At 69.2% G+C, this 55,990-nt stretch carries 58 protein-coding genes, 1 tRNA gene and 1 pseudogene (1 of these 60 cut by a window edge); 36 read left to right on the top strand and 24 right to left on the bottom strand.

Annotated elements, in window-relative coordinates:
- The 3 genes in view from ABT360_RS17185 to ABT360_RS17175 are tightly spaced (at most 34 nt apart) and all read right to left on the bottom strand, a layout consistent with a single transcriptional unit that may run on beyond the window.
- A protein-coding gene (locus tag ABT360_RS17185; protein ID WP_351816328.1) for an SRPBCC family protein crosses the window boundary here: on the bottom strand, positions 1–49 show its 5' end (the start). The gene continues 398 nt to the left of window position 1, outside the view; only the first 49 of its 447 coding nucleotides appear in the window; the start codon lies at positions 47–49; its stop codon lies off the left edge, out of view.
- A gap of 34 nt (positions 50–83) precedes the next feature.
- On the bottom strand, positions 84–320 hold the full coding sequence (locus ABT360_RS17180; RefSeq protein WP_351816325.1) for a DUF397 domain-containing protein: 237 nt from the start codon (positions 318–320) through the stop codon (positions 84–86).
- Complete coding sequence (locus tag ABT360_RS17175; RefSeq protein WP_351816322.1) at positions 317–1,153, bottom strand: helix-turn-helix domain-containing protein; 837 nt, start codon at positions 1,151–1,153, stop codon at positions 317–319. The genes ABT360_RS17180 and ABT360_RS17175 overlap by 4 nt, the downstream gene beginning before the upstream one ends.
- Positions 1,154–1,309: 156 nt before the next feature.
- On the opposite strand from ABT360_RS17175, the gene ABT360_RS17170 reads away from it, so the two are divergent.
- Positions 1,310–1,741 carry a hypothetical protein gene (locus ABT360_RS17170; protein ID WP_444852260.1) on the top strand — a complete coding sequence of 144 codons (432 nt, stop codon included), beginning with the start codon at positions 1,310–1,312 and terminating at the stop codon, positions 1,739–1,741.
- On the opposite strand, the gene ABT360_RS17165 is transcribed toward ABT360_RS17170, so the two are convergent.
- The 3 genes from ABT360_RS17165 to ABT360_RS17155 form a co-directional block, all read right to left on the bottom strand.
- Positions 1,722–2,510 carry a putative protein N(5)-glutamine methyltransferase gene (locus ABT360_RS17165; protein ID WP_351816316.1) on the bottom strand — a complete coding sequence of 263 codons (789 nt, stop codon included), beginning with the start codon at positions 2,508–2,510 and terminating at the stop codon, positions 1,722–1,724. The genes ABT360_RS17170 and ABT360_RS17165 overlap by 20 nt on opposite strands.
- Before the next feature lie 235 nt (positions 2,511–2,745).
- Complete coding sequence (locus ABT360_RS17160; protein ID WP_351816313.1) at positions 2,746–3,219, bottom strand: MarR family winged helix-turn-helix transcriptional regulator; 474 nt, start codon at positions 3,217–3,219, stop codon at positions 2,746–2,748.
- Entirely contained in the window at positions 3,216–3,833 is a 618-nt protein-coding gene (locus ABT360_RS17155; RefSeq protein WP_351816310.1) for a type 1 glutamine amidotransferase family protein, read from the bottom strand. Before ABT360_RS17155 ends, ABT360_RS17160 begins: the two co-directional genes overlap by 4 nt.
- A 218-nt stretch (positions 3,834–4,051) precedes the next feature.
- Here ABT360_RS17155 and ABT360_RS17150 point away from each other — a divergent pair, with 218 nt between their 5' ends.
- From ABT360_RS17150 to ABT360_RS17140, 3 genes are all read left to right on the top strand, one after another.
- Entirely contained in the window at positions 4,052–5,425 is a 1,374-nt protein-coding gene (locus ABT360_RS17150) for an aspartate aminotransferase family protein (protein ID WP_351816307.1), read from the top strand.
- 66 nt (positions 5,426–5,491) lie between these two features.
- Positions 5,492–6,172, top strand: coding sequence for a GntR family transcriptional regulator (locus tag ABT360_RS17145; RefSeq protein ID WP_351816304.1), 681 nt, complete (start codon positions 5,492–5,494; stop codon positions 6,170–6,172).
- A gap of 113 nt (positions 6,173–6,285) precedes the next feature.
- Complete coding sequence (locus ABT360_RS17140) at positions 6,286–6,936, top strand: hypothetical protein (RefSeq protein ID WP_073756839.1); 651 nt, start codon at positions 6,286–6,288, stop codon at positions 6,934–6,936.
- Between the two features lie 39 nt (positions 6,937–6,975).
- On the opposite strand, the gene ABT360_RS17135 is transcribed toward ABT360_RS17140, so the two are convergent.
- A complete protein-coding gene (locus tag ABT360_RS17135) occupies positions 6,976–7,728 on the bottom strand; it encodes an SLATT domain-containing protein (protein WP_351816301.1) in 753 nt (250 codons plus the stop codon).
- A 273-nt stretch (positions 7,729–8,001) separates the two neighbouring features.
- Here ABT360_RS17135 and ABT360_RS17130 point away from each other — a divergent pair, with 273 nt between their 5' ends.
- The 10 genes from ABT360_RS17130 (at position 8,002) to ABT360_RS17085 (ending at position 17,344) form a co-directional block, all read left to right on the top strand.
- Positions 8,002–8,343, top strand: coding sequence for a YbaB/EbfC family nucleoid-associated protein (locus ABT360_RS17130; RefSeq protein ID WP_351816375.1), 342 nt, complete (start codon positions 8,002–8,004; stop codon positions 8,341–8,343).
- A gap of 157 nt (positions 8,344–8,500) precedes the next feature.
- On the top strand, positions 8,501–9,100 hold the full coding sequence (recR, locus tag ABT360_RS17125; protein WP_064067261.1) for a recombination mediator RecR: 600 nt from the start codon (positions 8,501–8,503) through the stop codon (positions 9,098–9,100).
- Positions 9,093–9,752 (top strand): DUF5063 domain-containing protein, encoded by a 660-nt coding sequence (locus ABT360_RS17120; RefSeq protein ID WP_351816298.1) that lies wholly within the window; start codon positions 9,093–9,095, stop codon positions 9,750–9,752. Before recR ends, ABT360_RS17120 begins: the two co-directional genes overlap by 8 nt.
- A 201-nt stretch (positions 9,753–9,953) precedes the next feature.
- Positions 9,954–10,160, top strand: coding sequence for a hypothetical protein (locus tag ABT360_RS17115; protein ID WP_351816295.1), 207 nt, complete (start codon positions 9,954–9,956; stop codon positions 10,158–10,160).
- Positions 10,157–10,516, top strand: a complete 360-nt coding sequence (locus ABT360_RS17110; RefSeq protein ID WP_351816292.1) for a hypothetical protein — start codon at positions 10,157–10,159, stop codon at positions 10,514–10,516. Before ABT360_RS17115 ends, ABT360_RS17110 begins: the two co-directional genes overlap by 4 nt.
- Positions 10,517–10,566: 50 nt before the next feature.
- Positions 10,567–12,687, top strand: a complete 2,121-nt coding sequence (locus ABT360_RS17105; protein WP_351816289.1) for a tetratricopeptide repeat protein — start codon at positions 10,567–10,569, stop codon at positions 12,685–12,687.
- Positions 12,688–12,804: 117 nt separating this feature from the next.
- Positions 12,805–14,076, top strand: coding sequence for an aspartate kinase (locus tag ABT360_RS17100; RefSeq protein WP_156693136.1), 1,272 nt, complete (start codon positions 12,805–12,807; stop codon positions 14,074–14,076).
- A gap of 28 nt (positions 14,077–14,104) precedes the next feature.
- On the top strand, positions 14,105–15,163 hold the full coding sequence (locus ABT360_RS17095) for an aspartate-semialdehyde dehydrogenase (protein WP_351816284.1): 1,059 nt from the start codon (positions 14,105–14,107) through the stop codon (positions 15,161–15,163).
- A gap of 295 nt (positions 15,164–15,458) precedes the next feature.
- Positions 15,459–16,166, top strand: coding sequence for a SigE family RNA polymerase sigma factor (locus tag ABT360_RS17090; protein WP_444852259.1), 708 nt, complete (start codon positions 15,459–15,461; stop codon positions 16,164–16,166).
- A complete protein-coding gene (locus tag ABT360_RS17085) occupies positions 16,163–17,344 on the top strand; it encodes a hypothetical protein (protein ID WP_351816281.1) in 1,182 nt (393 codons plus the stop codon). Before ABT360_RS17090 ends, ABT360_RS17085 begins: the two co-directional genes overlap by 4 nt.
- 263 nt (positions 17,345–17,607) lie before the next feature.
- Here the strand turns inward: ABT360_RS17085 and ABT360_RS17080 are convergent, their stop codons facing one another.
- From ABT360_RS17080 to ABT360_RS17070, 3 genes are all read right to left on the bottom strand, one after another.
- Positions 17,608–18,420, bottom strand: coding sequence for an SURF1 family protein (locus tag ABT360_RS17080; RefSeq protein ID WP_351816278.1), 813 nt, complete (start codon positions 18,418–18,420; stop codon positions 17,608–17,610).
- 22 nt (positions 18,421–18,442) lie between these two features.
- Complete coding sequence (locus tag ABT360_RS17075; RefSeq protein WP_444852258.1) at positions 18,443–20,263, bottom strand: prolyl oligopeptidase family serine peptidase; 1,821 nt, start codon at positions 20,261–20,263, stop codon at positions 18,443–18,445.
- A 151-nt stretch (positions 20,264–20,414) separates the two neighbouring features.
- Positions 20,415–20,780 carry a DUF7144 family membrane protein gene (locus ABT360_RS17070; protein WP_351816369.1) on the bottom strand — a complete coding sequence of 122 codons (366 nt, stop codon included), beginning with the start codon at positions 20,778–20,780 and terminating at the stop codon, positions 20,415–20,417.
- Between the two features lie 502 nt (positions 20,781–21,282).
- Here ABT360_RS17070 and ABT360_RS17065 point away from each other — a divergent pair.
- From ABT360_RS17065 to ABT360_RS17040, 6 genes and pseudogenes are all read left to right on the top strand, one after another.
- Positions 21,283–21,960, top strand: a complete 678-nt coding sequence (locus tag ABT360_RS17065; RefSeq protein ID WP_351816272.1) for a response regulator transcription factor — start codon at positions 21,283–21,285, stop codon at positions 21,958–21,960.
- 59 nt (positions 21,961–22,019) lie between these two features.
- Positions 22,020–23,111, top strand: coding sequence for a sensor histidine kinase (locus ABT360_RS17060; RefSeq protein ID WP_351816269.1), 1,092 nt, complete (start codon positions 22,020–22,022; stop codon positions 23,109–23,111).
- 181 nt (positions 23,112–23,292) lie between these two features.
- Complete coding sequence (locus tag ABT360_RS17055; protein ID WP_351816266.1) at positions 23,293–23,622, top strand: hypothetical protein; 330 nt, start codon at positions 23,293–23,295, stop codon at positions 23,620–23,622.
- 15 nt (positions 23,623–23,637) lie between these two features.
- Positions 23,638–23,808: a hypothetical protein gene (locus ABT360_RS17050; RefSeq protein WP_351816263.1), complete on the top strand. Its 171-nt coding sequence runs from the start codon at positions 23,638–23,640 to the stop codon at positions 23,806–23,808.
- 263 nt (positions 23,809–24,071) lie between these two features.
- Positions 24,072–24,227 (top strand): annotated as a pseudogene (locus tag ABT360_RS17045) (DUF4238 domain-containing protein); the annotation flags it as partial.
- 298 nt (positions 24,228–24,525) lie between these two features.
- Positions 24,526–24,855, top strand: a complete 330-nt coding sequence (locus ABT360_RS17040) for a hypothetical protein (RefSeq protein ID WP_444852257.1) — start codon at positions 24,526–24,528, stop codon at positions 24,853–24,855.
- A 429-nt stretch (positions 24,856–25,284) separates the two neighbouring features.
- On the opposite strand, the gene ABT360_RS17035 is transcribed toward ABT360_RS17040, so the two are convergent.
- The 5 genes from ABT360_RS17035 to ABT360_RS17015 form a co-directional block, all read right to left on the bottom strand.
- Positions 25,285–26,079, bottom strand: a complete 795-nt coding sequence (locus ABT360_RS17035; protein ID WP_351816260.1) for a DUF4145 domain-containing protein — start codon at positions 26,077–26,079, stop codon at positions 25,285–25,287.
- A 288-nt stretch (positions 26,080–26,367) separates the two neighbouring features.
- Positions 26,368–27,702 (bottom strand): sigma factor-like helix-turn-helix DNA-binding protein, encoded by a 1,335-nt coding sequence (locus ABT360_RS17030; RefSeq protein ID WP_351816257.1) that lies wholly within the window; start codon positions 27,700–27,702, stop codon positions 26,368–26,370.
- A 27-nt stretch (positions 27,703–27,729) separates the two neighbouring features.
- Positions 27,730–28,329: a hypothetical protein gene (locus tag ABT360_RS17025; RefSeq protein WP_351816255.1), complete on the bottom strand. Its 600-nt coding sequence runs from the start codon at positions 28,327–28,329 to the stop codon at positions 27,730–27,732.
- Positions 28,326–29,990, bottom strand: a complete 1,665-nt coding sequence (locus tag ABT360_RS17020; protein WP_351816253.1) for a DEAD/DEAH box helicase family protein — start codon at positions 29,988–29,990, stop codon at positions 28,326–28,328. Before ABT360_RS17020 ends, ABT360_RS17025 begins: the two co-directional genes overlap by 4 nt.
- Complete coding sequence (locus ABT360_RS17015) at positions 29,987–32,335, bottom strand: ATP-binding protein (RefSeq protein ID WP_351816250.1); 2,349 nt, start codon at positions 32,333–32,335, stop codon at positions 29,987–29,989. Before ABT360_RS17015 ends, ABT360_RS17020 begins: the two co-directional genes overlap by 4 nt.
- A 753-nt stretch (positions 32,336–33,088) precedes the next feature.
- Between ABT360_RS17015 and ABT360_RS35400 the strand changes: the two genes are divergently transcribed.
- Positions 33,089–33,277 carry an AbrB/MazE/SpoVT family DNA-binding domain-containing protein gene (locus tag ABT360_RS35400; protein ID WP_444852256.1) on the top strand — a complete coding sequence of 63 codons (189 nt, stop codon included), beginning with the start codon at positions 33,089–33,091 and terminating at the stop codon, positions 33,275–33,277.
- Here ABT360_RS35400 and ABT360_RS17010 read toward each other — a convergent pair.
- Both ABT360_RS17010 and ABT360_RS17005 read right to left on the bottom strand, forming a co-directional pair.
- Positions 33,258–34,055, bottom strand: a complete 798-nt coding sequence (locus tag ABT360_RS17010) for a very short patch repair endonuclease (RefSeq protein WP_351816248.1) — start codon at positions 34,053–34,055, stop codon at positions 33,258–33,260. The genes ABT360_RS35400 and ABT360_RS17010 overlap by 20 nt on opposite strands.
- Positions 34,056–34,059: 4 nt before the next feature.
- Positions 34,060–35,412, bottom strand: a complete 1,353-nt coding sequence (locus ABT360_RS17005) for a DNA cytosine methyltransferase (protein WP_351816245.1) — start codon at positions 35,410–35,412, stop codon at positions 34,060–34,062.
- A gap of 119 nt (positions 35,413–35,531) precedes the next feature.
- Between ABT360_RS17005 and ABT360_RS17000 the strand changes: the two genes are divergently transcribed.
- From ABT360_RS17000 to metG, 3 genes are all read left to right on the top strand, one after another.
- On the top strand, positions 35,532–36,371 hold the full coding sequence (locus tag ABT360_RS17000; protein WP_351816243.1) for an Eco29kI family restriction endonuclease: 840 nt from the start codon (positions 35,532–35,534) through the stop codon (positions 36,369–36,371).
- A 76-nt stretch (positions 36,372–36,447) separates the two neighbouring features.
- On the top strand, positions 36,448–37,104 hold the full coding sequence (locus ABT360_RS16995) for an Eco29kI family restriction endonuclease (protein ID WP_351816240.1): 657 nt from the start codon (positions 36,448–36,450) through the stop codon (positions 37,102–37,104).
- Between the two features lie 612 nt (positions 37,105–37,716).
- Entirely contained in the window at positions 37,717–39,438 is a 1,722-nt protein-coding gene (gene metG, locus ABT360_RS16990; RefSeq protein WP_351816237.1) for a methionine--tRNA ligase, read from the top strand.
- A 359-nt stretch (positions 39,439–39,797) separates the two neighbouring features.
- Here the strand turns inward: metG and ABT360_RS16985 are convergent, their stop codons facing one another.
- Complete coding sequence (locus tag ABT360_RS16985; RefSeq protein ID WP_351816234.1) at positions 39,798–40,523, bottom strand: DUF4241 domain-containing protein; 726 nt, start codon at positions 40,521–40,523, stop codon at positions 39,798–39,800.
- 368 nt (positions 40,524–40,891) lie between these two features.
- Positions 40,892–41,500 carry a nucleotidyltransferase domain-containing protein gene (locus tag ABT360_RS16980; RefSeq protein ID WP_351816231.1) on the bottom strand — a complete coding sequence of 203 codons (609 nt, stop codon included), beginning with the start codon at positions 41,498–41,500 and terminating at the stop codon, positions 40,892–40,894.
- A gap of 125 nt (positions 41,501–41,625) precedes the next feature.
- Here ABT360_RS16980 and ABT360_RS16975 point away from each other — a divergent pair, with 125 nt between their 5' ends.
- Positions 41,626–42,195: an HD domain-containing protein gene (locus tag ABT360_RS16975; RefSeq protein WP_351816228.1), complete on the top strand. Its 570-nt coding sequence runs from the start codon at positions 41,626–41,628 to the stop codon at positions 42,193–42,195.
- A gap of 5 nt (positions 42,196–42,200) precedes the next feature.
- Here ABT360_RS16975 and ABT360_RS16970 read toward each other — a convergent pair whose 3' ends face one another.
- Both ABT360_RS16970 and ABT360_RS16965 read right to left on the bottom strand, forming a co-directional pair.
- The gene (locus tag ABT360_RS16970; protein WP_351816225.1) at positions 42,201–42,668 is read right to left on the bottom strand and encodes an NUDIX hydrolase; all 468 of its coding nucleotides are present in this window, start codon (positions 42,666–42,668) and stop codon (positions 42,201–42,203) included.
- Positions 42,655–43,425: an XRE family transcriptional regulator gene (locus ABT360_RS16965; RefSeq protein ID WP_351816223.1), complete on the bottom strand. Its 771-nt coding sequence runs from the start codon at positions 43,423–43,425 to the stop codon at positions 42,655–42,657. The genes ABT360_RS16970 and ABT360_RS16965 overlap by 14 nt, the downstream gene beginning before the upstream one ends.
- A 97-nt stretch (positions 43,426–43,522) precedes the next feature.
- Between ABT360_RS16965 and ABT360_RS16960 the strand changes: the two genes are divergently transcribed.
- The 11 genes from ABT360_RS16960 (at position 43,523) to ABT360_RS16910 (ending at position 53,609) form a co-directional block, all read left to right on the top strand.
- Complete coding sequence (locus tag ABT360_RS16960; RefSeq protein WP_351816221.1) at positions 43,523–44,221, top strand: HAD family hydrolase; 699 nt, start codon at positions 43,523–43,525, stop codon at positions 44,219–44,221.
- A 150-nt stretch (positions 44,222–44,371) separates the two neighbouring features.
- On the top strand, positions 44,372–45,466 hold the full coding sequence (locus tag ABT360_RS16955; protein ID WP_351816218.1) for a hypothetical protein: 1,095 nt from the start codon (positions 44,372–44,374) through the stop codon (positions 45,464–45,466).
- Positions 45,466–47,520: a hypothetical protein gene (locus ABT360_RS16950; protein ID WP_351816215.1), complete on the top strand. Its 2,055-nt coding sequence runs from the start codon at positions 45,466–45,468 to the stop codon at positions 47,518–47,520. The genes ABT360_RS16955 and ABT360_RS16950 overlap by 1 nt, the downstream gene beginning before the upstream one ends.
- Entirely contained in the window at positions 47,517–48,587 is a 1,071-nt protein-coding gene (locus tag ABT360_RS16945; protein ID WP_351816212.1) for an enolase C-terminal domain-like protein, read from the top strand. The genes ABT360_RS16950 and ABT360_RS16945 overlap by 4 nt, the downstream gene beginning before the upstream one ends.
- Complete coding sequence (locus ABT360_RS16940; protein WP_351816209.1) at positions 48,569–49,015, top strand: hypothetical protein; 447 nt, start codon at positions 48,569–48,571, stop codon at positions 49,013–49,015. The genes ABT360_RS16945 and ABT360_RS16940 overlap by 19 nt, the downstream gene beginning before the upstream one ends.
- 173 nt (positions 49,016–49,188) lie before the next feature.
- Entirely contained in the window at positions 49,189–49,680 is a 492-nt protein-coding gene (locus tag ABT360_RS16935; protein ID WP_344364122.1) for an HAD family hydrolase, read from the top strand.
- A complete protein-coding gene (locus tag ABT360_RS16930; protein WP_351816205.1) occupies positions 49,677–50,474 on the top strand; it encodes a class I SAM-dependent methyltransferase in 798 nt (265 codons plus the stop codon). Before ABT360_RS16935 ends, ABT360_RS16930 begins: the two co-directional genes overlap by 4 nt.
- A complete protein-coding gene (locus ABT360_RS16925) occupies positions 50,471–51,376 on the top strand; it encodes a creatininase family protein (protein ID WP_351816202.1) in 906 nt (301 codons plus the stop codon). The genes ABT360_RS16930 and ABT360_RS16925 overlap by 4 nt, the downstream gene beginning before the upstream one ends.
- On the top strand, positions 51,295–52,062 hold the full coding sequence (locus ABT360_RS16920) for a phytanoyl-CoA dioxygenase family protein (RefSeq protein WP_351816199.1): 768 nt from the start codon (positions 51,295–51,297) through the stop codon (positions 52,060–52,062). The genes ABT360_RS16925 and ABT360_RS16920 overlap by 82 nt, the downstream gene beginning before the upstream one ends.
- A gap of 4 nt (positions 52,063–52,066) precedes the next feature.
- Entirely contained in the window at positions 52,067–52,717 is a 651-nt protein-coding gene (locus tag ABT360_RS16915) for an L-threonylcarbamoyladenylate synthase (protein WP_351816197.1), read from the top strand.
- A 469-nt stretch (positions 52,718–53,186) separates the two neighbouring features.
- Positions 53,187–53,609 carry a restriction endonuclease gene (locus ABT360_RS16910; RefSeq protein WP_351816194.1) on the top strand — a complete coding sequence of 141 codons (423 nt, stop codon included), beginning with the start codon at positions 53,187–53,189 and terminating at the stop codon, positions 53,607–53,609.
- 48 nt (positions 53,610–53,657) lie between these two features.
- On the opposite strand, the gene ABT360_RS16905 is transcribed toward ABT360_RS16910, so the two are convergent.
- The 3 genes from ABT360_RS16905 to ABT360_RS16895 all read right to left on the bottom strand — a co-directional run.
- On the bottom strand, positions 53,658–54,284 hold the full coding sequence (locus ABT360_RS16905; RefSeq protein ID WP_351816191.1) for a radical SAM protein: 627 nt from the start codon (positions 54,282–54,284) through the stop codon (positions 53,658–53,660).
- 435 nt (positions 54,285–54,719) lie between these two features.
- Positions 54,720–54,793, bottom strand: a tRNA-Pro gene (locus ABT360_RS16900).
- Positions 54,794–55,238: 445 nt separating this feature from the next.
- Positions 55,239–55,990: metallophosphoesterase (locus tag ABT360_RS16895; protein WP_351816188.1), on the bottom strand; the 752-nt coding region annotated here is incomplete at its 5' end.

Genomic DNA, 55,990 nt, shown 5'->3' with positions numbered 1-55,990 from the left:
CGTCCTCGGGGCGACGGGAGATCTCGACGCTCTGCCTGATCGCGGACATGTCGCCCCCTTTCGGGTCATTTCTACGAATAACCCTACTCGGCCCAGTCGAGGAAGGTCCCCCAGGCAGCCGGGGCGAGGGCGAGGGCGGGGCCGTCGGGGTTCTTGGAGTCACGGACGTGGACGGTGTGGGGGCAGACGGCGACCTCGACGCACTCTCCGCCGCTGGAGCTGCTGTACGAGGACGTACGCCAGTCGAAGGCCACTTCGACGCACTCGCCGCCGCTGTCACTGCTGTAACTGGACTTGAACCACCGCAGGGTGCTGCTCATCTCTGCTCTCCTGCCAACCGTTCGATGAGGCCCAGCGATTCACGGGTGTCGAGGGCCTGGGCTCGGATCCTCGCATACCGCTGCCCGTACGTACTGACCTTCGCCCGGTCCTTGATCAACAGGCTTTCGTCCTGGGGTTCCAGGTACACGAGGTGGTCGTGTTCAGGGGTTTCCACCAGGGTCATGCCGCCCCTCGCACCAGCGTGCTCCCCGCTCAGCCCACACTCCAGCGGCAGCACCTGAACCGTCACGTTCCGCCTCCGCGCGCACTCCGCGAGGTGCAGCAACTGCCCCCGCATGACGTCCTCGTTCCCGATCGTCCGCCGCAGCACCGACTCCTCCAGGACCAGCTCGATCAGCGCCACCGGCTCCCGCTCGAACAGCTCCCTCCTGGCCATCCGCGCCTCGACCAGCTCCTCCACCCGCCGCTCCGGAAGCGGCGGATACCCACCGCCGATCAGCGCCCTCGTGTACTCCTCCGTCTGGAACAGTCCGTGCACCACCAGCGTCGCGTACAGCGACAGGCTCACCGCCTTCTGCTCCAGCAAGGCGTAGTTCTTGAACTGCTCCGGATACTTGTCCAGCCGCACATACAGCCGCGCCTGCTCGAAGAGGCCCAGCCCGTCGCCCAGCACCTTCTCCAGCTGCACCAGCATCGCGTCGCTCGCGGGCTGGGCGCAGGTTTCCATGGCGCTGACCGCCGCTCCCGTGAAGCCGATCTCCTTGCCGAGCTGGTCCTGTGTCCATCCCTTCCGGACGCGCATCTTGCGCGCCATGTCCGCCACGAGTCGCGTCGCCGGACCCGCCGTTTCCTTGTTCTCGGTTCGCGCCAAAGTGCGTCACCGCCTCGATTCAACCGGTCTCAACCGGTCACAACCCGACCCCGCCGAATTCGACTGCCGTCGGACGCCGTTAGCGCAGGTCAACGCGGTTCCGACGTGCTTCCGCAGCCGTGGAAAACGCTAGCCGTGGCGGTCCACGATGTCCCTGTGAATGCGCCAAGTTGCCACCCGAACATCGAATGGATTCCGGCATCGGGATTCCAACTCCGTAAAGCCGGCGTGCAATTCGACGCCGTACGCGTCGACGGGGACGACGGGCGCCGGGCCGCCGACCTCCTGGAGTACATGACCGGAGGCGAACCGGGGCCCGTCGTCATCGAGGCGAACGGGCGCCGGGGCGTGTACTTCCTCCTCCCGCCGGGCAGCACGGCGGGTCGTGCCTGGCCGCCCGGCGCGATGCCGTTCAACGCGTGCCACGGCACGGTGAGTTACGTACCGGTGCCCGCACTCGGTGGGCGTACCTGGCCGCTCGCGTGGCGGTGTCCACCGACCGCCGCCGACCGGTTCGTCCATCCGTACCTGCTGCGCAGCATCCTGGCGGCCGTCCACCGGGTGACCTCTACACCCGAGTCGCGATGACCACCGTGGCGTACAGGTCCTCACAGGTCACCACGCGCGGGACGAGCCCATCGGCGGCGGCGACGGCCGCGGCGGCGGCAGCCTGGCGCTCACTGGTCTCGAACAACAGGCTGCCGCCCGGTGCCAGCCAGGCCGGTGCCTCGGCGGTCACACGGCGCAGCACGTCCAGCCCGTCCGCGCCCCCGTCGAGCGCGACCCGGGCCTCGTGCACACGGGCCTCGGCGGGCAGCAGCTCCACTTCCCCGGTCGGGACGTAGGGGACGTTGGCGAGCAGGACGTCGACGCGGCCCCGCAACGCGGCCGGGAGCGGGTCGTACAGGTCGCCCTCGTACACCCGGCCCCCGGCGGCCGTGACGTTCCTCCGGGCGCACCGCACGGCCGCCGGGTCGATGTCGGCCGCGTGCAGTTCGGCGCCGTCCAGCGCCGAGACCAGGGCGGCGCCCAGCGCGCCCGAACCGCAGCACAGGTCGACGACCACGGCTCCGGGCGGGGCGAGGGACTCGGCTTGCGTGACGAGGAACTCGGTGCGGCGGCGCGGCACGAAGACGCCCTCGTCGACGGTGATGCGCAGGCCACGGAACTCGGCCCAGCCCACCACGTGTTCCAGCGGGTGCCCGGCGGCGCGGCGCTCGACCATGGCGTCGAGTTCACCGGGTGTGCGGGCGGTGGACAGCAGCAACTCCGCTTCGTCCTCGGCGAATACGCATCCGGCGGCGCGCAGCCTGGTGACGGTGACGGAGAGCGAAGGAGGAGCCGGTGTTGCGGACATGGAAAGCGGAAGCCTTTCGGGATGCCTGGGGGCGCTCCCGTGTGACTCGGTGACCCGTGTCCTACGAGCCGTGGGAGGGGAGAGCCCGGCCTGACGTGGCGTTGATGGGTCTCACCTCCTCGGTAGGTCTCCTGCTGGAGACGGCAACACTACCCGACGGGTGCCGGGCGGACGGGATATGGCCGTCCGTGCAGGCTGCTCCCGGCGGGTGCGGTGCGCCACCATCACCCGGGTTTCACGCCGGCGATGCCGGCTCCGAGGCCGTGACCGCGTCCAGCGCCTCCGACAGCCGCTCCAGTACCGCCGCCGTCTCGGCGAACGCCTCCTCGCCGAGCTCGGTGGCGAGGCGGGCCGCCAGGTCGGCGTGACCGGGCTCTATGCGGGCGATCGTCACCCGGCCGAGGTGGGTCGGGGCGAGGAGCTTGGCGCGCCGGTGGGCCGGGTTCGGCCGGTACTCGGCCAGGCCCTCGTGGACCAGCAGGTCCGCGATGCGCTGCACGCTCTGCCGGGTGATGCCCATGGCGCGGGCGATCCCGGAAACCGGCAGCGGTTCGGACAGCACGGCTCCGAGGACCTGCCACCACGCGGCGGTGAGCCCCGCCGGTCTGGCCAGCTTCTCCGAGACGGCGAGAAACTGGCCGTTCAGCCGGAACACGCCGAGCGCCGTGCGGCTGAGCAGGCCCTGCAACTCCCTTTCGACACGGGTCACGAGTTCAGTTCCTCGAAGGCGGCCGGGTCGGAGTCGTGGAACAGCCGGTACCACGCGTCCAGCTTCGCGCCCTCGAACGCGCCCAGCTTCCCCAGCACTTCGCGGGCGAACGCGACCGGCTCGGTGGGCCCCGCCGTGATGAGATCGCCGTCGGTGACCGCGTCCGTGTCGACGTAGTGCTCGCCGCCCTTGTAGCCGGTGGCCGCCAGGTAGGAGGAGACGGCGCTGGTGTGCGGCCGGTCGTCGAGCAGGCCCTCGCGGGCGAGCCCCGCGGTGGCCCCGCATATGGCGGCCACCGGCGTGCCCGCGTCCAGGAAGGCCCGGGCCTTGGCGGCGAACGGCGCCAGGTCGTCGCCCGTGTCCCACAGATCGGCGCCGGGGAGGATCAGCAGCGCGCTGTCCTCGGGCCGGAGGTCGGCCAGGGCGAGGTCGGGGGTGACGCGCAGCCCGCCGATGCTGCTCACCGGCTCGGTGGTGGGGCCGACCGTGCGGATGTCGTATCCGCTGCGCGCCAGCCAGGCGGTGGCGTGCCCGGTCTCCCAGTCGGCCAGCGTGTCGTAGACGGCGAGATGCACGGTCTTGCGGAGGTTGGTGCGGGATTCGCTGCCGGACATGGCGGCCTCCTGGTGGACGCGTCTTCGGGCGGTGCTTCGGGCGGTTCTACGGATTCCGTTCAGCCGTTCGATCGGATGACAGAATGCTGTCATGACGACAGGAGGCTGTCAATACCCCTTCTCCGCGTCCGACGCCCGACACCCTGCCGACCCCCGCGCCTTCCGGCATACAAGATGGCCATACCGGCATCCACCAGCACGTCCTTACCCTGGGCGGCATGACCCCTCATGCCGATCCCGCTGCTCTCGCCGATCCCGAGGCCGGCGCCGCCGTCAAGGCGGCCGACCGCGCGCACGTGTTCCACTCCTGGTCCGCCCAGGGGATGATCGACCCGCTCGCCGTCGCCGGCGCCGAGGGGGCGTACTTCTGGGACTACGACGGAAACCGCTACCTCGACTTCACCAGCGGCCTCGTCTACACCAACATCGGCTACCAGCACCCCAAGGTCGTCGCCGCGATCCAGGAGCAGGCCGCGAAGATGACCACCTTCGCGCCCGCCTTCGCCATCGACGTACGCTCCGAGGCCGCACGCCTCATCGCCGAGCGCACGCCGGGCGACCTCGACAAGATCTTCTTCACCAACGGCGGCGCCGAGGCCGTCGAGAACGCCGCCCGGATGGCCCGGCTGCACACGGGCCGCCCCAAGATCATGAGCGCCTACCGCTCGTACCACGGCGCCACCTCCACCGCGATCAACCTCACCGGCGATCCGCGTCGCTGGGCCTCCGACACCGCCTCCGCGGGCGTCGTGCGCTTCTGGGCGCCGTTCCTCTACCGCTCGCCCTTCTACGCCGAGACCGAGGCGCAGGAGTGCGAGCGGGCCCTGGCGCACCTGGAGGACACGATCGCCTTCGAGGGGCCGCAGTCCATCGCCGCGATCATCCTGGAGACCGTCCCCGGCACCGCCGGGATCATGACCCCGCCGCCCGGCTACCTCGCCGGCGTACGCGAGATCTGCGACCGGTACGGAATCGTCCTCGTCCTCGACGAGGTCATGGCCGGCTTCGGCCGCACCGGCGCATGGTTCGCCGCCGACCACTTCGGCGTCGTGCCCGACCTGCTGACCTTCGCCAAGGGCGTCAACTCCGGGTACGTCCCCCTCGGCGGCGTCGCCATCTCCGCGGAGATCGCCGCGACCTTCGACAAGCGCCCCTACCCCGGCGGCCTCACCTACTCCGGGCACCCGCTCGCCTGCGCCGCCGCCGTCGCCACCATCCGGGCCATGGAGGACGAGAAGGTCGTCGAGCAGGCCGCCCACCTCGGCGAGAACGTCCTCGGCCCGGGCCTCCGCGAGCTCGCCGAGCGCCACCCGTCCGTCGGCGAGGTGCGCGGGCTGGGCGCCTTCTGGGCGCTCGAGCTCGTCCGCAACAAGGAGACGCGCGAGCCGCTCGTCCCGTACAACGCGACCGGCGACGCGAACGCCCCCATGGCGGCCTTCGGCGCGGCCTGCAAGAAGCACGGCCTGTGGCCCTTCATCAACATGAACCGCACCCACGCCGTCCCCGCCTGCAACATCACCGAGGCCGAGGCCAAGGAGGGTCTCGCCGCCCTCGACGCGGCGCTCGCGGTGGCCGACGAGCACACCGTGTAACCACCTCCGTGCGCCCCCTCCGCCTGGCTTAAGGTGTCCGGAACCGGACGGAGGGGGCCAGAAGCCATGCCCGCGAGCGGAGCTGTGACCCGCAACACCCTGCGGCAGCAGGTGGCGGACGCGCTGCGTGACGAGGTCCTCGCGGGGCGTCTCCAGCCGGGGCAGGAGTTCACGGTCAAGCACATCGCCGAGCAGTACGGGGTGTCGGCGACGCCCGTACGCGAAGCGCTGGTCGACCTCACGGCACAGGGCCTGCTCGACTCCGACCAGCACAAGGGCTTCCGCGTCCACCAGTTCTCGGTCGAGGACTACCGGGGCATGGTCGAGGCCCGCGCGCTCATCGTGGACGGCATCTTCCGCCGCCTGTGCGACCGGGCCGGCGCCCTCCACGCGCACGGGGCGCCGCTGGTCTCGGTGCGGCGGCGGGCCGAGGAGGCGGCACGGGCGGCGCGCGCCGGTGACCTGGACATCCTGATCGGCTACGACCTCAGGTTCTGGCGCGAGCTCAGCGGCTTCGTCGCCAACCGCTACATCGCCGACTTCCTGCACCGGCTGCGCGTCCAGGCCTGGGTGTTCGCCGTGCCGCACCTGCGCGCCGCCCGCGACCCCGGCGCATGGCTCTGGAACGGCCACGAGGAGCTCGTCGACGCGGTCACGCTCGGGGACCCCGACGCCGTGATGGCGTCCATCGACGCGTACAACGCGCACTCGATGCGCTGGGCCGACCATCTGGACGGGCTGCGCTGACGGCTCTTACCGCCCAGCCCGCATGGGTATGGGATGGGCACCCGAGCCGCGCACTAGGCTGTCCCGACCGCCTGCCGTAGCCGCGTACCCGACTGAAGGAGAGCGAGTCTCCCTTGGCCTGTGACCTGTGGTTGGTCCCCCTCGTCGACGTGCTGTGCCACAGCCCCGACAACCCCTTCGCGGAAGAGATCGCCGCCTACGACAAGGCCCTCACCGAGTCGGGACTGCCGACGGTGCCCGTCTTCGCCTACATGCCGGGCCTGTCGGGCGACGTCGCGCCGGTCGCCGGCTTCGACTACGACGCCCTGCACTTCCTGCGCCGTGCCTACCTGCTCCAGATCTGCGGCCTCGCCGTCACCCCGGTCGACGAGCTGGGCGGCGACTACGAGCAGCTGCTGGAGATGTTCGAGTCGACGGCCCAGCAGTCGCACCTGGTGTGGCACTACGACCACGCGGGCGCGTACGTCCCCGTCGACTTCCCCGCGCCGCTGTCCAACGAGGAGCTGCTGGCGGGCGGCGGCCCGCTCGGCTCCGCCCAGGGCCTGCTCCGTGAGCTGGAGTACGTCGCCCCCTCGATCGGCATCGACCCCGCGAACCCGCCGGCCGCGCCGCACCCGCCGGAGCGCCCGACGGCCCTGGAGGAGCCCGCCGGGCCGATCCCGTACGACGAGAGCCCCTTCGCCCGCGAACGGCACGTGTGGCTCGGCCTTCACGCGGCGGCCACCCGCAGCCTCGGACAGGGCTCGATGATCATCTTCAGCTGAACCCGGCGGCTGATCCGTCAGGGTGTCGGCGGGGCAGGGTCAGCGGGGCTCCGGCGGGCGCTGGCGCGGCATGTTGGGCCGGGTGCCCGGGGGGAGCGGAAACCGCCCCGAGGGCGGAGCGGCGCCCTCCGCCCGGGGCGGCGCACACGAGAGCGTCGACTGCATCACCAGCGGCGCCGGGCCCGACCGGAACTCGACCATCCAGTCCGCCGTCTCCGCCCGCACCAGCTCCGTCACGTCCTCCGAGAACCGCCGCAGCACCCCCAGGCACCGCTCCGCCGCCTCGCTCGCCGTACCCTCCGTCGGGCCCAGCACCTCCCGGATGCTCTCCGCCGCCCAGTCGAACTGGAGCGCCTGGAGCCGCCGCTGCACGGCCTGCGCCGTCGCCACGTCCCGCATCCACCCGGACGTGAACCCGAAGTACCGGTCGCAGGCCAGGCACGCGGCGGCCAGCAGCAGGGACAGGTACCCCCAGCCCGACGCCCCGTCCAGCGCGCCCGTCAGGTCCAGCAGCGGCAGCCCGGCGCCGGCGATCGTGCCCAGCGCCGTACCGGTCCGCAGCGTCCGGGCGCCGCGCCGCTTCCAGGCGCGGTCCTCCAGGTACCACTCGGCCGTACGCAGCGCCTGCGCCTCGACCCACCGGTAGAGCTCGTCCAGCCGCTCCGCCGGTTCGCCCCAGTCGCCGAGCGGGAACGGCCGCCCGGTCAGATCGCCGCCGGGGCCGCCGTACCGGTCGTGGCTGTCGCCCTCCCCCCGGGCGGGGCCCCCGGGCTGCATCTCCGGCTGGCTCACCGGGGCACTCCTCTGCGCTCTGCGTGACAATCCGTAACGTGCGGGCGGTGCGATGCGCGTGTGCGTACTGGTGCGCATGCCCTTTCCTACCGCCGAATGGTGGGCCGGAAGCGCGAAATCCCGGTATTTCCGCTCGCAAGTGGGGCTTGATCAGCTAGGGGGCGCGCCCGTTTCCCACCCGAAAGAGTGAAGCCGTGTGGATGGGGCACACCGTCCGGCGACCACGTAGGCTCGGCATACCGAATACTCATCGTCGAAATGCCAGGAGTGACCGTGATTCCCGGTGGTGGCCAGCCCAATATGCAGCAGATCCTCCAGCAGGCCCAGAAGATGCAGCAGGACCTCGCCCGCGCCCAGGAGGAGCTGGCGCAGACCGAGGTCGACGGGCAGGCGGGCGGCGGCCTGGTGAAGGCCACCGTGACCGGCGCCGGCGAGCTGCGCGCCCTGGTCATCGACCCCAAGGCGGTCGACCCGGAGGACACCGAGACCCTCGCCGACCTCGTCGTCGCCGCCGTCCAGGCCGCGAACGAGAACGCCCAGGCGCTCCAGCAGGCCAAGCTCGGCCCGCTGGCCCAGGGCCTGGGCGGCGGCGGCATCCCGGGCCTGGGCATCTAGGAGCCGGGGCGCGGGCCCGGGGCGCGGGGCCGGGGCGCGGGGCCGGGGCGCGGGGCCGGGCTTCCAGGGCCGGAGGTCCCGGGTCCGGCCCCGCCCTTCTAACCCGTACGCACAGCAACTACCGTAAGCATCACAGCACTCCACGAGAGGCGTTCCGTTGTACGAAGGCGTGGTTCAGGACCTCATCGACGAGCTGGGCAGGCTGCCAGGCGTCGGTCCCAAGAGCGCCCAGCGGATCGCCTTCCACATCCTCCAGGCCGAGCCCACCGACGTACGCCGCCTCGCCCATGCCCTCCTGGAGGTCAAGGACAAAGTGCGGTTCTGCGCCGTGTGCGGCAACGTCGCACAGGAGGAGCGGTGCGGCATCTGCCGTGATCCGCGCCGTGACGAGGCGGTCATCTGCGTGGTCGAGGAGCCGAAGGACGTCGTCGCGATCGAGCGGACGCGCGAGTTCCGTGGGCGGTACCACGTCCTCGGTGGCGCGATCAGCCCGATCGAGGGCGTCGGCCCGGACGACCTGCGGATCCGCGAGCTGCTGGCCCGTCTGGCGGACGGAACGGTCACCGAGCTGATCCTGGCGACCGACCCCAACCTGGAGGGGGAGGCCACCGCGACGTACCTGGCGCGCATGGTCAAGCCCATGGGCCTGAAGGTCACGCGCCTCGCCAGCGGACTCCCCGTTGGCGGAGACCTGGAATACGCCGACGAGGTCACGCTCGGCCGTGCGTTCGAAGGGAGACGACTCCTCGATGTCTGACGCCACACTGCACGCGCACTCGCTGGACCCCGACAGCTTCGCGGTCCAAATCGCCGACTCGATCGAGTCCTTCATCGTCGCGACCACGGAAGTGGCCAAGGGCGACGAACCCGACAGCGCGGTCCCGTTCCTGCTGCTCGAGGTCTCCCAGCTGCTGCTCACCGGCGGCCGGCTGGGGGCGCACGAGGACATCATCCCGGAGGAGCGGTACGAACCGGACACGGGTCCCGACGTGGACGTCGACGACCTGCGGATGCGGTTCGCGACCATGCTGGAGCCGGTGGACGTCTTCTCGGAGGTCTTCGACCCGTACGAGCCGCGCAAGGCGCCCGTGCCGTGCCGGATCTCCGACAACCTGGCCGACATCATCATGGACCTGCGCCACGGGCTGGCCCACTACCGGGCGGGCCGCACCACGGAGGCCCTGTGGTGGTGGCAGTTCTCGTACTTCTCCAACTGGGGCCCCACCGCCTCGGCGACCCTGCGGGCGCTCCAGTCCCTGGTGTCCCACGTCCGGCTGGACCAGCCGCTGGAGGAGCTCGACGGGCTCGACACGGACGAGGACCTGACGGAGGAAGCCCTCGCGGAGGAGGCGGGCCGGGTGATGGCCCAGGAGATCCTCGGCCCGCTGGGGATGCGTACGGTCAAGTAGCCGCCGTCTCTCTCGCCCTTCCAGGTCTCCGGGCCCCAGGCCTCCCGGACCCGGCCGCGCAGCTGCGCGGGTGCCATGCGATGCCGAGGGCGCGCGGCGGCAGCTCCAGGGTCACCTGGAAAGTGTGCAGGCCGGTCGCGTCCGCGGGGCGGGCCGGCTGAGGCGGTCCAGGCCGGTCCGGCACAGGAGGAGGGCGGCGTCTTGCGGGGCCGCGCGGAGGCGGACGCCTTCCTCCCGACCATCACGCTCCTCACCGGACGGGCGGTACGGACACGTCGCCGGCGTCTCGTCCGCACGGTGACGGTGGGCGCCCTCGCCGCGCAGGCGGTCACCACGGCACTGGACGTGGGCAGGTCGGCCGAACCGGGGGCGTATGGCATGGCGTACGTGCCATCCTCGTGCGCATGAAGCTGTGGGTGGGGGCGGGCCTCGGCGCCCTGGGCGTCGCCGCGCTGATCGCGGTGGCGGTCGCCGACCTGGGCAAGGCGGACCAGATCGCGAGCGTGGCGGGCGCCGTCCTCGCGTTGGGGGGCCTGGGCGTCGCGCTGTGGGGCCAGTTCGCCCGGCCCTCCGGGGGCGTGACCGCGTCGGGTGAACGGTCGGTCGCCGCGGGCGGCGACATCGGCTCGGTGGGCCCCCAGGCCGGGCCCGCCCCGGGGATGCCGCCCCGTGGGGCCCGGGCGAACGGCCCCGTCACGGCCTCCGGGAACCGCTCGGTCGCTGCGGGCGGTGACATCGGCAGCGTATCGACGGGTGACGCGTGACGACGGCCTCGGGCGACCGCTCGGTCGCTGCGGGCGGAAGCATCGGGCGCGTGGTGAGCGGGGATCACGTCACTCAGGTCGATCGCGCGACACTGCTGCCCGCCGAAGCCCTGGCCCCGGCCACGTGCCCCGACGGGCTCGTCAACCTCCCTGGCCGTACCGATCTGTTCGTCGGGCGTACGCGCGAACTCGCTCTGCTCGACGAGGCGTTCCGCGATTCGCAAGGCGTCGTGGTGCAGGCCGTCCACGGCCTGGGCGGCATCGGCAAGTCGACCCTGGCGGCGCAGTGGGCGGCCACGCGGACGTGCGACCACAACCCCGTGTGGTGGATCACGGCCGAGAGTCCGGGCGACGTGGACGCGGGCCTCGCCGCCCTGGCCACCGGGATGCAACCGGCCCTCGCGGCAGTCCTCTCCCAGGATGCCCTTCGCGAACGGGCGCTGCAGTGGCTGTCGGCCAACGACGAGTGGCTGCTGATCCTGGACAACGTTACGGACCCGGCCGACATCAAGCCGCTGCTGTCCCGGGCGACTCGGGGCCGCTTCCTCATCACCAGCCGCCTGGCGAGCGGCTGGCACGGCCTGGCGCGGTCGGTGTCGCTGGGTGTCCTCGCCCCCGCCGAGGCGGTGGAACTGTTCACCCGGATCCTGCGCCATCAGGGACCGCGTGACCTCGACGGGGCTCCCGAGCTCTGCGCGGAACTCGGATTCCTCCCGCTGGCCGTCGAACAGGCCGCTGCCTACTGCGTACAGGCGTGCATCACTCCTCGCCAGTTCAGCACCCTCCTGGCGGAGTACCCCGCGCGGATGCTGGACACGGTGGTGGAGGGCGGTGAGCAGGGCGGCGGCGTCATCGCCCGCATCTGGGAGCTCGCCATGGCCCGGCTCGGGGAAGACCCGCTGCCGCCGATGATCCTGCTGATTCTCGGGTGGTTCGCCGCCGACGGGGTGCCCCGTTCCCTGCTCGATGAGGTGCTGTCCGATCCCGCCCCCGCCGTCGTGGAGGCCCTGGGCCGCCTGGCGGCACACTCCATGATCCGGATGCGTGAGGACGGAACGCTGTCGGTGCACCGCCTGGTGCAGGCCGTGGCGCGTACGCCGGACGAGCAGTCCGGCGAGCGACTCGCGGAATTCATCGATGGCGCACGGGAGCTGGCCACCATGGCCTTGGTGACCGTGGCGTTGCGCACCACTCCCCGGGATCCCGCTGACTGGGACCTCTGGCGAACGCTCCTGCCGCACATCGAGGCGCTCGCCGAGCACGCGGATCCGCAGACCGACACCGCGCACACGGTCCGGCTCTTCACGCACGTCAGCCATTTCCTGATCGCCCAGGGAAACGCGCGCAGGGCGGTGCATCTGCTGGAGCGCGCCGAAGCGGCCGCCGTGCGCCTCTGGGGGCATGACGACCGCGTCACCCTCGGCGTGCGGAGCGACCGGGCCGTGGCCCTGGACGAAGCGGGGAACACGGCGAACGTCACGTCCCTGTACGCGGAAGTCCTCCAGGCCCTCGCCCGTGTGGCGGACAGCGACGACATCGACGTACTCAACGCGCTGAACAACCTTGCCTGCGCGGAGCGGGCCGCGGGCAACCCCACGGCTGCGATCCGGCTCTACGAAGAGGCACTCCCCAGGCTCGCCTGCCTCGTGGGTGAGGACGACCCCCACTTCTTCATCATGAGGAACAACCTGAGCTTCGCCCACTGGGAGGCCGGTGACAGGGCGCGGGCGGTGACACTCATGGAGGAACTCAGCGCACGGTGTGTTCATGTCCTGGGCGAGGAACACCCCGCCTCACTGACCACGCTGCACAACCTCGGCTACTTCGCCACCGAGCAGCTCGATGCCGGACGAGCGATCCCCGTGATGGAGCGCGTCATCGAAGGCCGGGCCAGGGTGCTGGGGCCGGATCATCCGGACACGCTGAACTCACAGGGGACTCTGGCGATGGCGTACCTGGCGGACTGCACGCCGGAGCGGTCCCTCACGCTGCTCGACGAGACCCTTGCCGCCTGTCTGCGTGCGCTCGGCGCGGACCATCCCAGGACGTCACACATCCGCTCGAACCGCGAATTCGTACAGCGTGTTGTCTCCGCGGTCGGTCCACGTGACCCGGCACACATTCCGCGTAGGCCCGGTGGGGAGGGGCAGGCACAAGCCGAGCGGCCGTGAAGCGCCCCACGATGATCACCTCGTGAGCGGGACATCTCACGATGCGGTATGGCGGGGGCGTTTCCCGGCCGCTCGTTAGACTGAGCTGACCGCAAACGGACTGAGCGAGGAGCGCACGTGGGCCTTGTCGTGCAGAAGTACGGAGGCTCCTCCGTTGCCGATGCCGAGGGCATCAAGCGCGTCGCCAAGCGAATCGTCGATGCCAAGAAGAACGGCCACCAGGTGGTCGTCGTGGTTTCGGCGATGGGCGACACGACGGACGAGTTGATCGATCTCGCCGAGCAGGTATCCCCGATCCCTGCCGGGCGTGAGTTCGACATGCTGCTGACCGCCGGAGAGCGGATCTCCATGGCCCTGCTGGCCATGGCGATCAAAAACCTGGGCCACGAGGCCCAGTCGTTCACGGGCAGCCAGGCCGGCGTCATCACCGACTCCGTCCACAACAAAGCGCGCATCATCGATGTCACGCCGGGCCGGATCCGTACGGCGCTGGACGAGGGCAACATCGCCATCGTCGCGGGCTTCCAGGGCGTCTCCCAGGACAAGAAGGACATCACCACCCTCGGGCGCGGCGGGTCGGACACGACCGCCGTCGCGCTCGCCGCGGCGCTCGACGCCGAGGTGTGCGAGATCTACACCGACGTCGACGGTGTCTTCACCGCCGACCCCCGGGTCGTGAAGAAGGCCCGGAAGATCGACTGGATCTCGTTCGAGGACATGCTGGAGCTCGCCAGCTCCGGCTCCAAGGTGCTGCTGCACCGCTGCGTCGAGTACGCACGCCGTTACAACATCCCGATCCACGTCCGGTCGTCCTTCTCGGGCCTCCAGGGCACGTGGGTCAGCAACGAACCGCGAGGGGACCGCAAGGTGGAGCAGGCCATCATCTCCGGTGTCGCCCACGACACGTCCGAGGCGAAGATCACCGTCGTCGGAGTGCCGGACAAGCCGGGCGAGGCGGCCGCGATCTTCCGCACCATCGCGGACAACGAGATCAACATCGACATGGTGGTGCAGAACGTGTCCGCCGCGTCGACCGGGCTGACCGACATCTCCTTCACGCTGCCCAAGGCGGAGGGCCGCAAGGCCATCGACGCCCTGGAGAAGCAGAAGGCCCTCATCGGCTTCGAGTCGCTGCGCTACGACGACCAGATCGCCAAGATCTCCCTGGTCGGCGCGGGTATGAAGACGAACCCGGGTGTCACGGCCGGCTTCTTCGAGGCGCTGTCCGACGCGGGTGTGAACATCGAGCTGATCTCGACCTCGGAGATCCGCATCTCGGTCGTGACGCGCGCCGACGACGTCAACGAGGCCGTCCGGGCCGTCCACACCGCCTTCGGTCTCGACTCCGACTCCGACGAGGCAGTGGTGTACGGAGGCACCGGGCGGTGAAAAGCCGGTGACGCCGGTGGTGACGCCGGTGACGAACCGCAAGCCGGCGCTCGCGGTCGTGGGAGCGACCGGAGCCGTCGGTGCGGTGATGCTCCAGATCCTGTCGCAGCACGCCGACGTCTGGGGTGACATCCGTCTGATCGCCTCCCCGCGCTCGGCCGGCCGCAAGCTGGCCGTGCGCGGGGAGGAGGTCGAGGTCCTCGGCCTGTCCGAGGAGGCCCTGGAGGGCGCCGATGTGGCGCTGTTCCTGGTGCCGGAGGCGGTCGCGGCGCAGTGGGCGCCGATCGCCGCCGCCAAGGGCACCGTGGTGGTGGACGCCTCGCCGGCGTTCCGGGCCGACCCGGACGTCCCGCTGGTCGTCCCCGAGATCAACCGCCACTGCGTACGCGTACGTCCGCGCGGCATCGTCGCCTGCCCCGGCGACACCACGCTGGCGCTGATCGTCGCGGTGGGCGCGCTGCACGCCGAGTTCGGCCTGAGCGAGCTCGTCGTCTCCGCGTACCAGGCCGCGAGCGGTGCCGGGCAGAGCGGCGTCGCCGCGCTGCGCGAGCAGTTGTCGCTGGTCGCCGGTACGGAGCTGGGCACCAGCCCCGGTGATGTGCGCCGGGCCGTCGGCGACGACACCGGGCCCTTCCCCGCTCCGCTCGCGCTGAACGTGGTGCCCTGGTCGGGTTCCGTGCGGGAGGACGGCTGGTCCTCGGACGAGCTGTGGATCCGGGGCGAGACCCGCAAGATCCTGGACCTGCCGGAGCTGCGCGTGGCGGCCACCTGCGTACGCGTACCGGTCGTCAGCGCCCACTCCGTCTCCGTACACGCTCGTTTCGAGAACGAGGTGTCGGTCGCGCGGGCGCACGAGATCCTGGCGACCTCGCCGGGCGTGGTGCTGTACGACGATCCCGCGGCCGGGGACTTCCCGACGCCGGCCGATGTCGTGGGCACCGATCCGACGTGGGTGGGGCGCGTGCGGCGGTCGCTGGACGACGACCGGGCGCTGGAGATGTTCGTCTGCGGTGACAATCTGCGCAAAGGCGCCGCTTTGAACGCCGCTCAGATCGCGGAGGCCGTCGCCGCCGAGTTCTCGGCCTGAGCCCCAGGTAATCCGTGGTGAACAGATCATCGGATCTTTGTAGGATCTGTGTACGCCCTGTGAGTCAGTCTTCGGCCTGTGCCACTTGAACTGGGGTGATGGCATGTTCGACGATGCTGTACCCCCTTGCTGCAACCGGTGGTCGGGCGGGAAGCGTCTATGCGGTCGCCCCTTCACGGCGTTCGCGATATCGGGGCATTGGGGAAGAGCGGGTACGCATGAGGGCAAACGTCGCACCGTCAAAAGCGGCTGCGTGCGCGTACAACCCTGACGGGGGGAAGCGTGTCCAACAGGCGTGGCAGAGGTTCTCGACATCACAGCGGTGGTTCCGCTCCGCGCCCGTGCGGCCGGAGCCGGGGCCGGCGTCGGCATGGGCTCGGTGCGACCGCTCCGGCGACCGCGTCAGCCCGGCGGCATGCCGGTGATCGCGCCCATGCCCGCTGCTAGGCGTACGACCCGTATCCCGTCCCAGCGCGGTGCCCTGAGCATCGACGAGACGACGGTGGCCGCGGGTACGACCGTCGATCACCTCACCGAGACCTACCGCGCCCACTACCGGTCGCTGCTGGGTCTCGCCGCGCTGCTGCTGGACGACACCGCCTCGTGCGAGGACGTCGTCCAGGAAGCGTTCATTCGCGTCCACTCGGCGCGGCGCCGCGTGCGTGACCCCGAGAAGACCCTCGCGTATCTGCGCCAGACCGTGGTGAACCTGTCCCGGTCCGCGCTGCGCCGTCGCATCCTCGGCCTCAAGCTGCTCTCCAAGCCGATGCCCGACATGGCGAGCGCGGAGGAGGGCGCGTACGACCAGCTGGAGCGCGACGCGCTGATCAAGGCCATGAAGGGCCTCCAGCGCCGCCAGCGCGAGGTCCTGGTGCTGCGGTACTTCGCGGACATGACCGAGGCGCAGGTCGCGGAGACGCTCGGCATATCGCTGGGCTCGGTCAAGGCGTACGGGTCACGTGGCATAGCGGCGCTGCGCGTCGCCATGGAGGCCACGGCATGAGCGAGCACGAATCTGAGCGGTACGGGCCGGACGGGCAGTTGAACGAGAACGACCGGACTGGGAACGGAATTGTGAGCAACGGGCACGGGCACAGCGGGCCGGAAAAAGATCTCCCGGACCTCGGTGGGCTCGGCGTCGACGAAGTGGCGCTGCGCAGTCTGCTTCACGGTGCGGTGCAGGATCTGCAACCCGCCGACGGCACCCTGGACCACCTCCGCCGGGCGGTTCCCGCGCGGCGGGCGCGCAAACGACAGGCCCTGGTGGGCATGGCCGCGGCCGCGCTGCTGTTCGGTACGGCGGTCCCGGCGTTCGTCCACGTCGCGAGCTCCGACGGCGCCTCCGACGACCGCCCCGTGAACGCCGGGCACGGCGAGCAGGTCCAGGGCGGCACGGGCGAGGAGACCGGCGGCGAGGGCAGCGGACCCGGGGGGCCCAGCGCCGAGGCCGGTCAGGGGACCGGCGGTGGCGGCGAGGGCGGCGAGGACGCCCCGGCCAAGCCCGGCGAGCCCGCGGCCGGGACCTCGGACGGCACCGTGGGCGGTACGGCGGCGCCGACCAGTTCCGTGCCGGCGACCGTGCCGCTGTGCGACGCGACCCAGCTCGGTGTGGCGTCCGCGGAGGCCGGCCGGCCGGACGCGGAGGGCAAGGTCTACGGGACCTTCCGCATCGCGAACGTATCGGGCACCGACTGCTCGGTCTCCGGTGCCGGCGGCGTCGCCTTCCAGGCGATGGGCGCGGCCGATCAGGCGAAGATCACCGTCGTCCCCCACACGGCGGGCGACCCGGCGACGGGCCTCCCCGACCCGTCCCAGGAGGCGCCGGCCCCGCTGCTCCTGCCGCCCCTGGGCTCGTACGAGGTGAAGTTCGCCTGGGTGCCCAGCGAGACGTGCCCGGTGGAGGGCGGCGGCGGCAGCGGCGGCACGGGTGGCGGCGAAGCCACGCCCGAGCCGACCGAGCCGACCGGTGACACCTCGTCGGAATCGGCCGGCTCCGACGGTACGGGCGGAGCGGCCGTGGAGCCGCAGCTCGGCAAGGAGGACGACGGCGACGGCACCCGCGCGGACGGCAGCGTCGCGGTCACCCACACCGCGGAACCGGGCGCCCCGTCGGCGGAAGCCACCATCCCCAACGCCTGCGCGGGCACGATCTACCGGACGGGCCTGCTCCCCACGGAGTAGCGGCACCGGCCGGGTCCGGGTCCAGGGCGTACCGGGCGGGGCGCGGGGGGTACCGCGCGGGGCGCGGGGCGTACCGGGCGGGGCGCGGGGCGTACCGGGCGGGGCGTACCGGGCGGGGCGCGGGGCCTCGCCTCGCCCACCGGAGCCGGAGCCGCCCGTCAGGGCACGGGGCGCCGCCGCCCGTCAGGGCCCGCGTCGCGGCTGCGCACAGCACCACGCTGCGGCTGCGCACAGCGCCGCCCGCCTGAGGGCGAGCCCGCCCGTCAGGGGCGGGTGGCCGCGCTGGGGGAGGGCTCTGCGGTCTCCGGCTTGACCGGCTCCGGGTCCGCGGCCGGGGCCAGACCGAGGGCCTCGTCGCGGGCCTGCTCGGCCTCCCGCCGGAATAGCCGGAACCACATGAACAGCACGAAGCCCGCGAAGGCGAACCATTCACCGGTGTACCCGAGGTTCTGGAACGCCTTCAGGTCCAGCCCGCTGCCCTCCGCCGCGGCCGCCGGGACGGGTGTGAGGCCCGCCGGGGCGTCCAGGAGGGTGATCCAGGCGTCGTAGACGTCGTCCTGGACGAGGTTCACCAGGGACGCCGCGCTGATCATGCCGACCTGGCCCTGCGGCAGGGCGCCCGCCGCGTGCACGCCCGCGCTGCCGGTGTGCTCGGACGCCTGGAGCGCGCCGGTCACCGTGACCTCGCCGGCTGGCGGGGCCGGGACCTTTCCGCCGTCGGGCAGCCAGCCCCGTACCACCGGCAGGGACTTGCCGCTCTCGGTGCGCAGCAGGGTCAGGACGTAGGAGCCGTCCTTGCCGTCCAGCTCGCGCTCCGGGACCAGGAACTGCTCCCCGTACCGCCCCGTGGCCGTGGCGTGGCGGCCCGAGGTCTCCTTGTCGACCGGCAGCAGCTCGTCGAGCGGCGCGGCCTTCACCGAGCCCGGGTCCGGCCGCCGCTCCGCCTCCTGGTGCGAGTCGACGCGGTCCTCGAACCTGCCGAGCTGCCACGTCCCCATGAAGACGCAGAAGGGGATCGCCAGCACGACGAAGATGTTGATCCCCCACCAGCGGGGCGTCGTCAGGAACCGGTACACACCCCCACGGTACGGAACACCGTCACCTTCCTTCCGCCCGGGGCCCCAGATGCCTGGCGGCGAAGGCGAGCTCGAGGCGCACCTGCTTGATCCGCTCCTCCACCACGAGCGAGCCGTGCCCCGCGTCGTACCGGTACACCTCGTGCACCGCGTCCCGGGCGGCGAGCCGGTCCACGTAGTTGTCGATCTGGCGGATCGGGCAGCGCGGGTCGTTGACGCCCGCCGAGATGTACACCGGCACCCGCACCCGGTCCACGTACGTGATCGGCGAGGAGGCCTCGAACCGCTCCGGGACCTCTTCCGGCGACCCGCCGAAGAGGGTGCGGTCGAGGGCCTTCAGGGCCTCCATCTCGTCGTGGTACGCCGTGACGTAGTCCGCGACCGGTACGGCGGCGATGCCCAGCGCCCAGGCGTCCGGCTGCGTGCCGAGCCCGAGCAGCGTCAGGTAGCCGCCCCACGAGCCGCCGGTGAGGACCAGCCGGGAGGGGTCGGCCAGGCCGGAGGACACCGCCCATTCGCGTACCGCCGCGATGTCCTCCAGCTCGATCAGCCCGACCCGGTGCTTGAGCGCGTCCGTCCACTCCCGCCCGTACCCGGTCGAGCCCCGGTAGTTGATCCGGACCACCGCGTAGCCGTGGTCCACCCAGGCGGCGGGGGCGGCGGCGTAGGCGTCGCTGTCGTGCCAGGCGGGCCCGCCGTGGATCTCGAACACCGTCGGCAGCGGGCCCTCCGCCCCCAGCGGCCGCTGCACGAGCGCGTGGATGCGCCCGCCCGGCCCCGGCACCCACACGTCCTCGACCGGCACTGAGGCGGGTGCCTTCATCCCCGGCGGCTCCAGCACGACACCGCCCGCCGTGGACCGCACCACCGGCGGCCGCTCTGCGGACGACCACAGGTACTCCACGGCCCCGTCCGGCCGTGCCGTGGCACTCGACACCGACCCGGCCGGGGTGTCCACCCGCACCAGCTCCCGCGTCGCGATCTCGTACCGCCACAGCTCGCTGCGCGCCTCGAAGCTGTGGACCACCAGCAGCCCGGACCCGTCCGGGTACCACTCCGCCGACACGTCACCGGGCAGGTCCAGCCCCAGGTCCGTCTCCGCACCGGACGCCACGTCCCACAGCATCGGCTCCCAGCGCCCGCGCCGCTGGTGCCCCACCAGCAGCCGGGTGTCCCCGTCCACCGGCGCGAAGCCCAGCACGCTGAGCCCCAGCTCCTCCGTGCCGCCCTTGGTGTCGTCCAGCTCGGCCACCACGGCACCGTCCGGCCGGACCACCCGCAGCGCGGTGTGCATGGCGTCACCGTGCTCGGTGTGCTCGACCGCGATCAGCGTCCCGTCGTGCGACAGGTCCCCGACGCCGGCCGACTCCCGGTGCCGGTAGATCTCCACCGGCGGCCGCCCGGGCCGTACGACATGGATCGTCGAACCGTCCTCGTCCGTCGACCGCCCGATCACCGCCGTCCCGTCGCGCCCGATCGCGAGCCCCGCCGGATACGACGGCTCCAGCCCGGGCGCCGCCGGCTCGTCCTCACCGCCCCCGAACGGCTGGCGCATCCACACCCCGAACTCGTCGCCGTCCGTGTCCGAGAACCACCAGATCCACTCCCCGTCCGGCGACAGCACCCCGTCCGTCGTCCCGTTCGGCCGGTCGGTGACCTGCCGCTGCTCGCCGCTGACCCGGTCCCAGGCGTACAACTCGTACGTCCCGGTCGCGTTCGACACGAACAACGCCCTGCTCGGCGCGTCCCACGCCCACTCGGGCAAGGACACCCGCGGCGCCCGGAACCGCTTCTCCCAGTCGGGCATGGTCTGCGTATCTGTCGGCTCAGTCATGACGTCCATGTAACCCGATCGCCATGACAATCCGTTCGCCCCGTCCGCAGCCTGTGGAAAACCTCCGGCGCGTGTACGCACCGACCGCTGACGACTGGCGTGAGTCTCCGCCGCTTCGCGGCGGCCGCTCCCTGATCCGGCCGGACCCCTAGGACCCGCCCTAGTGGGCTCTGGGCGCCACGGGGGCCGGTTCCTCGGTGCACAGCGCCCAGATGACGAAGACGGCGATCGCGATCGAGACGATGGCCCAGACCGGCTGGTACGGCAGCCAGATGAAGTTGGCGATCACGGCGAGCGCGGCCAGCGCCACCCCGCTCGCCTTCGCCCACTCCGCCCCGCTGAGGATGCCCGCACCGATGGCGGCGACCAGCAGCCCGAGCGCCAGGTGGATCCAGCCCCACGCACTGACGTTGAACTCGAACACGTACTCCCCGACCCGCTCGTAGACATCGTCCTCCGCGATGCCCGCGATGCCCTGGAGCATGCCGAGCACGCCCACCACCATCATCAGTACGCCGGCGAACATGACCCCGCCGGACGCCCACCCACCCCCACGCTTGGGCTCCTGATGAGCGGTGTCATGAGCGGTGTGATGGGCGTACGCGTGATGAACCGGGCCACTCGGCTTCTCGGACGGGTTGCTCATTCCCCGAGCGTGCCCCCGCCCGCACCCACCCGGCGACAGCACGAGCCCCATCCGGGTGACACCCCTCAGGGGCCCGCCGATTCCCCGGACCAGGCCCTGGAGGTGGTCGACCGTCGAGCCGGAAGCCCGGCACGGTCACGGAGCCGCCGACTCCCGTACGTCGTCGGGGACCTGCTCCGCGCTTGTCCACCGGGCGCAGCGTCGAAGGCCGACACATTATGCAGACAACCCCACCGACGTGAGGCTCCATGTCGGCGTGGAACAGGACCCCGGCCAGGACGCTCCCCCTGTGGTGGGCGGCACACGGCGGCGGAGCAACCCCGTGTGGCCGAAAGCCGTCGTAGCGTTCGGTGGCCCTCCGATTGTGCCCATGCAAGGAGCGATGGTGATCCGAGTCGCGGTCGTGGATGACGAACCACTGGTCCGCACGGGACTACAGGTGATCCTTGGGTCGGCGGCGGACGTCTCCGTGGTGGTCGGCTGTGGCGGCGCAGGCGCCGTTGAGGCGGTGCGGGGCCACCAGCCGGAGGTGCTGCTTTTGGACATCCGCATGCCGGATGTGGACGGACTGACCGTCCTGCGGCGGATCGCCGACCTGCCGAACGCACCGGCGGTGGCGATGCTGACCACGTTCGACGCCGGTGAGTACGTCGACGAGGCGCTGCGCGCCGGCGCGGCCGGGTTCCTGATGAAGAACACCGCCCCCGAGCAACTGGTGCATGCGGTGCGGGTGCTGGCCGCAGGTGGCAAGATCCTGGCGCCCGAAGTCGCGGGCCCGGTCATCGGCGGATACCTGGAGTCCAGCCGCCCGAACGAGGCCGTGCAGCGCATCCAGGTGCTGACGGGGCGGGAGCGCCAGGTGCTCACCCTCATCGGGGGCGGGCTCACCAACCGGGACATCGCCCGTCGCCTGCACCTGTCGCACGGCACGGTCAAGGACCACGTGAGTTCGCTGCTCTCGAAGCTCGGCGGCATCAACCGCGTGCAGGCGGCCGTGGTCGCGGACCGCGCGAACCTGCTCACGGGGAACCCCGGCGCCCCCGGCCCGGCCGGGCCGTGAGCCTGTCAGCGGCGGCCACGAGGCTGCGGGCCGGGCTCCCCCGACGGACGCCCTCGCCCGTGCGGCGCCTGGCCGCTGCCGCGCTTCCCGTACTCGTCGCCATCGTCGACGGCCTCGTCGTCAACGGTCTCGCCAGCGGTCACGAGCTCTGGGTCGCGCTCATCGCCGCTGCCGCGCTGCTCGTACGGTGGCGTGCTCCCGAAGTGGCGCTGGTCGCCGGCCTGCCCGGCCTGTATCTCGGCCACATCGCCTTCGCGCCGTTGATCGCGCTGTACTGCCTGGCCGTGCGACGCCGCCGGGTGCTCTTCAGCGGCATGGGGGCGGTGCTGGTCACACTCGCACAGTTCCTTCCGTACCCGATCGCGGACCTCTCGGCGCTGCCCCTTGATCAGGAGACCCTGCTGGTGGCGCTGGACGCCTGCGTACTGGGGACGGGCGCCGTCGTCCTCGGGCGGTCGGCCCGGCTGCGGCGCGAGCGGCTCCGGGAAGTCACCGAGAGTCGACAGCGGGAAAACCGTCTGCTCACCGAGCGGGTGCTGGCCACCGAACGGGCCCGCCTCGCCCGGGAAATGCACGACGTCGTCGCCCACAAGGTCAGCCTGATCAGCCTTCAAGCCGGGGCGCTCCAAGTCGGCGAGCCGCACGACGTGGACGTCCGGCAGAGCGCCGGCGCGATCCGCGAACTCTCGGTGCAGACCATCACCGAACTCCAGCACATGGTGGGCGTGCTGCGCGCGGCCGGAGGCTCCCCGTGCGAACTCGCCCCGCAGCCCCGACTCACCGACATTCCCGCACTGGCCCACGCCACCGGACTCGACGTCACCCTCGACCTGCCGGGCGTCCCGGCCCCGGAAGGCGTGCCGGAGGCCGTCGAACGAGCCGCCTACCGCACCGTCCAGGAAGCCCTGACCAACGTCCGCAAGCATGCCCCTGGCGCCGACGCCCATGTACGCGTCCACGTCGACGCCCGGACCCTTCGGGTCGAGGTCCGCAACACGCCGCCCGAACCGACGGCGCCCCCACTGGAACTGCCCGGCGGCGGCCATGGCCTGGTCGGCCTGCGCGAACGCGCCCATCTCCTCGGCGGCACCTTCCGGGCCCACACCCCCGCCGGGGGCGGCTTCGTCATCGAGGCGGATTTCCCGCTCTGACGGGCGGGGGCGCACCAGGCCCCAGCCGGTCGGCGTGGAGCACCCCCGCCGACCGGCGGATCGTGCCCCCGACAACCGGCGGATGGTCAAGCGATCAGGCCCACGACAGTCTTCCTTCGAGGCCCGATCGGGCCCTGGGCACGAGGCATCGGCCCCGGCCTTATAACCCGCAAGGAACAGTGTGAAGAAGAAAATCGTCACCTCGATGGTCACGGCAGCCCTCCTCCTGGGCGCCGCTCCCGCCGCCCAGGCCGTGGACGTCATCCAGGAGCACAACGTCGCCAATTGCTACTTCGACAAGAGCAAGAGCGGTAAGGAGAGGGCGAAGTACTGCAAGGCGCTCCAAGGCCGCCCGATGACCAAGGCGGCCAAGAACTGCCTCCTGAGGGCCGGGGTCGGCAGTGCGGCGGCTCTGATCGTGGGCAGGGTCAATAAGAAGGCCGCGCGGGAAATCGCGGTCAACACGGTGGGGGCGGGCGCGGCCGCTTGCCTCTCGTCTCTGATCAACTAAGGCTGAGGTCTGTCCATGCTCCACAAGTTGCTCGTTTTCGCCATGTGGTTCGTCATCCTTGTGGCGGTCAACAAATTCCTCATTGAGCCACTGTGGGGAGAGCTCCTCTTCACGGCCGTCAGCGCGGGAGCAATGGTTCATCTCGTGGGCAAGCTGGACAGCGGCCGGCGCAATCACTCCGCCTAGCCACCCCGCCTCACCACGGCGGCCGGTCTCTCCGGCCGCCCGCAGGGCTGCCCGGCCGATCATCTACGTCGGGCAGTCACTGCCTCTCAGAAGCCACCATGACGATGTCAGGGGGCGCCCGTACCGTCCGGACAGGGGTACGTCCTCCGAGAAGCCGAATCTGAAGCGCCGCCACCACACTGTGCCGAAGGTGCTCCTGCGGCGCTTCACTGACGGCGAGCGCATTTATTCGCGTCCTCCTTGGCGGAGGTGAGCGGCGCCTGGTGGGGATCGCCGACGTCACCGTCCATCGCGACTCCTACTCGTTGCGGGACGAAGACGGGCGTCTCGACGACACCGTGGAGGAGCTGCTCGCCGAGCTGGAGGACAAGGCGGCAAAGGTCATCCGCGAGGTGATCGGCGGAGGGAGGCCGCTGCCGATCGAAGAGCGAGCCGTCCTCGCCGAGTGGACGGCAGCGCAGCACGCCTGGCGGCCGCCCGCGCCGGCTCCGCGTGCCCCTCGACGATCTCGTCGAAGGTGCGCTTCATGTCGAGCATCATGGCGTGGAGCGATGTGGGATGAGGTGACGGACTTCGACGGCTACTACGCCGAGATGTCGGTCAACGACCACATGGCAGCCATGGGCCAGTCCATGAAGACGGCCTACGAGGTGTTCATGGCGCGCCCTTGAGGTCTGATCAAGTTCGAGCGCCGCACGCTACTCATCCCGGACCCGGGTGACGATGGTACGTGCGGAGGGCATGCCGAGCTTTCTCGGCGTCGGTATCGGCAATGCAGCCGCGATTCTCATGCCGATCGATCGGCGAGCTGCCATCGTCATGGCGTCGCCGGGACCTGATGACTTCTTCGTGCGATCCCACACCAAGCCGGCCGAGGAGCTCAACCAGCGCTTCGCGTACAACGCACGCAGGGAACTGTTCCACCACCCGGACGACGACCCTCTGGACGGTGTTGACCAGCCTTCGGTGCGGGATCGCGAGATGGTGATCAGCCAGTCACCAGAGAGCTACCTGTTGCCTGATGGCCCTGCCGGTGCCTCTGGGTAAGCGGCCCGCTGATGGGCCCGCCGCCTGAACCCTCCGGCATCGGAGACCTGCGGCCTTTGCGGACGCGCAGCAGCGAGACGCCCGGCGTTGACGCACCGCGCGCGAGAGGTGTCGCCCTGCCTGGGAGAAGCCGACCAAGATGGTCTCCCAGATTTCTCCCAAACGATCTCCAGGAACCACTCAGGGGCCCGACCCGCTTTCGCGGATCAGGCCCCTGACCTGGTGTTTCAGCTGTCGGGGTGGCGGGATTTGAACCCACGACCTCTTCGTCCCGAATGAGGTCCGGGCAAGATCGGCACAGGGCGGTCTTATGTTTTGCCTGGTCACGGCATTGGCGTGGGACGGTCTCGGGTGGTGTGGGAGGGGCTCGGGGAGCGGGTTGGCTCCCAGATGGCTCCCAGAGAACAGTCACCCGACCACCGGCGGGTTCTATGGGGCGGCGTGGAACTGATCACGGCGTTGTTTGCGGGCTTCGCGCAATGCGGCACGTTGTTCGGGCTGTACGTAGACGAGGAAGACCGCCTCCTCGATGAGTGATGCCACATCGCTCACTTCCTCGGGGGAGAAGGTCAATCCGTCGTGAAGGCTCCAGTTGCCGAGGCTGCGCGCCTCGTCGAGGTCCCTCACGACCTCCGCTGAGACGCCTCGGTTGACCAGGTCCGCAATCTTCCCCTTGAGGTTGCTTCCCATCGCGCCCCGGTCCTTGCAGATCTCTTCAACCGCAGCGCGATACATCGCGGCTGCGGCTCGAAGCGCCCCTGCTTCTTGGCATCGAGTGCCCTCGCTGAAGAGGTCGCACACGGCATCGGGAGCCGCCTCGTGCAGCAGGTTTGCGCTGCGTCTCGGGTGTACGAGAACCACGAACCGGACCTTCGATTTCTTGTTCTCCAGCGCGGCGGCGAAGGTTTCGCTGTCATCTCCTTGGGGAAGATCCGGACCCCAGTGCTGATGGAGCACGGATGTCTTGTGGCACCGCTGGCACGACAGAACGTGTTCCACCACACGCCACACATCCGGTTTGGTGGGAGGTGTCATGGAGGCGGCGCCACCTCCATTGAAGTCGGCGCCACTCTTCCCGGGGCCGACCGGTCTGTCGATCAGCTCGGGCCAGACCTCCCGCCTGCTCAGGTGGTCGAACGCCACATTCAGCTTGCAGTTCGGGCACTCACCTGCGGGAACTCTGCTGTCGAGATCCTCGATGGATACGTGGCTACGCGTGCTCATCCTCAAGGGATACACCTTCCATGCTCCGCGTGGGTGTGCGAGCAGGGCCCGGATCGGGGCGGGTCTGGTCCCGAAGGGGCTCGGGGAGCAGGGCGGCTCCCATATGGTTCCCAAGCGTCCTCTGTGCGAGCGGTCCACCTCTGGGCCATGCAGTTTTTCCTTGACGTTGAGGATGGCGACGCGGGCTGTCCCTGGTGGAGGGCTCGTGGAACGGCCGTACGCGGGCGGGGGCGGGTGGATCTGGGCAGGTGGTCCAGGCCGCGGTGGCCCGCTTGTATCGATGCCGAATCAGACGTTGACCGCGGGAGACGCGGCGGCCCGCGCCCGCCTCGCTGGGCAGCTGTCCGGCGCGCAGCCGTGGCCGACGCGCACGGTGTCGTCGTCGAGGCGAAGGAGCACGGCGAGCACGCACCCATCGACGACCTCAAGTTCGAGCGCGTGACGGCGCAGGCTAGAGAGCTGGGCGCTGCTGGTGCCGCGGCGGACGACCAGCGGCGCGTGGTCGCCGGGCGTCGTGAACGTGCGGCTCATCGGGGCCCGGCGCAGCCTGAGCCGCCAGGTCAGCCAGGTGTGCACATTGACGCCGCTGCCGCGCAGGATGTCCCGGGTCACAGGGATCCGCACGCCGAGGACCTCCCCCTCGACGGCCATCGTGTCCGGCTGGGCCGGTTCCTCCTCCTCGAAGGGGCGGGCGCCGCGAGAGACGAGGTCGATAAGGCCGTCGGGGGTCTCACCGAGCTGGTCGCTGAGCAGGCACTGCTTCAGGCGCCACGGGGTGACTGGGTACAGTTCCGTCACCCGCGCGAAGAGCCGCGCACGGGAGAGGGGGCCTGACTCGGTGACCACCGCGACCATCGCCTCCACCGCCGTGGCGTACGGGGAAGCGCGCAAGTGCGTCCACTCGGTCAGGGCCCAGGTCCCCTCGGGGCGAACCTGCCGGAACCGATCGTCACGGCGCAGCGCCTCTCGCACGGCCGCGACGGTCGTCGCGGCCATCGGGGCGATCAGCTCGTCGGGCTGGCATGGACGCCCAGCCTCCAGCAGCCACAGGTAGGCGGCGTCGCGTCCCCGTGCCTTGCGGCGAACCCAGTGCCGGTCGGGACTCAGGGCCAGCCGCGACCCGGGGTGGGTCAGCAGCTCGGCCAGGGGGAGGCCCGCTGGCAATCCGGCTTCGGCAGCCGCCCGGCCGAGCTCGTCACCGCGGAAGGGAGCGGTGTCGATCAAACGGCGCAGGGCGCCGTCCAGCGCGCCGGCATCGATACTCCACCAGCCGCGCAAGGGCCCTGCCCACGTCCGCGGTGCCTCCAGCCCCGCCGCAGCCAGCAGCTCGTCCAGCGCCACGTGGTCGACGACCCCGAGCGCGGCGGCGAAAGCTTCTCGCGGGGCGGCCGGACTCGTGCCCGTAGCATGGGCCTTCTCCCGCCAGCCGTCCTGGACGAGGTCCGCCATCTCCGTGAGCCGCTTCCGCGCCCGGTTCTGGATCTGACGTACGCGCTCGCGGCTCAGCCCGAGCGCCTCCCCGACCTCGTCCAGCGTCCGGCCCTCAGACCGGCCCGCGACGACGGCCCGCTCACGCTCGTCGAAGACCCCGCTCTCCCACGCCCTGACTAGCCACTCGTCCATCGACCATGCTTCCCCCATCGGTTCCCCCTACATCTCGGTGAAATAGACAATTCGTACGCCGAGGAACTCGGCCACGCGTCGGTGCTCCTCCTTCTTCTCGGGCGGCACCGGGTCGCGGAACGGATCGACGACGCAGATCATCCAGGGCCAGGTCTCCCCGTTGGACCGGTCGAGGATGGCCGGCCACACGAGATGCTTGAGGTTCGCCGCCGTGCCAGCCACGAAGTGGCGCTCCTCATCTTCCGTCCCGACCTCGCCGATCTTGGCGCGCATCGGCTTCTGTTGGGTGGTCCCCGGGATGACTTCCCAGCCGGGGCCGAGCGTCGCCGTGACCATCTGCTCGAGCGTCGCGGCCGGCCGTGTCACGTACTTGGCGTACTTACCCTCCCCTCGCCGCGCTCGCTCGTACTCCTTCATCGGGCAGTCCTTCAGCCACGGACGGATATTCGCCTGCTGGCCCACGAAATCGAGGAGGCGGCCGCCGATCTCCGGGTCTTCCGTCCACTCCTGATAGAGGCGGGTACGGTCCGCGTCCTGGAGGTGCGGCCAGTGGGCCTTGTCGGCCTGGGAGTAGATCCGCGTAACGACAGCCTTCTCGACGGTAGGCGGGATCTTGTAGTCGGTCACAGGATTCCTTTCGGCAGGGGGAACTGGAGGCGGACTTCGTCCGCCGCGGTCTCGAGGTCGGCGGCGTCCTGGATCCACATGTCCATGAGGGAGCCGACCGTCTCGTCCTGGAACTCGATCCGGGAGACGTGCGGGAGTTCCAGGTGCTCGGTCTCCTCGGCCTCCAGCGTCCGGCGCAGGTTCAACACCGCCGCGGCGCGACGGATATCCGTCACGAAGTCGAGGACCTTCAGAGCCTTCTTGCCGGGGCTCAGACGCAGGCCCCGGCCGAGCTGCTGCACGAAGATTCTTCGGCTGTGGGTGACGCGCAGGAAGGCGATCAGGTTCACGTCTGGCACGTCAACGCCTTCGTTGAACACGTCAACGCAGGTGACCACCGGTACGCGGCCGAGACGGAACTCGTTTAGTAGGACGTCGCGGTGACGCTTCGTCAGGCCACTATGCAGATGGGAAGCGTTTGCCCATGCCGGGTCCGACACGGCGAGGAGGCCCGCCATGTGCTCGGCGTGCTCGATGGTCTGGCAGAACACGATGGCGCGGGGCTCAGCGGTCTCCCGCCAGGCGGTCCGCAGGTGCTCGACGATCTCCTCGTCCCGCTGAGGGAGGAACAGACGCCGGTTCAGATCCTTAATGGAGTAACCGTGGCGGCTGATGTCCTGGACGGCGTCCCAGTCGACGCCATCCGCGTACAGCTTGTAGTCGACGGCCGACAGATAGCCCGCCGCCATGCCCTCGGCGATACCCATCTTGAAGCTGGGGTGGCCGAAGCGGGCCGTGATGTCGAACTTGTCGCCACGCCAAGGAGTAGCGGTGACTCCGAAGCGTCCCGCAGTCCCGCACAGATCGAGGAGTTCCGCAAACCTGCCGGTCTCGGCCACGTGATGGGTCTCGTCGATCATGACGAGGTCGGGTTCGTATCCCGCGCGCACGGCGGAGAGCGCCGATTCGACCGTCGCGACGACGACGCCGTCGAGGGCCCGAGGCTTGTTCTCGCCGGTGAGGAGGCGGGTGGGCACGCTCTTCGGGAGGTGCCGCCACAGTGCCTTCTCCAGCTGTTCGACCAAGTCGCGCATGTGGGCGACGACCAAGACGCGCGCGCCCGGCCGCGACGCCAGCAGGTTCCCGATAACCTCACCGCCGACGACCGTCTTTCCCAGCCCCGTCGCCAGGATCAGCAATGCCGTCCCCTCGCTGTCGAGGTCTCGCTCGATCGCGTCCACGGCCTGTTCCTGGTACGGCCGCAGGGAGTAGCGAGCGGGCACTCGGTCGGGCATCCTCTGACCGATCGCGTCCAGGGTGGCCCCGTGCCACAGGGCGATGTCGACGCCGATTCCTGCCAGCGCCTGGCGTCGCGCCTCGGCCGACGCGGTGATGTCTGTATTCGTCACAAGCACGGCCTTGTCGGCCCGGTAGTGGGTACGCGCGCGTTCGAGGTCGTCGACCCCCGCGTGGTCGGCCGTCCCGTGCGCCTTCCACTTGCTCTGGAACACCCACTGCTCGCGGGCGCGAACCGCGAGCAGGTCGGCACCGTGGTCGTGAGCGCCGTCGATGACGCGGACATCCTGGAACCCCAGGTGCCACAAGGTCCGTTCGAGCGCCTTGGTCAGTCCGTCCGGGCCGCCGTCGCGCAGTTCGGCGGCCGTCAGGAATGCGGCGCTCACCCTTCGCCAACCAGCTCGTCGCGCAGCAAGGCGATGCTCAGGCGGGCCCGCCGCAGATGCTGGGCGGTCGCCCCAGCCGCGAACGTGCCGAGCGTCGCCACATCCGCGAGGCAGCCCGTGACCCGGGCCAGGCTCAGCGCCTTCCCGGACGGCGATGACACCTTCGCGTATGGGCCACGGAAGACGGCACCATCCATGAACTGCTCTGGCAACGCCTGGACGAGCCGGACCAAGGCCAGTGCGGGCATGTGATGGACGAAACTGGAGTCCTGGCCGAGACGCCCGACAAGGCCGACACGTCCAGCGGCGATCATCTCCTCCTCGGTCGCGATTTTCTCCTCGTGAGTGAGGTGACCGTAGGCCGTGGTGTAGCCGCCACTCCGGTCGAGAGCCTCTGCCACGTGCTCGCGGATCTCCGCGAGGAGATCGCGGGCCTCCGCGCCTACGGTGGTGCCGTCGAGCGCGCTGTCCTGCAGGGACTCGGCGCGGATCGCGGCGACGAGCTGGGACGGGCTCCAGTCGGAGCGCGCCCGCACCTTCAGGACAGCGGCCAGCTCTACCAAGAGGAGATCGGCGTAGTCCGCGCCGAACCGCCGGTACGCGGAGTGCTCGGGATCGACGAGGGCGGTGACTTCGTTGCCGGACCGCTGGTCGAGAAGGACCGGGACGGGCAGCCCGTGGTCGTCGAGGAGCGGCTCGCCCGGCTTCAGCAGCAGGGTCCGGACCTTCACATGGCCAAGTTCTGGGTGGCCGAACGGCCGGCTCAGGTAGGCGTGTGGTGTCGCCGCGCTCTCATAGCGAGCCAGGCGCTCGCTACGGGTCTCCTTCTTCTCCTTCAGTGATACGGAGGCCGCCGGGGCGGGTGTGGCCAAGGTGATGGACCGGCTCGCTGGCCGAGTCATGCCGGAGGTGGGCATGCCGGTCGGGAACCCGAGCGCTTCCTCCACGGCCTTCTCATCGGGCTGGGCCGGCACACTGGCCGCCGTCTTGGCCTCCTTGCCCCGCTTTTTGATCTCCTCGTGCCGCAGGACCGCCTGCCACCAGTGCTCGTCCGTCTGGAACTCGGGGGCACCTGCCTGGAACTTCCTGCCCCATTCCCGAGTGTCCTTGTGGATCGGCTTGTGGCCGTCGCCAGGGACGAGGTAGCGCAGGCCGGCGTCATTGCGGCGGAAGCCCTTGAATAGCAGGGCCAGCGGGCTGTCGTTCTCCGGGTAGCCCGGAGCGCGTTTGGGCTGGAGCGGTGCCACCCCCCGCAGCAACTCTACGGCCGCGAGCCAGCTGCGGTCCCCGTACTCGAAGGCGTCCTTCTGGTAGGTGACGGGGACGTGGTCGAGGTGGATTTCGCCGATGAGACGGCCGCCTTGGTGGGCGAGTTCGACCGGGTACTCGGGCACCTCCTCGTCGCCCTCGCGACCTTCGGGGTTGTTCCAGGTGAAGAGCTGCTTGTCCCAGCGCAGGATCTTCCGGCCATTGCGCAGGAAGTCGATTCCGTACTCGGTCTTGTCGAGGTAACGCTGGACGCCGAGCCAGCCATGGATCCGCCGTTCTCGCACGGTCAGGTTGCCGCTGCCACAGACTGAGCAGACCTCGCCCGAACCGATCTGCCATTCCCCGCAGTCACGGCAGGCGGTCCCGTCCTGGAGCTTTTCGTCGATCTCGATGTAGGCGGGGATCCGCTCTTTGCCGTTGTAGAGCACGTAACGGTCGTCACCCCAGCGGCAGTGGCGGACCGGCTTGACCCTGGTCCCGCCGACATAGAGGTCGAAGGGGTGCTCGGTGAGGATCCACGAGTACACCGACCCCAGGGTGTTGCGGAGCGAGGCACCATTGCGGCGGAGCCACTCGGCGCGCGTTCGGTGAAGGCGGTCGACGATGATCCTCGTGCCGTGCTGGGACGGGTCGCTCTTCGGCTCGGTGATGTCCTTCGCCTCGAAGTCGTCCTTGATCTGGTCGAGGTCGATCTCGACGCCGATCCATTCTGTGTCGCCCGCGCGGGTCGTCAGCACGCGGGTGCGCCTGCCGAGGCGGGCGGTCGAGATGTTGAAGCCCATGCCGAACAGGCCGAGCTTGTCGTGCATGTCGTTCCCGGACCAACCGGCCCGCACCGCGCGCGCCAGCCGGTCGTACGACATGCCCCGCCCGGTGTCGCGGACCTCCAGGACCCCCTTCGGGGACGACGGCAGGGTCACGCTGACCGTGAAGCCGCCCGGCCACTCCGTCCCCGAGCGGAGGATGTCGAGGAAGTCGTCGAAGGGGTTGTCGACGAGTTCGGCCACGCACTGCCACTCGTCGAAGTCGATCTCGCCCAGCATGCTCAGCACGCGGGCGGAAGGGGTGATCTTCACTCCGGCGGAACCCTCCTGGCGGATCGGGACGCTGTCACGGCGGCCGCAGCGTGCGTGGGCACGGCGAAGCCGCCCGACTCTCATGAGCCGAGCGTTCGATCACGAGGGTAGAGGGGATCACTGACAATCCGGCCGGAGTTTGCGAACCCCGAAGAATCGTGTGGCTACCGTGGGTGGGACGAAGGTGTTGAACCCTCATGAACATGGATATCCGGTCGCCGGATGGCGAGGGGAGCGGATGACCGCCGCGGCAGTGGTCTTCTCGCCCACCAGATCCGCGACGCGCTCCGCGGGCGCCCTCAGGGTTTTCGCATTCCAAGGACATCTGGACCTCCTCTTGGCCTGCCAGAAGGCGTTGGTCGTCGCGGCCGTTCTCGGGGCAGTCAGCCGTGCTGGTACCAACGGTCCACGATGACCCGCGACGACACGGGCCCCTCGTGCGGATAGGTCGGCCGTCTACCGCGGTGCTGGCACGGGCCGCGCGGAGACGCCTTAGCACGACACCCGCCCGTGCAACGGCGCCCGGAGAGCCCGGCACGGTGTCATTGCTCGGTTGCCTCGCATCGTGGCCCTCGCCGAGGACGGTGACGCCCACGATCACGCTGGCAGGGGTCGCTCCTCCGCCGGCCCCGTGCCAGTGCCGGAGTCAGATTCCTCGCCCACATCGCTGCAGACCCCTGCGGCAGGATGCCCAGTTCGCCGCTGCGCCCTTCGCCCTAATCCCATCTCTCTCACGCGTGAAAGACTGGGGTGATGATCCGAAGCCCATCCGAAGTCACCGTAGGCGCCGACGGCACGGTTGCCCTGCCCATGAGCATCCTGGTCGAGGCCGGCATTAACCCTGGTGAGACGTTGCTGGCTCACAGCGATGGGGACGGCAGGATCGTCCTGCGGCGTTTGGATGACGCTGTCAGAGACCTGATCAGCGGTCGCTTGCTGTAGCAGCGAGATGTGCTGAGCCGCGCTTTCGCCGGACAGCGTTCTCGATCCGTGTCGCTGCCTGGGCGAGGTCGTCGTGCTCCCAAACGCGGATGACTGTCCAGCCGGCCGCCGCCAGCGTGTCGTTAGTCTCCGTGTCCCTTGCCCTGTTGCCGTTGATCTTCTCCCGCCAGAAGTCCGCGTTCTTCGTGGCGGGCCGGTAGTGCTCCGGGCAGCCATGCCAGAAGCAGCCGTCCACGAATACCGCGATGCGGTCGCCGGGGAAGACGAGATCGGCTCTGCGCCGGACCTCGGCGATTGGTCGGGTGTCGACCCGGTAGCGCATGCCACGGCCATGGAGCAGGCTGCGGAGCATCAGTTCCGGTCTAGTGTTCTTACCGCGGTTGCCGCGCATCGAGGCCCGAACCTCAAGCGAGGACGCGGTCGACTCGGGCGGTAGCGTTTCCTCCGCCAGGAGCCCCTTGGCTCGGGCTTGTCGCCATGCCTCAGCAAGGTTCTTCTTGCGTGAGTCGAACTCGACCTCGCAGACGTACCTCTCCTCGGTCTTGCCGTCCTGTGACCAGCGCAGATAGGCGCGAATGCGTCGTGTGCTCCGGTACAAGCGGAGAGTGATCGAAGCGCGTGCGAGGCGCCCGTCGCCCAGGGCGACGTTGCGTCGATTGCGGCCGCCAGCGGCACGATCTTGCTCAAGTGCTGGCGCGGCCGCGCCAGCACGACGCTTATACGCGCGCTCCTGGGGCAGCCTGTCCTTCCAATGCCCTCCGGCCCCTGTCTGCGGCATGACTCTAGTGTCCCGCCGCGGCCAGGGCGTCGGCGACGGCCTTGGCGAAGAACTCGCCGAGGACGACAGGAACAGCGTTACCCAGTTGCCGCATCTGCTCACCTCGCGGGCCTGAGCCGTGCCATTCGTCCGGGAATGTCATTACTCGGGCGGTCTCGCGCACGGTCATGTAGCGGTGCAAGTAGGTCCAGCCGTCCGGTGACGAGGCGTCGCGAACGCGCTCGTCCAGCAGCATCACTGACTCGCCGCCCGGTACGCCGTGAACGCCGGCCTTGACCGTCTTCGCGGGACGGTCGAGTTCGTTCGGGGTGTGTCCCTTGTAGATGCGGGCTCCAGGCCATCCGATGTGGCCGACGACATCGATCTCTCGCCCGAAATCAAACTTCTCGGAAAGGCGCTCCATGTCGACATGGGGCAGCGCAGGGAGCTTCACGTCCGTGCCATATCCTTGAATGGCGTCGCGCAATGTGCGCCACGGCAAGCAGTCGTCGTCCTTGATCACCTTCGGAAGGCGGGCTCGCACTCGATCGCGGACGTGGTCCTCCACGTCCGGGTGACGCTGCCAGTAAGGTCCGTCCTCATCGCGCATGGATCGGAACAGGGCCGCATCGGAAAATCTTTCCGTCTTGACGTATTTTTCGAAGGCGTCGACGTCCACGCCGAGGTCGGCGCGGAAGGCCACGATCACGACGCGGTTGCGCACCTGCGGAACGCCGTAGTTGGCGGCGTTGACCGGCACCATCACGACCTTGTAGTGATCTGGGTCACTGTCTTCATCGGATAGTTGACCGAGGATACGCGTCAAGTGGGCGTTGTGGTCCTGCCACTTGACCTCGTCGACCCGCTTCTCAAACGGAAGGCGAAGTTCATTCTGAATGTACTGAAAGTACTCCGCGAATGACGGCCGCAGCAGTCCGCGGACGTTTTCGCAGATTACCGCCTTCGGTCGCATCTCCCGGACGGCTTTGAACATGGCGGGGAACATATTGCGCTTGTCCTCGTCGCCCTTGGCGACCCCGCCGGCGCTGAAGGGTTGGCAAGGAGGGCCTCCGGCGAGGATGTCGACCTCGCCCTGGAAGGCGCTCAGGTCGAGGTCGCGCACGTCCCCAGGGTAGAGGGGAGCGGGCTGCCCCGGCTGTGGCGGCTTGGGGTTCTTGTCCTCGGTGCGCTCCAAGCCGTCGACGCCAAGAGTTTTCCGGGCGCTCGCGACGAGTGTCTCGCAGGCCCGGTTGTTGAACTCGTTGAACAGGAGTGGGCGGAAGCCTGCTTGGTGGACCGCCATGGCAAGGCCGCCCCCGCCCGCGAACAGTTCAACGCTGGTCCGTGGCTTCTTTGCTTCTTCAGGCTGGTCAACCATGGGGAAACCATACCGCGGAGTTGGTGATCATGGCGCGTTTTCATTCGAACGAGTCGCCTGTAAGTGAGCAAGGCCATAGGGTTCGTGGTGATCAACGCGGCAGAAGGGGGCCCAAGGGGATGACGCAGGCGGCCAGGTCGGACGGCCGTGGCACCTACCACGACGACTTTCGGCTGAGTATCACCAAGGCCCTTGGCGATCAACTGGCTCAGACGCTGAAGCACCTTGGTCGCGCCCCGCTCGCCGAGCAGTACCTCGCCCGTCTCGACGAGCGGCCCGGCGTATACCAGCTCTACCTCCACGGTGAGTTTGTCTACGTAGGCAAGGCTGACAAGTCGCTGCCCAGTCGACTGGCCAACCATCTGCGGAAGCTCTCGGGCCGGCGCAACATTGACCTCCGCGACGTTACGTTTTCCTGCCTGTACGTCGATGAGGATTTTTCCGCGCTGGCGCCCGAGCAGTTGCTCATAAGCCGCCACAAGGAAGTGGGTAACATACCGTGGAACAACAACGGATTCGGCAATAAGGACCCGGGTCGTCAGCGTGACAGCACGGTTCTGAAGAAGAAGCACTTCGACGTCCTCTTCCCGATCGATCTAGAGCGTCCCGTCGAGGGTCTGGAGCCCGGCCCGATCGCGCTGAGTTCCTTTCTCAAGGCCCTCAAGAGCGGGCTGCCCTACAACTTTCGGTACGCCGAGCCGCCGCGGTCGAAGTCGACCTTCCTGACGGTGTCGCACGCCGGTCTGTCCGCCGACGATGCGTTCCACTTGGTATCCGAGGCGCTTCCAGAGACGTGGCAGATCGCTGCCCTTATGGGGTACGTGATCATGTATCCAGACGCCGGTAATGAGTACAAGAGCGCCTGGCGATATTACCGGTCTGGCAAGGTGGTCGAAACCGAGCCTGAGGCGTCGCCCGAGGAGATCACCCAGGATGATCTCTTCGATCCCGACGAGTGACTGGGGTGCGAGATAGCCGAACGTAGCTGCCCCCACGGGGCCTCCCGCAGACGAGTCGATCACCGATCAGGAAGCCATGTCCGCCGAGTACGCCCCCAAGCGGTTCGACCCTCTGTCGACCGAGCAGATCGCGAATACCATCTGTGAGACCTTCGAGCGGCAACCCCTGGTCTCCATGACCCACGAGATCCCGAGGTTCGAGGGCTCCGGGCTGTACGCCTTGTATTACCGCGGTGCGAGCGTAGATCTGTACCTCCCGCTGGCCACCCTTCAGATCCCTGTCTACGCGGGGCAGGCCCTTTCTAGTAACACCGCCACTGGGGAGAGGGTTCGGGAGCGGTACCCGCTCCATAGCAGGCTCAAGCAACACCGTCTGTCGATCATGGAGGGCGGGCTGCCGATCGCCGAGTTCCGGTTCCGGGCCCTCCTACTGCCTGACGTGCACGCTGATCTGGGAGAGAACGCGCTGAGGGTCGGTTACACGCCGGTCTGGAACAGCAAGCTCAAGGGCTTCGGCAGCAAGGAGCAGGGGGCGACGACCCGCCAGAGCAAGAAGAGCAAGTGGGACACTGTGCATGATGGGCGTCGGCGCACTCATGGTGGCGTTGTCCATGACATCGAGAAGCTGATCGCGGAGGCCGAGGCCCACGTTGCGCGGCAAGTGAGCGACTATGACGAGCTGCCTTGGCCTCATCCTGCTACCGACAGTTACCTCAATCTTGACACCCCGTGAGCTCCGTTGCCCCCAGATGGCACCGAGATAGGTGCCCGGGTCCCCGAGCGAGTCCAGGGTGACGCTATCCAAGCCTCAGGTAACTAGCGCCGTGACCGGCAGTCCTTGCCCTCAGTGCTCGACGCCGAGGCCGGCGATGTTCGCCTCCCTCAGCGGTGGCCGGTTACAAGGTCGGCTCCGAGACGATGGTCGCCCGCGAGTGATGGCCGAGCAGGGCCGAGTCCTCGACAGGCGACGACGGGAATCGCCGAGCTTGGCGACTTTCGATCATGCTGTCCACCTCGTTGCGTGAGCGTGTGGATGTGCGCGGCGGGAGGGGAGCTGCGGCGGGTCGGTGCTTCTAAGATGGGGAGCGCCTCGGCCGTACGGGACTCGCTTGGCCGCCTGTCTCGGACGGCCGAGCGCGTTTCGCGCTCCGCCTGAGCCGGCCGGAAAACTCAGGGGAGGGGGAAAGCCCCGGTTCGATACGATGGCGGCGGCTTGTAGGCCCGTTCCGTCATCACGAGTGACGCCAGTGTGCGATTCGAGCAATCGCGTCGGCTGAAGCCTCCCAACTTGGGTCCGCCGTGGCACTGTCACCGGCGCCGTACGTACGAAATGGAGCATCCGAGGATGGCTCGACACCTGGTCACCAGCGCGCTTCCCTATATCAACGGGATCAAGCACCTGGGCAACATGGTCGGGTCGATGCTTCCGGCGGATGTGTACTCCCGGTACCTCCGCCAGCGCGGTCACGACGTCCTCTACATCTGCGCCACCGACGAGCACGGCACGCCGGCCGAGCTGGCCGCCAAGGAGGCGGGGCTCTCCGTCGCCGAGTTCTGCGCGCAGGCCCACAACGCGCAGAAGGCCGTGTACGACGGCTTCGAGCTGGCCTTCGACTACTTCGGCCGGAGCTCGTCCCAGCAGAACGTCGAGATCACCCAGCACTTCGCGCGCAAGCTCAAGGAGAACGGCTTCATCGAGGAGCGCGCGATCCGGCAGGTGTACTCGCCGGTCGACGGCCGCTTCCTGCCGGACCGGTACGTGGAGGGCACGTGCCCGCACTGCGGCTACGACAAGGCCCGCGGTGACCAGTGCGAGAACTGCACGCGCGTCCTCGACCCGACCGACCTGATCGACCCGCGCTCCGCGATCAGCGGCTCCACGGAGCTGGAGGTCCGCGAGACCAAGCACCTCTTCCTCCTGCAGTCCAAGCTCCAGCACGAGGTCGAGGCGTGGATCGACTCGGTGAGCGAGAAGTGGCCGCACCTGTCCTCGTCGATCGCCCGCAAGTGGCTGACCGAGGGCCTGCACGACCGCGCGATCACCCGTGACCTGGACTGGGGCGTGCCCGTCCCCGCCGACACCTGGCCGGAGCTGGCCGCCGAGGGCAAGGTCTTCTACGTCTGGTTCGACGCGCCGATCGCGTACATCGGCGCGACGAAGGAATGGGGGGACGCTGCCCCGGACGGCGAGAGGCGCGACTGGAAGTCGTGGTGGTACGAGGCCGACGACGTCACCTACACCGAGTTCATGGCGAAGGACAACGTCCCCTTCCACACGGTGATGTTCCCGGCCACCGAGCTGGGTGTCCGTGAGCCGTGGAAGAAGGTCGACTTCGTCAAGGGCTTCAACTGGCTGACGTACTACGGCGGCAAGTTCTCCACCTCCCAGAAGCGCGGCGTCTTCACGGACGAGGCCCTGGAGATCCTCCCCGCGGACTACTGGCGCTACTTCCTGATCGCCAACGCCCCGGAGTCGGACGACTCGTCGTTCACCTGGGAGCACTTCACCGCCACGGTCAACAAGGATCTGGCCGACACCCTCGGCAACTTCGTCAACCGCGTGCTGTCCTTCTCCCGGAAGCGGTTCGGCGACGACGTCCCGGCGGGCAGTGCCGCCGGCGAGGCGGAGGCGAAGCTCGGGGACGAGATCGCGCGTCTGCTGGCCGAGTACGAGGAGCACATGGAGGCGCTCCAGTTCCGCAAGGCCGCCGCAGCTCTGCGCGCCCTGTGGTCCGCCGGCAACTCCTACCTGGAGGAGAAGGCTCCCTGGCTGGAGATCAAGACCGACCCGGACGGTGCCGCGCTGACCCTGCGTACCGCGATGAACCTGATCCACCTGTACGCGGTCGTCTCCGAGCCCTTCATCCCGGCCTCGGCCGCCGCCATGCGCGGGGCCTTCGCCCTGGAGAACGACACCGCGACCTGGGTGACCGCCGAGCAGGCCAAGTCCCTGGACGCCGTCCCGGCCGGCACCCCGTTCACCGTACCGCCGGTGCTTTTCGCGAAGATCACGGAGGAGGACCTGGAGTCCTACCGGGCGCGCTTCGGCGGTTCCCCGGACGCCTGACCGTGTCTCCTCAAGCTGTCCCGTTCGTTCGTGCCGGATGACGTCCGACCGTGCCGCGTGCTGCTGTTCTGCCTATCAGTGTCCACCCGATCCCATGGTCAGTCCGACCTGTGGCTGCGACAGTGCTGTCCGCTCTCACGAGGCTCAACGTCAGTACGGCGACCGGCATCCGGCGAATTGCCGGATCGCCGGTTCTGGCGCCACGCCCTCACCGAGCACACGAGACCTCTGAGGGATGACCTCGGAGCGGGGTCTGATGGGGATTCTTGAAAACAGCCGGGCGTATTCCTCGCCTCACTTGGTCGAGCCCTCAAGAGAGTGGGGAGGCCCGGCGAGCGTCGGGTCCGATGAGTGTTACATCAGGCTTTGGCGCCGGCCATGCCGCTGGTTACGACAATCGCGGCCACGTCGCCAGTCTTGGTGCGGCCCAACCAGACGACGCCGCCGGACTCAGCCTCGAACGTGACCAGATCGGCTTGTTGCGACTCGTCGCGTACCCGCTCGCACCCGTTGGTGAGCTGTTCAGTGTCGCGCGGCACTGGGCTGCCGTCCACGTACGCACGAAACGGCGCGGACAAGGTCGTCCATGCACCTGCGTCGGCGAAGCAGCCAACATTGGCGTCGGCGCCGAAGCGGGGCTCCTCGCCTGGCTGAAGCCGGTCGATATCGTCTTCGACACTCAGGCCCATCTCCCATCCGACCACAGGGTCGTCGCTGATGCACAGGCGCGTCGCGGCACACTCAGTGCCATCGAAGTACTCGCCGAAGAACTCGTAGGGGCCCGCCGTCCACGCGATCTCCACTCTGTAGACGCCCGGGGGGATCGTCACCGCCAGCTCTCGCGGGGGCCTCGTCGGCAGACCTCTCTCGTATCTCCAGACGTCGTCGTCATCGCACGGCGCATCGACGACAAGACGGCCGCTGGGTACGCGCATGGTGGTCACCTCCTCGACCCTCGTCACGACGACAGGCGTTGTCGGATCGTCGTACGCCGTCCCCAGTTGAGCGCCGGGCGTGAAAGCCGCCTCTAGGTACCAAGTGGCCTCAGGCCCGGCTGCCAGTCGAGCGTCCCCGACCCACTCCATGTCTCACCCCTCCTCGCCGCCCGGCCGGACGGTCAACCGAAACATACGTGGGGCCGCTGACACCCAAGTGCTGGCTGCCCGGCAGGGCAACGTGCTGGGCAGCCAGACCATAGGCCAGACGATGGTTCGCCTGGGGATTTGCGAGGAGCGACTCTGAGGACATGTGAGCACAGGGTGGGGAGATTCAAATGTCTCCGACAGGCCCGTCGCTCGCGCACAGGGCTGCCCTCTTACGGTCGCCTCCAGGTCCAACGAGCTGCCGTCGAATGCCTGCCACCTGCGGACCACCCGGCGGGCTCTCCCGCACGAGGCCGATCGAGTGTCGGCGTTGATCAGCAAGGCTGCGGAAGCTGGCGGAGAGCGACGGCCTATTGCAGCTTCTGTCGCCAGGCGTGTCGTGGCGCGGTCGACGCGAGGGCGTCCAGCAGCCAAGCCCGCTGGTCGCTGTCCAGCAGTGGCAGGACCGCCTCGAAGTCCACCTCGTCCTTTTCCCTGGTGTGCTTCACCTTGTAGAAGAGCTGTACCTCAGGGGCGAGGTATGGGGTGCCATCCGCGGCGACGCGGCTGAGACGCGCCAGCGGCATCCGCACACGCCGGTCGCGCCTCGACACCCATTCATCTCCGACGGCCTCGTCGAGCATGAGCTGCACTGACCACGGCGCGTCCGGCGTTCGGCGACACCAGATGTCATGGAGGGGCTCTTCGAGGACCTCGCCATACCGCCATACGCGAAGTTCGCCGGTACCTGGTGGGTCTGCGACGTGGAGATCCCAGCCTGAGAGGCTCTCCTGGACTTGTGTCTGATCGCGCCGCAGCACGAGAACGTCAAGGTCTCCATGCGTCCGCAGCTCACGCCCAACGGCAAGTTCGATCGCACGACCGCCTGCAACCCACCACGGAAAGCCGACACCCTTGAACAGCTGTACCAGTTCGCTGGTTTGAGCGGGGCTCCACTCGCCAGGATCGTTGCTTGTCACGAAGTCATCCTGTCAGCAGAGCGACAAGCCGGCAGCTATCACTGGTGAATGTCGGTGCCTCTGTCGCGATAGCGCCGCCCCCGAGCGCCCCCGTCAGATTGCCCCTTCAGACGTATCCTCCGAACGTGGCGAACTGCGAAGTGAACTGGGCGTACAACCTGGCAGGTGGGCTGCTGGCCGAGAGTCTGCCGCGTAGATGGGCGCACACGCAGGGCGTTGCCGCGTGTGCCCGACGGCTCGCGCCACTCATGCGGGAGGAGGCCGGGGTCCTGGAGGCGGCGGCGGTGCTCCATGACATCGGATACGCGCCGCCGCTCGTCGATACCGGCTTTCACCCTCTCGACGGTGCGCGCCATCTGCGGGAGGTCCGGAGCGCGCCTGAGCGCGTGGTGCGTCTGGTGGCGAACCACTCCTTCGCGCTGTTGGAGGCGGAGGAGCGTGGGCTCCGCATGGAGCTGGCTGAAGAGTTTCCGTTGCTGGATGATCCGCTGCTTGTAAACGCGCTGGTGTACTGCGACATGACCACGACACCTGACGGCGGGCGTACGACGTCGGAGGAGCGGGTGGGCGAGATCCTCGGCCGCTATGGCGAGGACAGTGTCGTGGGGCGGTTCATCCGCCGGGCCGCCCCCGCGATCCACAGCAGCGTGGAGCGCGTCAGGGCGGCCGCGGTTGAAGCAGACGTCGTGCTTTGAAAGGGCTATCCCAGGTACGGGTAGTCGCCGGCTAGGTAGTGACCGAGCTGTTCGTGCATGCTCGGGTGGATGTCGAGCTCACCGAAGTCCTCTGGGCGGACCCAGCGAACTCCGTCCGCCTCCTCGTTGACCGTGGGCTTCCCGCCGACCGGGCGGCCGATGTACACGGCCTCGTACTGCTGCCTAATCTCCCCGTCGGTGTACTCGATGATGTGCTCCGGATTGGAGTAGACGCCGAGGAAGCCGGTGACCTCCGCGACAATGCCTGTCTCCTCCTCGCACTCGCGGACCGCGCATTGCGCGGGACTCTCTCCTATGTCCTGGGCGCCGCCGGGCAGGGCCCACTGGCCGGTGTCGCGCCGCCGCTGCAGCAGGATGGCGCCGTCATCGTTGACGACGAGCATGTTGCTCGCGGGGATCAGGGTGTTGGCCTTGGGGGCCTTGGGGTCGTGGTAGTACTCAGTCCTGCCCACGGTGGTGCTGCTCCTGACTATCGGGCGCCCAGGGGCGCGCGGATGACCAGACGGCGTCAAAGCTCTCGCCATACCGCTCAAACCATTCGGCGTTGGTCGTGCGCCTGAGCTGGAGGAGCGGATTCGCGCTGGCCGGCTGGCCCCAGATGTGGGGGTTGATCAAGAGGTGGTCGTCGTAGCGGAAGATCGAGTTGTAGAGCGTCGTGTCGTGGAGGCGCACCTCACAGCCTGGATGGCCCACGAGATCGCGGTAGTAAGTGAGCGAGGCCCTGATCTTGGCAGCCAGTGCGTCGCCGATGCCTTCCTCGCGGCCACGGATCCGTACGGCGTCACCATCCGGATCGCCGAAGCAGAGCCGCACGCGCACGCCGGCCTGCGCTCGTTCCTGGAGCATGCGTGCGATGTGCGGGTTCGTCTGGGCGAAGAAGGTGCCGGAGAACACCAGAACGTCTACCTGTTTCATCGCCCCTAACAGCAGGGACATCCAGACGTCGCGCGGCACGCTCGCCCTGTTCGGATAGGTGTCGACGAGTTCCGACTGGGTGGCGCCCAGCCGTGGTGTTCGCTGTCCCGCTTCCGGCCAGAGGTACGTCTCATCAACCCGGAGCAGGTTGGCGACGGTCCAGCGGTGTCGGCGGTGGGGCACACGGCCGGCTATCCATCGGCTGGCGGTCTTGGGATCGACCGCACAGGCTTCGGCCACCTCATCCACGGTCAGCCCGCGTTGCACGAGTGCGGAACGAAGTCGCTCATTCACTCAGGCAACCCAACCGGACAGAACGGCCAGGCCGCAAGGGCGTCGGGCGTTGTCGTGCGGTCATGGCCGGAATTGGCTGTCGGCTTACGCTGATCCTGTGCCACTCATCGTGCTCTGGGACATCGACCACACGCTCATCGAGAACTCCGGCGTGAGCAAGGAGATCTACGCGGCGGCCTTCTCTGCCGCCACTGGCCATGCCGCTGTCCGGCCTGCCCGTACGGAAGGCAGAACCGACCGTCTGATCCTCGCCGAGATGTTCCGGGACCATGATGTGAGTGCCCCGGCGTGGGAGAAAGTCCTTCAAGCGCTTACGGCGGCTGGCGCGGCGCGTGAGGCTGACCTGGCTCTACGGGGCCGTGCTCTTCCCGGTGCGCGCGAGGCCCTTGGCGCGGTCGCCGCCGAGCCTGGCATGGTTTCGTCGGTCCTCACCGGGAACATCTACGCCAACGCCCGCGTGAAGCTGCGCGCCTTCGGCCTGGACATGCTCCTCGACATGGAGTGCGGGGCCTACGGTGCGGACGCGACAGACCGCGCGGCCCTGGTCGAGGTCGCTCGCGACCGTGTCCGTACGGCTCACGGCCTTCCCAAGGACACGCCCGTCGTCCTGGTCGGCGACACCCCTCGTGACGTTCGTGCCGGCCTCGACTCTAAGGCGCACGTCGTCGCGGTGGCCTCTGGCATTCACAGCGCTGACGAACTGCGTGAAGCCGGAGCCACTGCTGTGCTTCCTGACCTGGTGGACGTTCCGGCTCTGATGCGCCACCTGCGATCGCTGGCTCCCCGCGTCACGTAAAACGTCCCAGGACGTCCCGCAGAAGTCCCGGGACGAGGTTCGGCGTCCCGTCGGCCGACGGCAGTCTCGTTCCTGCCGTCGGCGGTGGGCTCCCCCTCGGGCCGCCGACGCGCTATCCGATCTCTCCTCCCTCCTGGATGGAGTAAGCGCATGACGGCTTTACTCGGCGGACAGACCAGCGCGACCTCCACGCTCGGAGAGGTGGAGCGGCTCGCGGTGCGGTACCGCGTACCGGTCGAAGACGCGTTGCTTATCGCGATCAACCTCCATGGCATCGACTCGGACCTGCCGCGTCACCGGGCCCGCGTTCAGGTGAGGCTGGAGAGCGCGCCGACGATGCCGTGGCAGCTCATCGTTCCGCTGAACGCTGCCGGCTCCCCGTTCCGGCTCAAGGATGGGCAGCTGCTGCTGGGCGGAGTCTCCTTCGCCACCGTCGAGCGCGTTGACGCGGACGAGGCGGTGGGCGGGTATTTCCGAAACGGCGGCACCGCCGCGACGCTCAATCCGAACGCCCGCAGTCGGTGTGTGGGCTGTGCCTTCTGCCCCAACACCCTTGAGGCCGCAGCGGATCCGCGGCTCTCCGAGGAGAGAGACCTTCGCGAGCTGCTGGCGGCGCTGCTGGAACAGCACCCGCGGCACGATCTGAGGGAGCTCCGCGAGGTGACCGTATCGACTGGTTGCTTCGAGCGGGAGCTTGCGGCGGTCGACCACGTGCGCGCGCTGCGGACCGTTCTGGCCGAGTACGGCATCGAGGCGCGCATCGGCTTCCTGACCTCCGTACTCCGGTCCCAGGAGGCTTTCGACGTTCTCGCCGCGGAGGCCACACCCTTCGTCCTGCGGCTGACTGCGGAGTGCTTCACCCGCCGGGACCTGTTGCTGAAGGCCAGCAAGGCCAACCTGGCCACACCGCAGATGCCGGAAGTGCTCAAGCGTGCCTTGGCTGCCGGCCACGGCACGTCGTTCACCTACATAGTGGGGCTGGACGACATCGACGCACTCCGCGCAGGCGTCGGCGTGCTCAACCCGTACGTCACAGAGTTCCCCAACTTCCAGGTCTACCAGGCGCACAACTCCGTCATGGCCGGCCTGCGAACCCCCGGCGCACGCGACCTGGAGTACTACTTGCGTGCCCGCGTGGTGATCGAGGAGATCACCGGGCCGTCCGGGCTTCGCCCGGCGGCATGGGAGTGCTACCGCCCCCTGTGGTACTTCACCTTCGCCGGCGAAGCCTTGGTCACGGCGTGATGTCCGATACCGCCACGCTGGCTGACGCCTTGTGGAGGGCCACCTGCTACGCGTCGGTGTGCCAGCTCCATCTGCGGGACAACGTCCTGCTCAATCGGCCGCTGACCACCCAGCACGTGAAGGAGCGCCCGTCCGGTCACTGGGGAACCGCGCCCGGCACCGCGTGGGCCCTGTCGCACCTTGCCCTGACGGCAGGGCTCCTCGATCACAGGGTTGAGCTGGTGCCGCTCCTCGGCGCCGGACATGCCGGCGTCGTCCAGCTCGCTGCTGCCTGGGTGACAGGCGAGCTCGGCAAGCTCCGGCCACAGTTCAGCCCGGACGCCGAGGGCCTCCGACGGCTGGCCCAGGCGTTTCCCGACGTGGACGGAATGGGCGCCGAGGTCACTCCCGCGCTTCCCGCCGGAGCTTTCCTCGGTGGCCGCCTCGGCGGTTGCCTTCCCTTCGCACAAGGAGCCGCCCTCGACTCGCCGGGCAAGATCGCCGTTCCCGTCATCGGGGACGGCGAGTGCGAGACCCCCACGACCGCGGCGAGCTGGCTGGCGCAGAGGCTCCTTCCTGGCAGTTCCGTCCTTCCCCTGGTGCACCTGAACGGTTTTCGCATGGGCGGGCGGTCCCTTCTCGGCGCGATGGACGACGAGGCGCTTCGGTCGTACTTCAGGGGCCTGGGGTGGGAAGCAAGAGTGGTGCACGTCACGGCCGGCTCTCAGTCGGACCACGTCGCTTTCCAGACAGCGCTGTGGGAAGCGCTGGAGTCGACGCTCGACGATCGCCCCACGGCCCTGGTCTTGCGCTGCGTGAAGGGATGGGGCGGACCTGCGTCCCTCGGCGGCCGTGATCTCCTGGGCACCCCTGACCTGCACAAGACGCCCCTGGTCAGCCCGCGCAGCGAGCCGGAACAGATGATGCGGCTGGCTCACTGGCTGGCGTCCTACCAGCCGGCGGACCTCTTCGGCGATGACGGGCGGGCGAAAGGCCAGCTTGCGGATGCTGTCGCTGAGGCCCGCTGGTGCTCTTTCGCTCCGGCCGAACCGCCTCGGGCAGGGAGACCCACCATGGCGCCCAGCACTCGTGCCGCCACGTTCACCGACGCCGTCACCGGCGTCGTTCGGAGACACGCAGCACGCGGAGACTTCCTGCTCCTCAGCCCGGACGAACTGGCCTCCAACCGGCTCGCCGAACTCGCCGACGAGCACTGGGCGCACGAATTGCTGGCAGAGGAGGTCCTGTTGGAGTGGCTGGCCGGATGGACGGCGAGCGGACGTCGAGGCGCGCTGGTCTCGTACGAGGCATTCGCCCCGCTGCTCACCAGCGGTCTGGTGGGACACATCAAGCAGCGGCGGCTCGATGGTGCGAGGGAGCTGCCCAGCCTCAACCTGCTGCTCACCTCGTACGGCTGGCACAACGTCCACACCCACGGTGACCCCTCCCTCGCCACAGCGCTCTTGGCCCTGCGCGCTCCCGCCGTCCGCGTGCTGACCCCCGCTGACCCAACGAGAACAGCCGCTGCCCTGGACGAAGTCTTGGACTCCCTCGATGGCGTCAACCTCGTCGTCGCCGGCAAGCACAGCCGTACCGCTCATCCTGTCGGAACGATCGCCGAGGAACACAGGCGTGGCCTGGCCGTGTGGCCGCATCTCAGCGACGAGGGCGAACCGGACCTGACCATCGTCACAGCCGGGGATATCCCGGCCGCTGTTGCCGCCGACGCGGTGGACCACGTCCGAGACCGCCACCGATGCCGCGTCCGGGTGGTGAACCTCCTGGACCTCACCGTCCTCGGCGATCCCACTCTGTGGCCACGAGGACTGAGTGACCAGGAGATCGACCTCTACCTGGGCGGCCACGCCCCGGTCCTTGTCCTCACTCTCGGACACCCGGCCGCCGTCTGGGGACTGCTGTCGGGACGGCTGCGCCGCCCTGTCGATGTCATCGGCTGGCAAGAACCGGCAGGACCCATGCCGCAGCGGCAGCTGGCCCGCTCGTTAGGGATGGACCGCGCGGGGGTGGCGCATGCCGTCGGCCCCCTCATGGCCTCACGTGAGGTGGTCCGATGAGCCCGTGGGGCGTGGAAAACGTGGAGGTCATGGAGGCAGAGCAGCCTGTGGCGCCCGGAGATGACGCTTACTTCGTGGTCGTCCATGGCGCTGGAGGGGCCGGTTCGTACGGTCCGATCGGCGAGCGGATCGGACGCTACGTGAGGGACACGCTGGCGGCCGAGGTGAAAGGAGCACGGATCGCGGACCACGCGGGGCTGCTGGACCGGCTGCGCGCGGTGGCTCGCACGAACCCGTCGGACATCGCCTCATGGGCGGTCGGCGCGGTCGACTGCGCGGCCTGGGATCTGCACGGTCGGCTCACCTCACGTTCCGTGGCCGATCTCCTGGCTGCGCCGGAGCCGCGTTCGACCGTGCCGGCTTACGCGTCGTGGCTCTCCCAGAACCTCACCGGCGTCGACAACCTTGACGTGCTGCGCGACGTCGCGGCGGCTGGCTGGAGGTTCACCAAATGGGGGCTCCGCCGTGATCCGGCCGAGTCACCGGGGCAGGCAGCCACGAGCATGGCACGGGCGGTGGAGCGCTGCTCTCAGGCCGTCGGCTCACCGCTGGCCGTTGACGCTGTCGGCACCTGGACTCCATCAGTGGCCATGGCGTTCGCGCAGAGCTGCGATCCCTCGTACCTGCTGTGGCTGGAGGACCCGCTGCCGCAGCACGACCTGGACATGTACGAGCTCCTCGCGGCAACACGGATGCCGCTGGCCGTCGGGGAGCGCGCGCATTGCGACGAAGACGCCACGGGGCTCATCCAGTACGTCAGACCGAGTGCTCTGACTCTGGACGTCGTCGGCTGCGGCGGTCTGACCCGGGCGACGCAGATCCTCGCCGTCGCCCGCTCCCAGGACGTCCCCATATACCCGCACGGGCGCTCACTCCTGCCCGGCCTCCACCTCGCGGCCGCTTTCCCCGACGCCGTACCAGCCGTCGAGTACCGACTCCAGTGGGAGCCCGGACGCCAACGCCTCTACGCCGAACCCCTTCGGCCCGAGGACGGACACATCCGCCTGCCGGACTCCCCAGGTCTCGGCACGACCCCGAGGAGCACCACATGCCCGGCACAACGATGACCGCTCGCGTCGACGGCACGGTCCGCCACAGCGCGGACGGCCCGCTGCTGGTGCTGTCCCAGCGGCTCGACGGGCATGACACCTTCCTGTCCGGGAGCCTCGACATCGGAGGGAGCGCGCTCCCGGTGCGCATCCTGACCCTGGACGATGTCACCGTGCTGCGCCCGGCGGGCAGCCTCCCCGCACTGGCGGAAGGTACGCGGTGGCAGGGGACACTCCACCTGCCGCATGGGATGCGCCCGCGCAGTGTTCCCCCGGACCTCCGTGAGGCCGCCACTCAGGAGGGGAGATCCCTGAACACGCTCGACGAAGCGGAGCTGCGCTACGTCCTCACCTTCCTCTCCGAGGCCACGACCACCACCATCCGGCAGGCCCGGATCCGGGCCATCGTCTCCGCCCTGCCGACCACCATGAGGAGCCCCCAGTGACCCCGGCGCAACCCACACTCCTGGTCACCGTCGATGTCGGTGGAACCCTTGGAACGGCCGACGGGCCCGGCCTGACCATGCGGCTGGCCGACGCGTCCCCGCTACCGGCGGCACGCGCACGCGAGATCATGCGGGCCGGCCTCCATACGCGTCCATCCCTCACGGAATCCGTGGTGACCGAGGTATGCGAGGCGCTGCAGGTCCCGCCGGAAGCCTTCCCCCGCGATCTTCCGCCCGCCCCGTTCAGGCTCTTCCCGCGCACGATGGAGGCACTGGAGCGGATCAGCACCGTGGCGACCGTGGTCACGCTGTCGAACGTCACCTGCGTGGACGCGGACACCGACGGGCTGCGCGCCCTCCTCTCGCCGTGGGTCAGCGACTTCTTCCCCTCCTGCCGCATCGGCCACACCAAGCCCGACCCACGCGCCTTCCACACCGTGGCCGAGCACTTCGGTACCGCCCCCGGTGGCCTGATCCATGTCGGCGACGACTGGGCCTGCGACATCGTGGGTGCCATCGAAGCCGGTGCCAGGGCCGTGTGGATATCACGCGGACGGAAGGTTCCCGACGAATCCCTGGTCGTTGACCACGGTGTGCTCGTCGCCCACGACCTGGCGGCGGCCGCCACGCACATCCAGCACCTCGCAGCACGGAGCGACACATGAGCCTCTTCACCGGAACCGCCACCTACTACCGCCAGTTCCGCCCCGGCATCCCCCAGGACGTCGCCGCAGTCCTCGACCGCGCCACCCCGGTACGAACGGATGGCCCGCGACGGCTCCTGGACGTCGGCACGGGCACCGGACTCGTCGTCGAGGCGCTGCTGGACAGGTTCGACGACATCATTGCCGCCGACAACGACGCCGACATGCTGGCCACCGCGGAGTCGGCACTCCGTCCGAAGCTGCCCGAGGGCTCCCGCCTCACGCTCGTGGAGAGCACCGCCGAGGACTTCGTCCCGCCCGCCGGCTGGAAGGCCGACCTCGTGACGATCTGCCGCGCGTTCCACTGGCTCGACCAGGCTGCCGTACTGCGCCTTCTGGACAGTCAGGTCGCCCCGGACGGCGTGGTCGCGATCTTTGGCGACAACAGCTTCTGGGCCGCCGGCAGTCCTTGGAAGGAGGCGATCCGCGACGTGATCAAGACGTTCCTCGGCGAGGAACGCCGCGCGGGCTCCGGCACCTTCCAGCACCACAACCGCCCGTACAGCGAGATCATGGAAGAGTCGCCCTTCAACCAGGTTGAAGAGTTCCGCGTACCCGTCCAGCGCACCTGGACCACTGGGAGCATCCTCGGCTACCTCTACTCCACCTCCTTCGCAGCACCCCACCTCTTCGGTGACCGGCTGGAGGAGTTCGAGACGGCGGTGAAGAACCGGCTCACCGAGTTCAGCGACAACGACACCTTCCCCGAGGACAACGAATTCCTCATCCGCATCGGGCGGCGGAGTAAGACGTGACGGCGGCCGACGGAGACGGACGGTCGTACGGGAAGCTGACAACACCCCGTGTCGCGGCCGAGCTGAACGAGTGGTCCACCCTCTGTCTGCCGGTGGGGTCGCTCGAACAGCACGGCACTCATCTGCCGCTCGACACCGATACCGTCATCGCCGAGCGCTTCGCGCTTCGCCTGGCCGCACACGTGGCGGATCGGCACGACCTCTGGGTCGTGCCGCCCGTTCCCTATGGCCTCTCCCCGGAGCACGCCTGGGCGCCAGGCACCGTGACCTTGGACATCCCGCTGTACGCCAGCCTCATCACGGCGCTCGTCGGTGAGTACCGCCGCGCTACACCTGTCCGGACTGTGCTCCTCGTCAACGGTCACGGCGGCAATCGGGGCGTTCTTGAGGGCCTGGTGCACCAGCTCCGGCACACCCACGACGTGGCCATCTGCGCGCTTCACCCGAGCACCCTCGCCGCCGGCCAGGTCACGGTCGACAGCGAACTGCCCGAGGTCCATGCGGGCATCCGCGAGACCTCCCTCATGCTCGCCCTCGCCCCTGAGCATGTACGGCTGGACCTCCTCCCTGCCGGGGCGCGCCCGGATCCCGGCCAGCGGGATGCGATCCAACGCCTCGTACTCGATCGAGGTGCCACGTGGCCCTGGACCTCCGACGACCCCGCGCTCTCCACCCACGGGGTCATCGGAGGCGACCCACGCAAGGCCAGCGTCGAACTCGGCGAGGAGCTCATCACCGCCGCCCTGAGCGCCGGCGCGGACATCATCGACCGGCTTGTCCCGCCTGGCGCAAACGGACCGATCACCTTACGGAGGACCCCATGCCCTTCACAGCTGAGGAGAAGGCCACATTCAAACGGGACGGTGTCCTCATACGCCGAGGACTGGTCGCCCCGAACCTGACCAGGCGCGCCACCTCCCTCATCGACACCTGGTACCGCGAGCGCCTCGACCCCGAGGACATCCCCGCGTACTCGCAGCGCACCTTCGCCCCGGAACTGGGCAACCACCCCGACGTCCTCGCGCTCTACACGAAAACCGAAGCCGCGACGCTCGCCTGTGACCTCCTTGGCGAGACCTCTCCTATTTCCACCACCCAGATCCAGATCCGCGTCCCTGAATCCGAACTCCCTGGTGCGCAGCCCGAGAAGGCCATGCACGTCGACGGAGTCTCCTGCCCCCACCTCGACCCCCAGGAACTGCGCACATTCTCCCTACTCATCGGCGTCGTCCTGTCCGACATCAACGACCCCCAAGACGGCGCGCTGCGCTACATGCCCGGCGGACACCGCACGATGGCCCAGTGGTTCAGCGATCAGCGGTCGCTCGGGATAACGGAACAGGTCCCGCCGGAGATCGACTGCCAGGACGGTGTCTCCTTCCTCGGCGCACCCGGGGACGTACTCCTGATGCATCACCTCGTCCCCCACACCGTCGGACGGAACTTCGCGCCGTTACCCAGGGTGATGGCGTACTTCCGGGTCTCCCACCCGGACCACTCCAGCCGCCGGCTCGAAGCCCTCCGCGACCCCTGGCTCGACTACCCGCCCCTCGCGTCCATTCCCTCCTACCCGGCCAGCCAGGAGTAGACCCATGCAGATCATCACGCCCCAGGACGTCGACCTCGCCGCCCGAGCGATCGAGTCCGGAGAACTCGTCATCGTCCCGACAAGCCGCTGGTACATGATCTGCGCCGACGCCAGCAACGCCCAGGCATGCGACAGCATCTTCAAGGGCAAACGCCGTCCTGGCGCCAAGTCCCTCGCCTACGTCGCCCCCTCCCTGGCCTCCTGCCAGGAGCACTTCGAGCTCAGTGCCGAGGCCGAACGGCTCGCCACCATGTTCTGGCCGGGCGACCTCGCGTTGCTCCTACCGTGGCGGAGTTCGGAGGACGCCGCCCGGCACACGGCGGTCGGCTCACCAGCGCTCACCACGGTGGCCCCCGGCGTCCTCGGAGCGCTGGCGTCAGAGGCTAAGGTGCCGGTCGCCGCAACCACAGCCAACATCTCTGGCGACGCCGGCCCGGCCGACCTGGGGCCGGCCGTGACCATCGAAGAGGTCCACGACTTCCTCGCGGCCTCCGGCCTCACGCCCTCCGTCATCGTCGACGGCGGTGTGTGCCCCGCCGCCAACCACATGACCATCGTCGACTGCTTCACCCCTGAGGCGAAGCTGGTTCGCACGGGCCTCGTCCACCAACGAGCCGTATCAGCGGCCCTCGGTCGGGAGATTCAACGTGCCTGATGGCTCGGTCACTCCATGGCAAAAGCACTCCGGAGCGACTGCTGTTGACGCCCAAAGTGTCTGAGTCGCTCGCCGTGACCAGGATCACGTTGCCTCTCCTTGCCGTCCGATCCGGCCATGGCCGACTCGCGCCCTTCTCGTTCTGCCTCGGGCTGCTCAGACTGCGTACGCGGATCTGTGGGGGAGGGTTTCGATCGTGACCGGGCGTGGACGGGGTACGGCTGCTCGCAGGAGGCGAGCGGCGCGGCTGAAGTCGGTGGCGGTGGGCAGTGGCCTGGTGCTGGTCCTACTGGTGGTCTTCTGGTCAGTTGTGTGGCCATACGTCACGGGCGCTGCGCTTCTTGGCGGCGTCGCAGCGGCGGGATGGTGGCTGTGGCGTACGGACCGGCTCGTGCGTGGGCGGGACCGTCTCTGGCGGCAGGAAGAGGCTGTGAAGGCCGGTCGTCGGACACTCGCCGAGGTGGACTCGATGACCGGCACCGAGTTCGAGGATCTGGTGGCAAGCCTGTGCCGACGGGATGGGTGCACCGACGTCCGGCGGGTGGGCGGTGCGAACGACAACGGCGCCGACGTCGTCGGGCGACTGCCGGACGGCCGGAGCGTGGTGATCCAGTGCAAGCGCTATGCGCCGACCAGCACTATCGCGAGCCGTGAGCTGCGCGATCTGTTGGGCGCCAAGGTGCACTTCGGGGCCGACCTGGCGGTGTTCGTCACGACCACGCGGTTCAGCCGTCCCTCAGAGAGGTTTGCGCTGCAGCACGGAATCCTCGCCGTGCACCGTGCTCACTTTGGGGCTGTGGAACAACGGGGTTTCACTACTGTCCCTGAGCGAGGTGAACGGCCACGGGCAGGGCGACTTCCGCCACCGAGCTCGCTGGAAGCAGGCGTATGAGAAGTGACCGGCCTTGGGGAGGGACGAGGTTGCATCAGCGCCAGAAAGTCACGACACCCGCTGGCGCTCCGATCGCGCCCACCGGCGTGGTGGGCGGGCTGCTCCGGCCCGGAGCCGTCTGCCGAGGTCATCCAGTTGGCCGACCGTGTCGGCATTGATGACGGCGTTGATGCCGAACGGGGCGAGAGGACCGAGCAACCGCGCCGCCTGAACCACGGCCGCGAACGGTCTGCTGCGGAGCCGCTCGTAGGTGGCTCCGACCCCGTCGACTGACAGACGTACGAAGTGCACGGCCGCGCGCGGGGATTCGACGAGTTCGGGTGTGAGCCGGTGTCCATGGGTCGTAAAGGTCACCGCCATGGACGTGGACTGGGCTATGTCCGAACACAGTTGGGCGAAGCGTCGGTACGCGGTCGGTTCCCCGCCTCCGAAGCCGACACCGAGGCACCCAGCTGCATCGAGTTCGACCGCCCATGCCAGCACACGCTCCCTGTCGAGCGCGGCGGCGTGCTTGGGCGCATAGCAGTAGGGGCAGTGGAGCTCGCAGGCGTTAGTCAGCGCGACGGACAGGTACTGCGGAGCACGAGAGAATCGCTCAGCGGGAACAGGCACCTCGTCGAGCAGCACGTTCATCCCGGAGACGCGGTCGAACAAGTGAACGCCAGATGCGGACATGCGAATCTTGCACCTCATCGGCAGAATGATGTCACCGCTGGCGGTGATGACGGGGCGGGGCCGGGCAGGGGCGTGGGCGTCTTGCCCTCAGCGCGGCGTCGGGTGCGTCGCGGCTGGGACAACGCAGTGCTACCGGGGCCTTCCACTGCGTAACGGCGAAGGAGTCCGCAGTGATGGGGAGTCGGCTGCGCGCCGCGAAGGGTGCCTCTTGCGGACTCGTCAGCCTTCGGTCCTGCCCGGGCGGGGCTTAAGCCTCGGCTTCACAGACGCGTAGGCGGGCGGCCACCCCAGGCGTGTCCTCGCGAAAGGTCGCCGATTTGCCGCCTGGGGGAGCCCGATCAAAATCTTCTCCCAGATTTCTCCCAAACGATCTTTGGCAACGAATCAGGGGCCTGATCCGTGTGTGGATCAGGCCCCAGACCTGGTACTTCTCTGTCGGGGTGGCGGGATTTGAACCCACGACCTCTTCGTCCCGAACGAAGCGCGCTGCCAAGCTGCGCTACACCCCGATGTCACCGTGTGTCCCGGCGACGTCGTTTACTTTAGCCCACCGGCGCCCTGAGGCGAAATCCGGTTTCGCGGCCACGAGGCGGCGGCGTGGGGGCGGAGGCCGTCGTGCTGGGAGCACATGGTGGACGAGGCCGGCGTGATGGCCCCGTCGGCCGTGCCCTGGCCGGAAGGGGCGGGCGGGCCGGCAGGGCGGGGCGGGGCGGACACGAGCAGTGGCTGGCTCTGGATCGTGACGTAGGTGGGCATCCGCCCAGGCTGCCCGGGCTACCCAGGCTGCCCGGGCTGCCCGGGAACAGGGCGATGGCCATCCCCGGTGACCGCCGCCGCCGCGATCAGGACGCGGAAGGCGGCGGCATGCGGGCGGCGGACCGGCGGGACGACCGCCGATGCGGGCATGCGCGCCGAAACGGGGGAGTCGTCACTCCACCGACCGGGGGGAAGCGATCAGTCCCGGGCGGTCAGGGTCAGCAGCGTCGCCTCGGGCGGGCAGGCGAAGCGGATGGGGGTGTAGCGGTTGGTGCCGCAGCCCGCCGAGACGTGGAGGTACGCGGTGTTGCCGCCGGCGCGGTGGGTCGAGAGGCCCTTGACGCGCTCGGTGTCCAGGTCGCAGTTGGTGACCAGCGCCCCGTAGAAGGGGACGCACAGCTGCCCGCCGTGCGTGTGGCCCGCCAGGATCAGGGGGTAGCCGTCGGCGGTGAAGGCGTCCAGGGAGCGCAGGTACGGGGCGTGGACGACGGCCAGCGACAGGTCGGCGTCCGGCTCGGGGCCGCCGGCGACCCTGTCGTACCGGTCCCGCTTGATGTGCGGGTCGTCCAGGCCGGTGAAGGCCAGCTCCAGGCCCTCCAGCTTGAGGCGGCCACGCGTGTTGGTGAGGTTCAGCCAGCCCGCCGTGTCGAAGCTGTCGCGGATCTCCTCCCACGGGTTGTGCACGGCTCCCACGGCCGGCGCGTTGCCGTTCAGGCCATGCCGTCCCTGGGCCTTCTCGATCAGGTAGCGGGCGGGGTTGCGGAGCTTGGGGCCGTAGTAGTCGTTCGAGCCGAAGACGTACACGCCGGGGAAGTCCAGCAGCGGGCCGAGCGCGTCCAGGAGCTCCGGTACGCCATTCGGGTCGGAGAGGTTGTCGCCGGTGTTCACCACGAAGTCCGGGCGCAGCCCGGCGAGCGACTGGAGCCACGCCCGCTTCTTGTGCTGACCGC

It is taken from the genome of Streptomyces sp. NPDC000229, assembly GCF_040300825.1.
Classification (GTDB): Bacteria; Actinomycetota; Actinomycetes; order Streptomycetales; family Streptomycetaceae; genus Streptomyces.
This window is presented reverse-complemented; position numbering and strand designations above follow the sequence as displayed.

Excerpts from the sequence above, each read along its gene's own strand:
- ABT360_RS16985 (WP_351816234.1), bottom strand. The coding sequence starts at position 40,523 with ATGGAGTGGGTCGGGGACGCTCGACTGGCAGCCGGGCCTGAGGCCACT.
- ABT360_RS16945 (WP_351816212.1), top strand. The coding sequence starts at position 47,517 with ATGAGCCCGTGGGGCGTGGAAAACGTGGAGGTCATGGAGGCAGAGCAG.
- ABT360_RS17035 (WP_351816260.1), bottom strand. The coding sequence starts at position 26,079 with ATGAGCACGCGTAGCCACGTATCCATCGAGGATCTCGACAGCAGAGTT.
- ABT360_RS16910 (WP_351816194.1), top strand. The coding sequence starts at position 53,187 with ATGACCGGCACCGAGTTCGAGGATCTGGTGGCAAGCCTGTGCCGACGG.
- ABT360_RS17030 (WP_351816257.1), bottom strand. The coding sequence starts at position 27,702 with ATGGACGAGTGGCTAGTCAGGGCGTGGGAGAGCGGGGTCTTCGACGAG.
- ABT360_RS17120 (WP_351816298.1), top strand. The coding sequence starts at position 9,093 with ATGTCTGACGCCACACTGCACGCGCACTCGCTGGACCCCGACAGCTTC.
- ABT360_RS16930 (WP_351816205.1), top strand. The coding sequence starts at position 49,677 with ATGAGCCTCTTCACCGGAACCGCCACCTACTACCGCCAGTTCCGCCCC.
- ABT360_RS17010 (WP_351816248.1), bottom strand. The coding sequence starts at position 34,055 with ATGCCGCAGACAGGGGCCGGAGGGCATTGGAAGGACAGGCTGCCCCAG.
- ABT360_RS17150 (WP_351816307.1), top strand. The coding sequence starts at position 4,052 with ATGACCCCTCATGCCGATCCCGCTGCTCTCGCCGATCCCGAGGCCGGC.
- ABT360_RS16915 (WP_351816197.1), top strand. The coding sequence starts at position 52,067 with ATGCAGATCATCACGCCCCAGGACGTCGACCTCGCCGCCCGAGCGATC.
- ABT360_RS17180 (WP_351816325.1), bottom strand. The coding sequence starts at position 320 with ATGAGCAGCACCCTGCGGTGGTTCAAGTCCAGTTACAGCAGTGACAGC.
- ABT360_RS16950 (WP_351816215.1), top strand. The coding sequence starts at position 45,466 with ATGTCCGATACCGCCACGCTGGCTGACGCCTTGTGGAGGGCCACCTGC.
- ABT360_RS16920 (WP_351816199.1), top strand. The coding sequence starts at position 51,295 with ATGCCCTTCACAGCTGAGGAGAAGGCCACATTCAAACGGGACGGTGTC.
- ABT360_RS17110 (WP_351816292.1), top strand. The coding sequence starts at position 10,157 with ATGAAGCTGTGGGTGGGGGCGGGCCTCGGCGCCCTGGGCGTCGCCGCG.
- ABT360_RS16905 (WP_351816191.1), bottom strand. The coding sequence starts at position 54,284 with ATGTCCGCATCTGGCGTTCACTTGTTCGACCGCGTCTCCGGGATGAAC.
- ABT360_RS17065 (WP_351816272.1), top strand. The coding sequence starts at position 21,283 with ATGGTGATCCGAGTCGCGGTCGTGGATGACGAACCACTGGTCCGCACG.
- ABT360_RS35400 (WP_444852256.1), top strand. The coding sequence starts at position 33,089 with ATGATCCGAAGCCCATCCGAAGTCACCGTAGGCGCCGACGGCACGGTT.
- ABT360_RS17145 (WP_351816304.1), top strand. The coding sequence starts at position 5,492 with ATGCCCGCGAGCGGAGCTGTGACCCGCAACACCCTGCGGCAGCAGGTG.
- ABT360_RS17000 (WP_351816243.1), top strand. The coding sequence starts at position 35,532 with ATGACGCAGGCGGCCAGGTCGGACGGCCGTGGCACCTACCACGACGAC.
- ABT360_RS17155 (WP_351816310.1), bottom strand. The coding sequence starts at position 3,833 with ATGTCCGGCAGCGAATCCCGCACCAACCTCCGCAAGACCGTGCATCTC.
- ABT360_RS16955 (WP_351816218.1), top strand. The coding sequence starts at position 44,372 with ATGACGGCTTTACTCGGCGGACAGACCAGCGCGACCTCCACGCTCGGA.
- ABT360_RS17085 (WP_351816281.1), top strand. The coding sequence starts at position 16,163 with ATGAGCGAGCACGAATCTGAGCGGTACGGGCCGGACGGGCAGTTGAAC.
- ABT360_RS16940 (WP_351816209.1), top strand. The coding sequence starts at position 48,569 with ATGCCCGGCACAACGATGACCGCTCGCGTCGACGGCACGGTCCGCCAC.
- ABT360_RS17075 (WP_444852258.1), bottom strand. The coding sequence starts at position 20,263 with ATGGACGTCATGACTGAGCCGACAGATACGCAGACCATGCCCGACTGG.
- metG (WP_351816237.1), top strand. The coding sequence starts at position 37,717 with ATGGCTCGACACCTGGTCACCAGCGCGCTTCCCTATATCAACGGGATC.
- ABT360_RS17070 (WP_351816369.1), bottom strand. The coding sequence starts at position 20,780 with ATGTTCGCCGGCGTACTGATGATGGTGGTGGGCGTGCTCGGCATGCTC.
- ABT360_RS17005 (WP_351816245.1), bottom strand. The coding sequence starts at position 35,412 with ATGGTTGACCAGCCTGAAGAAGCAAAGAAGCCACGGACCAGCGTTGAA.
- ABT360_RS17050 (WP_351816263.1), top strand. The coding sequence starts at position 23,638 with ATGCTCCACAAGTTGCTCGTTTTCGCCATGTGGTTCGTCATCCTTGTG.
- ABT360_RS17165 (WP_351816316.1), bottom strand. The coding sequence starts at position 2,510 with ATGTCCGCAACACCGGCTCCTCCTTCGCTCTCCGTCACCGTCACCAGG.
- ABT360_RS16995 (WP_351816240.1), top strand. The coding sequence starts at position 36,448 with ATGTCCGCCGAGTACGCCCCCAAGCGGTTCGACCCTCTGTCGACCGAG.